General features: G+C 72.7%; 54 protein-coding genes and 1 tRNA gene (1 of these 55 cut by a window edge). 28 read left to right on the forward strand and 27 right to left on the reverse strand.

Going from position 1 to position 55,192, the window contains the following annotated elements:
- Positions 1-132 precede the first annotated feature (132 nt).
- The 5 genes from OHB09_RS06410 to OHB09_RS06430 all read left to right on the forward strand — a co-directional run bounded on the left by OHB09_RS06410 (position 133) and on the right by OHB09_RS06430 (position 6,505).
- Positions 133-897: an IclR family transcriptional regulator gene (locus tag OHB09_RS06410; RefSeq protein ID WP_040896029.1), complete on the forward strand. Its 765-nt coding sequence runs from the start codon at positions 133-135 to the stop codon at positions 895-897.
- Between the two features lie 398 nt (positions 898-1,295).
- A complete protein-coding gene (locus OHB09_RS06415) occupies positions 1,296-2,090 on the forward strand; it encodes an MIP/aquaporin family protein (RefSeq protein ID WP_006141759.1) in 795 nt (264 codons plus the stop codon).
- A 56-nt stretch (positions 2,091-2,146) separates the two neighbouring features.
- Entirely contained in the window at positions 2,147-3,685 is a 1,539-nt protein-coding gene (gene glpK, locus OHB09_RS06420) for a glycerol kinase GlpK (protein WP_006141760.1), read from the forward strand.
- 8 nt (positions 3,686-3,693) lie between these two features.
- Entirely contained in the window at positions 3,694-5,310 is a 1,617-nt protein-coding gene (locus OHB09_RS06425) for a glycerol-3-phosphate dehydrogenase/oxidase (RefSeq protein WP_006141761.1), read from the forward strand.
- A gap of 235 nt (positions 5,311-5,545) precedes the next feature.
- Entirely contained in the window at positions 5,546-6,505 is a 960-nt protein-coding gene (locus OHB09_RS06430) for a PAC2 family protein (protein WP_006141762.1), read from the forward strand.
- Positions 6,506-6,624: 119 nt separating this feature from the next.
- On the opposite strand, the gene mshC is transcribed toward OHB09_RS06430, so the two are convergent.
- The 4 genes from mshC to OHB09_RS06450 form a co-directional block, all read right to left on the reverse strand.
- Positions 6,625-7,854: a cysteine--1-D-myo-inosityl 2-amino-2-deoxy-alpha-D-glucopyranoside ligase gene (gene mshC / locus OHB09_RS06435; RefSeq protein ID WP_006141763.1), complete on the reverse strand. Its 1,230-nt coding sequence runs from the start codon at positions 7,852-7,854 to the stop codon at positions 6,625-6,627.
- A gap of 190 nt (positions 7,855-8,044) precedes the next feature.
- A complete protein-coding gene (locus OHB09_RS06440; protein ID WP_367477204.1) occupies positions 8,045-8,923 on the reverse strand; it encodes an SCO1664 family protein in 879 nt (292 codons plus the stop codon).
- A gap of 4 nt (positions 8,924-8,927) precedes the next feature.
- Positions 8,928-9,518, reverse strand: coding sequence for a DUF3090 domain-containing protein (locus OHB09_RS06445; RefSeq protein WP_006141765.1), 591 nt, complete (start codon positions 9,516-9,518; stop codon positions 8,928-8,930).
- A 66-nt stretch (positions 9,519-9,584) separates the two neighbouring features.
- A complete protein-coding gene (locus OHB09_RS06450; protein ID WP_328921706.1) occupies positions 9,585-10,301 on the reverse strand; it encodes a histidine phosphatase family protein in 717 nt (238 codons plus the stop codon).
- A 122-nt stretch (positions 10,302-10,423) separates the two neighbouring features.
- On the opposite strand from OHB09_RS06450, the gene corA reads away from it, so the two are divergent.
- Entirely contained in the window at positions 10,424-11,419 is a 996-nt protein-coding gene (gene corA / locus OHB09_RS06455; protein ID WP_006141767.1) for a magnesium/cobalt transporter CorA, read from the forward strand.
- Here the strand turns inward: corA and OHB09_RS06460 are convergent.
- Positions 11,397-12,179, reverse strand: a complete 783-nt coding sequence (locus OHB09_RS06460) for a hypothetical protein (protein ID WP_006141768.1) — start codon at positions 12,177-12,179, stop codon at positions 11,397-11,399. The genes corA and OHB09_RS06460 overlap by 23 nt on opposite strands.
- A gap of 261 nt (positions 12,180-12,440) precedes the next feature.
- Entirely contained in the window at positions 12,441-13,496 is a 1,056-nt protein-coding gene (locus OHB09_RS06465) for an LLM class F420-dependent oxidoreductase (RefSeq protein WP_328921707.1), read from the reverse strand.
- Between the two features lie 181 nt (positions 13,497-13,677).
- Between OHB09_RS06465 and OHB09_RS06470 the strand changes: the two genes are divergently transcribed.
- Both OHB09_RS06470 and OHB09_RS06475 read left to right on the forward strand, forming a co-directional pair.
- Positions 13,678-14,661 carry an aldo/keto reductase gene (locus OHB09_RS06470; RefSeq protein WP_040896083.1) on the forward strand — a complete coding sequence of 328 codons (984 nt, stop codon included), beginning with the start codon at positions 13,678-13,680 and terminating at the stop codon, positions 14,659-14,661.
- Entirely contained in the window at positions 14,658-16,985 is a 2,328-nt protein-coding gene (locus OHB09_RS06475; RefSeq protein ID WP_328921708.1) for a helix-hairpin-helix domain-containing protein, read from the forward strand. Before OHB09_RS06470 ends, OHB09_RS06475 begins: the two co-directional genes overlap by 4 nt.
- A gap of 149 nt (positions 16,986-17,134) precedes the next feature.
- Here OHB09_RS06475 and OHB09_RS06480 read toward each other — a convergent pair whose 3' ends face one another.
- Positions 17,135-17,764 (reverse strand): hypothetical protein, encoded by a 630-nt coding sequence (locus OHB09_RS06480; protein WP_040896032.1) that lies wholly within the window; start codon positions 17,762-17,764, stop codon positions 17,135-17,137.
- 47 nt (positions 17,765-17,811) lie between these two features.
- Here OHB09_RS06480 and OHB09_RS06485 point away from each other — a divergent pair, with 47 nt between their 5' ends.
- Positions 17,812-18,000 (forward strand): DUF5703 family protein, encoded by a 189-nt coding sequence (locus OHB09_RS06485; RefSeq protein ID WP_040896034.1) that lies wholly within the window; start codon positions 17,812-17,814, stop codon positions 17,998-18,000.
- Positions 18,001-18,257: 257 nt separating this feature from the next.
- Here the strand turns inward: OHB09_RS06485 and OHB09_RS06490 are convergent, their stop codons facing one another.
- From OHB09_RS06490 to OHB09_RS06500, 3 genes are all read right to left on the reverse strand, one after another.
- The gene (locus OHB09_RS06490; protein ID WP_328921709.1) at positions 18,258-19,079 is read right to left on the reverse strand and encodes a chaplin; all 822 of its coding nucleotides are present in this window, start codon (positions 19,077-19,079) and stop codon (positions 18,258-18,260) included.
- Positions 19,080-19,301: 222 nt separating this feature from the next.
- Positions 19,302-19,535: a chaplin ChpH gene (gene chpH / locus OHB09_RS06495; RefSeq protein ID WP_006141776.1), complete on the reverse strand. Its 234-nt coding sequence runs from the start codon at positions 19,533-19,535 to the stop codon at positions 19,302-19,304.
- Between the two features lie 216 nt (positions 19,536-19,751).
- Positions 19,752-21,077 (reverse strand): M20/M25/M40 family metallo-hydrolase, encoded by a 1,326-nt coding sequence (locus tag OHB09_RS06500; protein ID WP_328921710.1) that lies wholly within the window; start codon positions 21,075-21,077, stop codon positions 19,752-19,754.
- A gap of 222 nt (positions 21,078-21,299) precedes the next feature.
- Between OHB09_RS06500 and OHB09_RS06505 the strand changes: the two genes are divergently transcribed.
- Both OHB09_RS06505 and OHB09_RS06510 read left to right on the forward strand, forming a co-directional pair.
- Positions 21,300-21,384: transfer RNA gene (locus OHB09_RS06505), tRNA-Leu, on the forward strand.
- A gap of 83 nt (positions 21,385-21,467) precedes the next feature.
- Positions 21,468-21,851, forward strand: a complete 384-nt coding sequence (locus OHB09_RS06510) for a YchJ family protein (protein ID WP_191852364.1) — start codon at positions 21,468-21,470, stop codon at positions 21,849-21,851.
- A 53-nt stretch (positions 21,852-21,904) separates the two neighbouring features.
- Here the strand turns inward: OHB09_RS06510 and OHB09_RS06515 are convergent, their stop codons facing one another.
- Complete coding sequence (locus tag OHB09_RS06515; protein ID WP_006141779.1) at positions 21,905-22,606, reverse strand: FadR/GntR family transcriptional regulator; 702 nt, start codon at positions 22,604-22,606, stop codon at positions 21,905-21,907.
- Positions 22,607-22,736: 130 nt separating this feature from the next.
- Between OHB09_RS06515 and OHB09_RS06520 the strand changes: the two genes are divergently transcribed.
- Together OHB09_RS06520 and OHB09_RS06525 are read left to right on the forward strand one after the other, a co-directional pair.
- Entirely contained in the window at positions 22,737-23,255 is a 519-nt protein-coding gene (locus OHB09_RS06520) for a gluconokinase (RefSeq protein ID WP_319350921.1), read from the forward strand.
- Positions 23,256-23,519: 264 nt separating this feature from the next.
- Positions 23,520-24,917 (forward strand): GntT/GntP/DsdX family permease, encoded by a 1,398-nt coding sequence (locus OHB09_RS06525; RefSeq protein ID WP_006141781.1) that lies wholly within the window; start codon positions 23,520-23,522, stop codon positions 24,915-24,917.
- A 320-nt stretch (positions 24,918-25,237) separates the two neighbouring features.
- On the opposite strand, the gene OHB09_RS06530 is transcribed toward OHB09_RS06525, so the two are convergent.
- The 5 genes from OHB09_RS06530 to OHB09_RS06550 all read right to left on the reverse strand — a co-directional run bounded on the left by OHB09_RS06530 (position 25,238) and on the right by OHB09_RS06550 (position 31,337).
- On the reverse strand, positions 25,238-25,876 hold the full coding sequence (locus OHB09_RS06530; RefSeq protein WP_006141783.1) for a cytochrome b/b6 domain-containing protein: 639 nt from the start codon (positions 25,874-25,876) through the stop codon (positions 25,238-25,240).
- Positions 25,860-26,639, reverse strand: coding sequence for a molybdopterin-dependent oxidoreductase (locus tag OHB09_RS06535; protein ID WP_050811249.1), 780 nt, complete (start codon positions 26,637-26,639; stop codon positions 25,860-25,862). The genes OHB09_RS06530 and OHB09_RS06535 overlap by 17 nt, the downstream gene beginning before the upstream one ends.
- Before the next feature lie 172 nt (positions 26,640-26,811).
- On the reverse strand, positions 26,812-28,392 hold the full coding sequence (locus tag OHB09_RS06540; protein WP_319117128.1) for an APC family permease: 1,581 nt from the start codon (positions 28,390-28,392) through the stop codon (positions 26,812-26,814).
- Positions 28,393-28,512: 120 nt separating this feature from the next.
- The gene (locus OHB09_RS06545; RefSeq protein ID WP_319117130.1) at positions 28,513-29,466 is read right to left on the reverse strand and encodes a hypothetical protein; all 954 of its coding nucleotides are present in this window, start codon (positions 29,464-29,466) and stop codon (positions 28,513-28,515) included.
- Positions 29,467-29,681: 215 nt separating this feature from the next.
- Positions 29,682-31,337, reverse strand: coding sequence for an FAD-binding dehydrogenase (locus OHB09_RS06550; protein ID WP_006141787.1), 1,656 nt, complete (start codon positions 31,335-31,337; stop codon positions 29,682-29,684).
- Positions 31,338-31,594: 257 nt separating this feature from the next.
- Here OHB09_RS06550 and OHB09_RS06555 point away from each other — a divergent pair, with 257 nt between their 5' ends.
- From OHB09_RS06555 to OHB09_RS06580, 6 genes are all read left to right on the forward strand, one after another.
- On the forward strand, positions 31,595-32,515 hold the full coding sequence (locus OHB09_RS06555; protein ID WP_006141789.1) for a DMT family transporter: 921 nt from the start codon (positions 31,595-31,597) through the stop codon (positions 32,513-32,515).
- A gap of 94 nt (positions 32,516-32,609) precedes the next feature.
- Positions 32,610-33,230, forward strand: coding sequence for an NUDIX domain-containing protein (locus OHB09_RS06560; RefSeq protein WP_206315360.1), 621 nt, complete (start codon positions 32,610-32,612; stop codon positions 33,228-33,230).
- A 24-nt stretch (positions 33,231-33,254) separates the two neighbouring features.
- Positions 33,255-33,647: a YidH family protein gene (locus OHB09_RS06565; protein WP_006141791.1), complete on the forward strand. Its 393-nt coding sequence runs from the start codon at positions 33,255-33,257 to the stop codon at positions 33,645-33,647.
- Positions 33,644-33,973, forward strand: a complete 330-nt coding sequence (locus OHB09_RS06570) for a DUF202 domain-containing protein (RefSeq protein WP_006141792.1) — start codon at positions 33,644-33,646, stop codon at positions 33,971-33,973. The genes OHB09_RS06565 and OHB09_RS06570 overlap by 4 nt, the downstream gene beginning before the upstream one ends.
- Before the next feature lie 275 nt (positions 33,974-34,248).
- Positions 34,249-35,292, forward strand: coding sequence for a phosphotransferase family protein (locus tag OHB09_RS06575; RefSeq protein ID WP_093592436.1), 1,044 nt, complete (start codon positions 34,249-34,251; stop codon positions 35,290-35,292).
- Positions 35,293-35,298: 6 nt separating this feature from the next.
- Complete coding sequence (locus tag OHB09_RS06580; protein ID WP_319117137.1) at positions 35,299-36,516, forward strand: acyl-CoA dehydrogenase family protein; 1,218 nt, start codon at positions 35,299-35,301, stop codon at positions 36,514-36,516.
- 45 nt (positions 36,517-36,561) lie between these two features.
- Here the strand turns inward: OHB09_RS06580 and OHB09_RS06585 are convergent, their stop codons facing one another.
- Genes OHB09_RS06585 through OHB09_RS06595 form a run of 3 tightly spaced genes read right to left on the reverse strand, consistent with a single transcriptional unit; the run spans position 36,562 to position 39,640 of the window.
- Positions 36,562-37,155 (reverse strand): TetR/AcrR family transcriptional regulator, encoded by a 594-nt coding sequence (locus OHB09_RS06585; RefSeq protein WP_040896035.1) that lies wholly within the window; start codon positions 37,153-37,155, stop codon positions 36,562-36,564.
- 35 nt (positions 37,156-37,190) lie between these two features.
- The gene (locus tag OHB09_RS06590; protein ID WP_328921711.1) at positions 37,191-38,882 is read right to left on the reverse strand and encodes a class I adenylate-forming enzyme family protein; all 1,692 of its coding nucleotides are present in this window, start codon (positions 38,880-38,882) and stop codon (positions 37,191-37,193) included.
- Positions 38,879-39,640 carry an SDR family oxidoreductase gene (locus tag OHB09_RS06595; protein WP_319350925.1) on the reverse strand — a complete coding sequence of 254 codons (762 nt, stop codon included), beginning with the start codon at positions 39,638-39,640 and terminating at the stop codon, positions 38,879-38,881. Before OHB09_RS06595 ends, OHB09_RS06590 begins: the two co-directional genes overlap by 4 nt.
- Positions 39,641-39,881: 241 nt before the next feature.
- Here OHB09_RS06595 and OHB09_RS06600 point away from each other — a divergent pair, with 241 nt between their 5' ends.
- Positions 39,882-40,997, forward strand: a complete 1,116-nt coding sequence (locus OHB09_RS06600; RefSeq protein ID WP_328921712.1) for a hypothetical protein — start codon at positions 39,882-39,884, stop codon at positions 40,995-40,997.
- 39 nt (positions 40,998-41,036) lie between these two features.
- Here OHB09_RS06600 and OHB09_RS06605 read toward each other — a convergent pair whose 3' ends face one another.
- The gene (locus OHB09_RS06605; RefSeq protein WP_093592424.1) at positions 41,037-41,264 is read right to left on the reverse strand and encodes a hypothetical protein; all 228 of its coding nucleotides are present in this window, start codon (positions 41,262-41,264) and stop codon (positions 41,037-41,039) included.
- Positions 41,261-41,482, reverse strand: coding sequence for a hypothetical protein (locus tag OHB09_RS06610; protein WP_006141799.1), 222 nt, complete (start codon positions 41,480-41,482; stop codon positions 41,261-41,263). The genes OHB09_RS06605 and OHB09_RS06610 overlap by 4 nt, the downstream gene beginning before the upstream one ends.
- 209 nt (positions 41,483-41,691) lie before the next feature.
- On the opposite strand from OHB09_RS06610, the gene OHB09_RS06615 reads away from it, so the two are divergent.
- From OHB09_RS06615 to OHB09_RS06630, 4 genes are read left to right on the forward strand one after another with little or no spacing between them, the layout of a single operon-like run.
- Positions 41,692-42,534, forward strand: coding sequence for a helix-turn-helix domain-containing protein (locus OHB09_RS06615; protein ID WP_167793446.1), 843 nt, complete (start codon positions 41,692-41,694; stop codon positions 42,532-42,534).
- Positions 42,516-42,725, forward strand: coding sequence for a DUF397 domain-containing protein (locus tag OHB09_RS06620; protein ID WP_328919118.1), 210 nt, complete (start codon positions 42,516-42,518; stop codon positions 42,723-42,725). Before OHB09_RS06615 ends, OHB09_RS06620 begins: the two co-directional genes overlap by 19 nt.
- Positions 42,726-42,781: 56 nt before the next feature.
- Complete coding sequence (locus OHB09_RS06625; RefSeq protein ID WP_328921713.1) at positions 42,782-43,567, forward strand: MerR family transcriptional regulator; 786 nt, start codon at positions 42,782-42,784, stop codon at positions 43,565-43,567.
- The gene (locus OHB09_RS06630) at positions 43,564-44,790 is read left to right on the forward strand and encodes a glycosyltransferase (protein ID WP_093592412.1); all 1,227 of its coding nucleotides are present in this window, start codon (positions 43,564-43,566) and stop codon (positions 44,788-44,790) included. Before OHB09_RS06625 ends, OHB09_RS06630 begins: the two co-directional genes overlap by 4 nt.
- 109 nt (positions 44,791-44,899) lie before the next feature.
- Here the strand turns inward: OHB09_RS06630 and OHB09_RS06635 are convergent, their stop codons facing one another.
- On the reverse strand, positions 44,900-47,710 hold the full coding sequence (locus OHB09_RS06635) for a penicillin acylase family protein (RefSeq protein ID WP_234525037.1): 2,811 nt from the start codon (positions 47,708-47,710) through the stop codon (positions 44,900-44,902).
- A 256-nt stretch (positions 47,711-47,966) separates the two neighbouring features.
- Here OHB09_RS06635 and OHB09_RS06640 point away from each other — a divergent pair, with 256 nt between their 5' ends.
- Both OHB09_RS06640 and OHB09_RS06645 read left to right on the forward strand, forming a co-directional pair.
- A complete protein-coding gene (locus OHB09_RS06640; RefSeq protein WP_093592406.1) occupies positions 47,967-48,572 on the forward strand; it encodes a hypothetical protein in 606 nt (201 codons plus the stop codon).
- A gap of 197 nt (positions 48,573-48,769) precedes the next feature.
- A complete protein-coding gene (locus OHB09_RS06645) occupies positions 48,770-49,231 on the forward strand; it encodes a MaoC family dehydratase (protein WP_191892274.1) in 462 nt (153 codons plus the stop codon).
- 25 nt (positions 49,232-49,256) lie between these two features.
- On the opposite strand, the gene OHB09_RS06650 is transcribed toward OHB09_RS06645, so the two are convergent.
- Entirely contained in the window at positions 49,257-49,883 is a 627-nt protein-coding gene (locus tag OHB09_RS06650; RefSeq protein WP_191892275.1) for a TetR/AcrR family transcriptional regulator, read from the reverse strand.
- A gap of 222 nt (positions 49,884-50,105) precedes the next feature.
- Here OHB09_RS06650 and OHB09_RS06655 point away from each other — a divergent pair, with 222 nt between their 5' ends.
- Complete coding sequence (locus OHB09_RS06655; RefSeq protein WP_093592403.1) at positions 50,106-50,972, forward strand: alpha/beta fold hydrolase; 867 nt, start codon at positions 50,106-50,108, stop codon at positions 50,970-50,972.
- A 54-nt stretch (positions 50,973-51,026) separates the two neighbouring features.
- Here the strand turns inward: OHB09_RS06655 and OHB09_RS06660 are convergent, their stop codons facing one another.
- Both OHB09_RS06660 and OHB09_RS06665 read right to left on the reverse strand, forming a co-directional pair.
- Positions 51,027-51,314, reverse strand: a complete 288-nt coding sequence (locus tag OHB09_RS06660) for a YiaA/YiaB family inner membrane protein (protein ID WP_040896043.1) — start codon at positions 51,312-51,314, stop codon at positions 51,027-51,029.
- Between the two features lie 69 nt (positions 51,315-51,383).
- Positions 51,384-52,535, reverse strand: a complete 1,152-nt coding sequence (locus tag OHB09_RS06665; protein WP_093592796.1) for an acyl-CoA dehydrogenase family protein — start codon at positions 52,533-52,535, stop codon at positions 51,384-51,386.
- A gap of 63 nt (positions 52,536-52,598) precedes the next feature.
- Here OHB09_RS06665 and OHB09_RS06670 point away from each other — a divergent pair, with 63 nt between their 5' ends.
- Positions 52,599-53,252, forward strand: a complete 654-nt coding sequence (locus OHB09_RS06670; RefSeq protein WP_191852355.1) for a TetR/AcrR family transcriptional regulator — start codon at positions 52,599-52,601, stop codon at positions 53,250-53,252.
- A gap of 170 nt (positions 53,253-53,422) precedes the next feature.
- On the opposite strand, the gene OHB09_RS06675 is transcribed toward OHB09_RS06670, so the two are convergent.
- Entirely contained in the window at positions 53,423-54,505 is a 1,083-nt protein-coding gene (locus OHB09_RS06675; RefSeq protein ID WP_319117147.1) for a Zn-dependent alcohol dehydrogenase, read from the reverse strand.
- A 64-nt stretch (positions 54,506-54,569) separates the two neighbouring features.
- Positions 54,570-55,192 carry the 3' portion of an aldehyde dehydrogenase family protein gene (locus OHB09_RS06680; protein ID WP_328921714.1) on the reverse strand. 766 nt of this gene lie beyond the right edge of the window, so 623 of the gene's 1,389 nt are visible here — the last part of the coding sequence; its start codon lies off the right edge, out of view — the gene reads right to left on this strand; it ends in the stop codon at positions 54,570-54,572.

Raw genomic sequence — 55,192 nt, forward strand, 5'->3', positions numbered from 1 at the left:
CGGCCGGAAATCGCCGTGCCCTCCCGTTGGCGGGAGGTCGGCGGGGACCGGTAGTGTTCGACAATGCCGAACGCGGTACTGGAGCCTCGGCCGGCGGACCGGCGGTCGACAGGGACGGAGGGCAGGACGGCGATGGCACGGAACATCCAGTCGCTCGAGCGGGCGGCCGCGATGCTGCGGCTGCTGGCGGGCGGCGAGCGACGGCTGGGCCTGTCGGACATCGCCTCCTCGCTGGGCCTGGCCAAGGGCACGGCCCACGGCATACTGCGCACGCTCCAGCAGGAGGGCTTCGTCGAGCAGGACGACGCCTCGGGCCGCTATCAGCTCGGCGCCGAACTGCTGCGCCTGGGCACCACCTACCTCGATGTGCACGAACTGCGGGCGCGGGCGCTGGTGTGGACGGACGACCTGGCCCGCTCCAGCGGCGAGAGCGTCTACCTGGGCGTGCTGCACCAGCAGGGCGTGCTGATCGTGCACCACGTCTTCCGGCCCGACGACAGCCGGCAGGTGCTGGAGATCGGGGCGATGCAGCCCCTGCACTCCACGGCCCTGGGCAAGGTGCTCTCCGCCTACGACCCGGTGGCCCACAGCGAGGCCCTGGAGGCCGACCGCAAGGCCTTCACCGACCGCACGATCAGCGATCCGGGCCGGTTCGAGGAGGTACTCGACCTCACACGGGCCCGGGGGTACGCCGCGGACGTCGAGGAGACCTGGGAGGGCGTCGCCTCGATCGCCGCGCCCATCCACGACCGGCGGCGGATGCCGGTCGGCGCGGTCGGGATCACGGGGGCCGTGGAGCGGCTCTGCCACGAGGGCGAGATCCGGGCCGAGCTGATCGCCGCGGTGCGCGACTGCGCCCGCGCGGTCTCGCGGGACCTCGGCGCCAGCCGCTTCTGACGGCCCCCCTCCGCCCTCACGGCGCCCACCTCCTCCCCCCCCCCCCCCCCCCGCATCGCAACCCCTCGCGTCCCGGACCGGGGCCGTCAAAAGCGGCTCTTCGTCATGCCCGCGACAGCCCGGACGGTTCCCCGCGCCCGTGAACGGGCATGCCCTCTCGCGATCGATAAGCGGGCCCTCTCAATAACGATCGGGTTAGCGATAACCGAACTCTTGACTAGCCCGCACCCCGCGACGAGACTCGCGTCCATCGGTCGGCATTGTCGAACACTTACCGGCAATACGCGTTACAGTGTGACAATGCCATGGGCCGGCAAACGCCCTCACCCCTGAGGGCGCGGACCACCGGAGGGACCCGGGGTTCGCCTTCCCCTGGACGAAGGACAAAGGAGTCGCGGGTGTCCAGCTCCGACATCTTCATCGGCGAGACCATCGGTACCGCCATACTCATCCTGCTCGGCGCGGGCGTCTGCGCCGCCGTCACACTCAAGGCCTCCAAGGCCCGCAACGCCGGCTGGCTCGCCATCTCCTTCGGGTGGGGCTTCGCCGTGCTGACGGCCGTCTACATCTCCGGACCGCTCTCCGGTGCCCACCTGAACCCGGCCGTCACCCTCGCCATCGCGATCAAGGACAACGACTTCGGCGACCTCCCCGTCTACTGGGGCGGGCAGCTTCTCGGCGCCATGATCGGCGCCGCCCTCACCTGGATCGCGTACTACGGCCAGTTCCACGCGCACCTCACCGACCGCGAGATCGTCGGCGGCCCCGGGGCACAGGACACCCGGGCGAAGGCGGTCGAGGCGCAGGAGAACCAGGCCGGTCCGGTGCTCGGCGTCTTCTCCACCGGCCCCGAGGTCCGCAACCCGCTGATGAACGTCGCCACCGAGGTCATCGGCACCTTCGTGCTCTGCCTCGCCGTCCTCACCCAGGGACTGAACGCCGACGGCAAGGGGCTCGGCACCCTGGGCGCGCTGATCACCGCCCTGGTGGTCGTCTCCATCGGCCTGTCTCTCGGCGGCCCCACGGGGTACGCCATCAACCCGGCCCGTGACCTCGGTCCCCGCATCGTGCACGCCCTGCTCCCCCTCCCCAACAAGGGCGGCTCGGACTGGGGCTACGCCTGGGTCCCGGTGGTGGGTCCGCTGATCGGCGGTGCGATCGCTGCGGGCGTCTACAACGTCGCCTTTGCTTAGAGGAAACCCGGAAAAGCGCATCTCACGGAATCGCACGAAACTCCCAGGAGCACACAGTGACCGACGCACACACTGCCGGGCCGTTCATCGCCGCCATCGACCAGGGCACGACCTCCTCGCGCTGCATCGTCTTCGACCGGGACGGCCGCATCGTCTCCGTCGACCAGAAGGAGCACGAGCAGATCTTCCCCAAGCCGGGCTGGGTCGAGCACGACGCCACGGAGATCTGGACCAACGTCCAGGAGGTCGTCGCCGGCGCCGTCCAGAAGGCGGGCATCACGCGGGACGACATCAAGGCCATCGGCATCACCAACCAGCGCGAGACCACCGTGCTGTGGGACAAGAACACCGGTGAGCCGGTCCACAACGCGATCGTCTGGCAGGACACCCGCACCGACGCCCTGTGCCGGGAACTCGGCCGCAACGTCGGCCAGGACCGCTTCCGCCGCGAGACCGGTCTGCCCCTCGCCTCCTACTTCGCCGGACCCAAGGCCCGCTGGCTGCTCGACCACGTCGACGGGCTCAAGGAGCGCGCCGAACGCGGGGACATCCTCTTCGGTACGATGGACTCCTGGGTCATCTGGAACCTGACCGGCGGTGCGGACGGCGGCCGGCACGTCACGGACGTCACGAACGCCTCCCGCACCCTGCTGATGAACCTCCACACCATGGCGTGGGACGAGAAGATCGCCGAGTCCATCGGCGTTCCGACGGCGATGTTGCCCGAGATCCGCTCCTCGGCCGAGGTCTACGGCGAGATCAAGGGCGGCACCCTCGGTGACCTGCTGGGCGGCATTCCCGTCGCCTCCGCGCTGGGCGACCAGCAGGCGGCCCTGTTCGGACAGACCTGCTTCGCCGAGGGCGAGACGAAGTCCACCTACGGAACCGGCACCTTCATGGTGATGAACACCGGCGACAAGCTGATCAACTCCTACAGCGGACTTCTGACCACCGTCGGTTACAAGATCGGTGATCAGAAGACGGTGTACGCCCTGGAGGGCTCGATCGCCGTCACCGGCTCCCTGGTGCAGTGGATGCGCGACCAGATGGGCCTGATCTCCACCGCCGCCGAGATCGAGACCCTCGCGCTGACCGTCGAGGACAACGGCGGCGCCTACTTCGTGCCGGCCTTCTCGGGCCTGTTCGCCCCGTACTGGCGCTCCGACGCCCGCGGTGTGATCGCCGGCCTGACGCGGTACGTCACCAAGGCGCACCTCGCGCGCGCCGTCCTGGAGGCCACCGCCTGGCAGACGCGGGAGATCGCCGACGCCATGACCAAGGACTCGGGCGTGGAGCTCACCGCGCTCAAGGTCGACGGCGGCATGACCTCCAACAACCTGCTGATGCAGACCCTCGCCGACGTGCTGGACGCGCCCGTGGTGCGCCCGATGGTCGCCGAGACCACCTGCCTCGGTGCCGCCTACGCCGCCGGCCTGGCCGTCGGCTTCTGGAACAGCATCGACGACCTGCGCGCCAACTGGCGCCGGGCCGCCGAGTGGACCCCCCACATGGACGCGGACACCCGCGACCGTGAGTACAAGAACTGGCTCAAGGCCGTCGAGCGGACCATGGGCTGGCTCGAGGACGAGGAGTAAGTAGAGCCATGACCAGTCAGTCCACCCTGCAGTCCGTGCCCGCCCTCGGTACGCACCCGGCCACCGGCACGGGTCCGAGCCGGGCGGAGACCCGGGAGCAGCTCTCCAAGGCGACGTACGACCTCCTCGTGATCGGCGGCGGCATCCTGGGCATCTCCACCGCCTGGCACGCCGCGCAGTCCGGGCTCAGGGTGGCACTGGTCGACGCCGGCGACTTCGCCGGCGCCACCTCCTCCGCCTCCTCCAAGCTGCTCCACGGCGGTCTGCGCTATCTGCAGACCGGCGCCGTGAAGCTGGTCGCGGAGAACCACTTCGAGCGCCGCGCCGTCTCCCGCCAGGTGGCCCCCCACCTGGCGAACCCGCTCACGTTCTACCTGCCCGTGTACAAGGGCGGGCCGCACGGCGCGGCGAAGCTCGGCGCGGGCGTCTTCGCCTACTCCGCGCTCTCCGCCTTCGGCGACGGCGTGGGCCACCTGCTCAGCCCGGCCAAGGCCGCGCAGGACGTGCCCGAGCTGCGCACGGAGAACCTCAAGGCCGTCGCCGTCTACGGGGACGACCAGATGAACGACGCGCGCATGGCGCTGATGACGGTCCGTGCCGCCGTCGACTCCGGCGCCGTCGTGCTCAACCACGCCGAGGTGACCGGTCTGCGCTTCACCCGGGGCCGGGTCACCGGCGCCGAGCTGAAGGACCGGCTCTCCGGCGAGGAGTTCGGGGTCGACGCGCGCCTGGTGCTCAACGCCACCGGGCCCTGGGTCGACCACCTGCGCCGGATGGAGGACGCGGGGGCCGCGCCGTCCATCCGCCTGTCCAAGGGCGCGCACCTGGTGCTCAAGCGCACCTCCCCGTGGAAGGCGGCGCTCGCCACCCCCATCGACAAGTACCGCATCACCTTCGCCCTCCCCTGGGAGGACATGCTGCTGCTCGGCACCACCGACGAGGTGTACGAGGGCGACCCGGGCGAGGTCGCCGTCGACGAGAAGGACATCGCCCAGATCCTGGACGAGGCCGCGTTCTCCGTCCGCGACCAGCAGCTCGACCGTGACCTCATCACCTACTCCTTCGCCGGACTGCGGGTGCTGCCGGGCGGGCCCGGCGACACCGCCAAGGCCAAGCGGGAGACGGTGGTCACCGAGGGCAGGGGCGGCATGCTGTCCGTGGCGGGCGGCAAGTGGACCACGTTCCGGCACATCGGACGCACGGTGATGAAGAAGCTGGAGGCGCTGCCCGGCCATCCGCTGGGCGAGGACTTCGAGCCGATCGCCTCGCTGCCGAGGAAGCTCCCGCTGCCCGGCATAGCCAACCCGCGCGCGGTCGCCCACCGGCTGCTCGTGGACCGGCCGGAGCCCGCCTCCCGGATGGCTCCCGAGACCGCCCGGCACCTGGCCACCCACTACGGCTCGCTGGCCTTCGACATCGCGCGGCTGGCCAACGAGGACCCGGCGCTGTCCGAGCGGATCCACCCGGACGCGCCCGAGATCTGGGCGCAGGTCGTGTGGGCCCGGGACCACGAGTGGGCCGAGACCGAGGACGACGTGCTGCGCCGCCGGACCACCCTGACGATCCGGGGCCTGGCCACGGACGACGTCCGGGCCCGGGTACGGGAGCTGCTCGACCGGAAGTGAGCGGCGTCGGCCCTCGGGCGGACGGTGAGGGGGCGGCTCCCGGACGGGGCCGCCCCCTCCGGCGCGGCGGCCCGGGCCGGGGGTACAGCCGGGGGTACAGGTCGACGATCAAGGTGTTCGAGCCGGTCGAACGGGGCAGTCATCCGTTCACTCAGCGGTGCACGGGGCTGCGGTGACGGCCTGTCGGGGCCGTAAGGTTGGGGCGTACAACAGGCACGTCGGAAGGAGGCGCTGGGTGATCGAGCTCGAGGGGGTTCCCGAGCTGATCGACCCGGTCATGGTGGCCGCGTTCGAGGGCTGGAACGATGCCGGCGACGCCGCCTCCACCGCGGTCGCGCATCTGGACCGGGAATGGAAGGGCGAGGTGTTCGCGGCGCTGGACGCCGAGGACTACTACGACTTCCAGGTCAACCGCCCCACGGTGTTCATGGAGGCCGGGGTCCGCAAGGTCACCTGGCCCACGACCCGGCTCTCGGTGGTCCGTGTCGGCGGGGACAGACCGCGCGACCTGGTACTGGTCCGGGGGATCGAGCCGTCGATGCGGTGGCGCTCGTTCTGCAACGAGCTGCTCGCCTTCGCGCACGAGCTGGGCGTGGAGATGGTCGTCATCCTGGGCGCGCTGCTCGGGGACACCCCGCACACGCGTCCGGTTCCGGTCAGCGGGGTGACGTCCGACGCGGAACTCGCCCAGCGGATGGACCTGGAGGAGACCAAGTACGAGGGTCCGACGGGCATCGTCGGCATCCTCCAGGAGGCGTGCACGCACGCGGGGGTGCCGGCCGTGTCGCTGTGGGCGGCGGTGCCGCACTACGTCTCGCAGCCGCCCAACCCGAAGGCGGCGCTGGCCCTGCTCAACCGGCTGGAGGACCTGATCGACCTCCGCATCCCGCAGGGCGAGCTGCCCGAGGACGCGCGGGCGTGGCAGACGGGTGTGGACCAGCTCGCGGCCGAGGACAGCGAGGTCGCGGAGTACGTGCAGACGCTGGAGGAGGCGCGGGACACGGCGGAGCTGCCGGAGGCCTCCGGGGAGGCGATCGCGCGGGAGTTCGAGCGGTACCTGCGCCGCCGGGACGGGGGCGCGCCGGGCGGTCCGTCCGCCGGTCCCTTCGGCAGCGGCCCGCCCGGCGGCGGCCGGGGCCGCGCGCCCAGGCCGCCGCGGCAGGACGAGGCGGACGAGGAGCCGCCGGAGGAGTGAGGAGGCGGGGCCGGGTTCTCCCGTCCCCGCCGTCCCTTCCCCCCGGGTTCTGCCTGGTCTTCAGGGTCTCCCGGGTCTCCCGGGTTCAGCTGCTCACAGCTCCTCCCGGGTCCTGGTGCCTACAGCGCCACGCCCAGCAGCGCGTCGACCGTGCGCGAGACGACCCCCGGCGCGGACCCGTCCGTGCCGCCGGCCTCCTCCTGGCGGGCCACCCAACGGTCGACCGCCGCCAGCGCCTCCGGCGCGTTCAGGTCGTCCGCGAGCGCCGCCCGCACCGCCTCGACCATGTCCTCCGCGGCCGGTCCGTCCGGCCGCGAGACCGCCGCGCGCCACCGCTCCAGCCGCGCGACCGCGTCCCGCAGCACCTGGTCCGTCCACTCCCAGTCGGAGCGGTAGTGGTGGGCGTGCAGCGCGAGCCGGATCGCGGCGGGGTCCACGCCGTCCCGGCGCAGCCGCGAGACGAAGACCAGGTTGCCCTTGGACTTGGACATCTTCTCGCCGTCGAGCGCCACCATGCCGGCGTGCACGTACGCCTTGGCCATGGGGAACTCACCGGTGAGCACCTGGGCGTGCGAGGCGCCCATCTCGTGGTGGGGGAAGGCGAGGTCGGAGCCGCCGCCCTGCACGTCGAAGCCCATCCCGAGGTGGTCGAGGGCGATGGCCACGCACTCGATGTGCCAGCCGGGCCTGCCGCGCCCGAGCGAGCCGCCGTCCCAGCTCGGCTCGCCCTCCCGGGCCGCCATCCAGAGCATGGGGTCGAGGGGGTTCTTCTTGCCGGGGCGGTCGGGGTCGCCGCCCCGCTCGGCGGAGAGCAGCCGCATCGCCGCGGCGTCCAGGTGGGACACCTCGCCGAAGTGCGGGTCGGACTCGACGGAGAAGTAGACGTCCCCCTCGAGGTCGTAGGCGGCGCCCAGTTCCCGCAGCCGCTCCACGAGCGGGACGATCCCGGGTATCGCCTCGACCGCGCCGATGTAGTGCCGCGGCGGCAGCATCCGCAGCGCGGTCATGTCCTCGCGGAAGAGCTTGGTCTCCTGCTCGGCGAGCGCGGTCCAGTCGAGGCCGTCGCGCTCTGCGCGCTCCAGCAGGGGATCGTCGACGTCCGTCACGTTCTGGACGTAGTGAACCTGGCGCTTGGTGTCGAGCCACACACGCTGTACGAGGTCGAACGCGTTGTAGGTCGCCGCGTGCCCCATGTGGGTGGCGTCGTACGGCGTGATGCCGCAGACGTAGAGACGGGCGACGGGACCGGGCTGGAGGGTGACCGGAGCGCCGGTGGCGGTGTCGTGGATCCTCAGGTCGCGGCCCTGACCAGGCAGGGCGGGGACCTCGGAAGCGGGCCAGGCATGCATGTCATGAGCCTAACCGGATGGATGTTCCCTGCACGAACCGGATCGGGCACACGGACGGTGAGATGGCCAGGAAGCCGTTCTTGCGCGGGACGCCCCGATGTGCCTGGTCCCCGGCACGGCGGTGGTCCCGCCGGCGCGGTCTTTCCTCGCCCGCGCCGACGGGACCACCGCCGTGCTCACGCCCGGGTCGTCACACCGGTGGCCACGGGATCGCCGGCCACTCCCCGCTCGGCTCCGGGTGCCGTCCCGAGGCCAGGAGGTCCTCGACCCGGGCGCGGGTGGCCCCGACCTCCGCCGGGGTGAGCAGCTCGCCCAGGCGCAGCGCCAGCGGCCCGCCCTCCGCCAGGGCCTCCCGCAGGCCCCGCAGCACGTCCAGGGCCTCCCCGGGCAGGCTCTCGCCGGCCCAGCCCCACAGGAGGGTGCGCAGCTTGTTCTCGGCGTTGAAGGTGACCCCGTGGTCGATGCCGTAGAGGCGCTCCCCCTCGGTGGGCAGCAGGTGGCCGCCCTTGCGGTCGGCGTTGTTGATCACGGCGTCGAGGACGGCGAGCCGCCGCAGGCGCATGTCGTCGGCGTGCACGAGGAGGGCGGTGCGGCCCTCCTCGACCTCCGCGAGGCCGATCGCCTTCCAGCCGGGCTCCGGCTCCTCCGCGTCCACGAGGGCGAGCAGCTCGGACTCCGGCAGGACCTCGATCCAGAGCTGGCACATGCCCCGGCCGTACGGCCCCTCGCGCAGCACGGTGGGCGGCACGAGGGCCCAGCCGGTCGCCTCGGAGACCTCGTAGGCGGCGACCTCGCGCTCGGCCAGGGTGCCGTCGGGGAAGTCCCACAGCGGGCGCTCCCCCGCGACGGGCTTGTAGACGCAGGCGGCCTCCCGTCCTTCGAGGGCGACCGTGCAGTAGAGCGCGGCGTTGGAGGCCTCGCGGATGCGGCCGCGCACGGTCAGTTCGCCCTCGGTGAGCAGCCGTACGGCCTCGGCGGCCGGCAGGGGGTCCGCCGCCGGGGCGGCGCCGCCGGCCGCGGGGGTGCCCGCGGCCGTCGTGCCGAGGCCGGCCTCGTCGCTGGTGGTCACCTCGTCACGCTCCGCGGCGGTATCCGTTCTGGCGCGGACATACATGTCCTTCCGGGTCGAGCGGGAGGCTGCACAGCGGGCACGGCGGCCGACCGGCGTTGACGACCTCCAGGGCCCGCTTGGCGAACGCCCGTGCCTGCGCCCCGGTGAGCCGGACGCGGAGCATCGGCGGGCCGTTCTCCTCGTCCTGGAGCAGCCGCTCCTCGGCCTCCGCCAGGTCCTCCTCGGACTCGGCGTCCAGTTCGACCAGCGCCTGGGCCTCGACGATCATCCGTTCCTCGTCGCCGTCCCAGGCGAGGGCCATGGTGCCGACCCGGAACTCCTCCTCCACCGGCGTCTCGAGCGGCTCGGTGTCGGTGACCTCGGAGGGGGTCACGGCGGGCACCGCGGCGTTCCCGCCGCTGCGCCGCACGACCTCGTCGAGGAGTTCGTCCATGCGTTCGGCGAGCGCGGCGACCTGGGTCTTCTCCAGTGCCACACTGGTCACCCGGGTCCCGGCGATGGCCTGCAGGAAGAAGGTACGGCGCCCGGGCAGTCCGACCGTGCCGGCCACGAAACGGTCCGGTGGGTCGTAGAGGAACACCTGACGGGACACGTCCTGTCTCCATTGCTTGACAACTACTGCGCTGTTTCGACCGCTTCACCCTACTGCGGCCGACGATCACGGTGCGCCAGCACCGCCCCCGACCGTGGCGTGACCGTCGTCCCCGCCCGCTCCGGGACCGCTGCCCTCCGAGGGCGCCCGCTCCGGCGGCGCCAGGGAGGAGAGGTCCCCGGTGTCGCCGAGCCGCACGAGAAAGGGCCTCAACCGGGTGTAACGGATCGCGGTGATGGAACAAGGTTCAACAGAGATCCGCTGGAAGAGGTCGAGATGAAGTCCGAGCGCGTCGGCGACGAGCGACTTGATGATGTCGCCGTGCGAGCACATCAGGTAGACGGCGTCGGCGCCGTGGTCGCGCTCCACGCGGGCGTTCCACTCGCGCACGGCCTCCGCGGCGCGGGTCGCCATGGCCCGCATGGACTCGCCGCCGGGGAACGCGGCCGCGGAGGGGTGCGCCTGCACGACCTCCATCAGCGGTTCGTCCGCCAGTTCGGCGAGTTTGCGGCCGGACCAGTCGCCGTAGTGGCATTCGCCGATCCGGTCGTCGCTGTGCGCCTCGAGGCCGCGGGCCTCGAGCAGGGGCCGCATGGTCTCCTGGCAGCGTTGGAGGGGGCTGGTGATGATCTCGGCGATCGGAATGCCCTCCAGCCGGCCGGGCAGGGCGGCCGCCTGGGCGGTGCCGCGCTCGTCGAGGGCGACGCCGGGGGTCCACCCGGCGAGCAGTCCCGAGGTGTTGGCGGTGGAGCGTCCGTGCCGTACGAGGATCAACGTGGGCATGGCGTCCAGCCTAGGTCCTGTCGCGCCGGCCCCGTTCGCCCCGTCGGGCCCGGCCGCCCCGTCCGCCCTCGCCCGCTTCCGCCGCGGTTCCGTGTCCGTTCCGAGAGGGGAGTACGACTTCCGTGATCGTCGACTGTGCCATCTACCGTGACGGGCGCCGTTCCGAGGGGCCCGAGGACCTCTCGGACGCGCTCGCGAACGCACGGGCCGCGGGCGGTTTCGTGTGGATCGGGCTGCACGAGCCGTCGGAACGGGAGTTCGGGAAGGTCACCGAGGAGTTCGGACTGCATCCGCTGGCCGTGGAGGACGCGCTCAAGGCGCATCAGCGGCCGAAGCTGGAGGTGTACGACGATTCGCTCTTCATGGTGCTCAAACCGGTCGTCTACGAGCCGGAGAGCGACGCCGTCTCCACCGGCGAGGTGATGATCTTCCTCGGCGACGGGTTCGTGGTGACGGTCCGGCACGGTGAGGGCGCGCCCCTCGGTGTCGTCCGCAAGCGCCTGGAGCAGCAGCCGGAGATGCTCGGCAAGGGGCCGACGGCGGTCCTGTACGCCCTGGCGGACGCCTCCGTCGACCACTACCTGGACGTGGCCACGGAGTTGGGGACCGACCTGGAGGAACTGGAGGCGGAGGTCTTCTCGCCCGAGGGCGGGGGCTCGCGCAACACGGCCTCGCGGATCTACACCTTCAAGCGGCAGATCCTGGAGTTCCGCCGGGCGACCAACCCGCTGGCGCTGCCGCTGACCCGGCTGGCGAACACCGGTTCGTTCGGCAGCGTGCTGCCGTACGTGGACGACTCCGCGCGCCCCTTCTTCCGTGACGTCAGCGACCACCTCACCCGCGTGAACGAGTCGGTGGAGGGCCTGGACCGGCTGGTCTCCGACATCCTCTCGGCGCATCTGGCGCAGATGAGCGTCCGGCAGAACGACGACATGCGGAAGATCTCCGCCTGGGCGGCGATGGCCGCGGTCCCCACGATGATCGCGGGGATCTACGGCATGAACTTCGACCACATGCCGGAGCTGCACTGGCTCTGGTCCTACCCGGTGGTCATCGCCGTGATGGTGGTCCTGGAGGTACTGCTGTACCGGCAGTTCAAGCGACGGGGATGGTTGTAGGCCCGCCGAGGGCGTTACGGCGTTCGGGCGTCCGCAGGGCGACCATCCGCCGCCGTCCGATCAGCAGCTCGTACGCGTACGCCGTGTGGATGCCGGCGGCCAGCACCGCCCCCTTGGCCCGGGACCAGCCGAGGATGCGGCCCATGTGGCGCATGACGGCGAGGCTGACGTCCCGGTGGACCCGGATCTCCGCGCGGGCGCACTCGTGGAGCGTGCGCAGGATCGCGCGCTCGTGACCGGCGCGGGAGAGGCGCAGCAGTTCCTCGTGGCAGTAGGCGAGGTGGTTGTCCTCGTCCTCGGAGATCATCCGTACCGCCCGGCCGAGGTCGGGGTGGTCGGCGAAGTGCCGGAGCAGCAGTCGCATCTGCTCGGAGGCGCGCTGTTCGGTGACGCGGCTGTGGGCGAGGTAGGTGATGATGTCCCGCACCGTGAGCGGTCGCTCGGTCTTCAGTCTTTCGTGGGACAGGCCGATGCCGCGCCGTTCCAGGAGCATGGTGTAGTCCGTCTCGGCGGGGACCTCGACGGCGGCGAGCCCGCGTTTCCCGAGCAGGGCGTGGAAGATGCGCCCGTGCTTGTCCTCGTCGGCGCCGTGCCGGGCGATCTTCGGGGCCAGTTCCCGCTCCCCCGGTGGGACGAGCGCGGCGATGCGGGCGTTCTCCCAGCCGCCCTGGGCCTCGCCGCCCGCCGCGATCGAGCAGAGCAGCCGGAACGACTCGTCGTTGTCGACGATCTCCCGGAAGAGACTCTTGGTCGAAAGCACGTCTGCCCTACCTCTCTGCGGAATCTGCCGGAACCGAGTCAAAGCGGGCGCATACGGTCCCGGCAACCCGACGTGTCGGTCGACTCCGTCGAACGGAGGAGGGGGCGGGGGCCATCGCGCGTAACCGGCGGGAGGCGGGCGCGTTGTTCTCCCTGACGGCCGTGGCGGGGAAGATCCCCCGAGCCCCCACCACGGCCGCGAGACGTTCGGCGGGGCGCCGGGGGGACTTCCCCCCCCTCGCCTCCGCTTCCCCTAGCGCTCCTACGCGAGTCCCGCGCGCTCCAGCGCCTCCGTGCCGGCGCGGAGGGCGGCCAGGCGTTCCTCGAGGGTGAAGCCGGCCGGGGCCAGGGTGAGGGTGGTGACGCCGACGGCCGCGTACTCCTTCATGCGGTCGGCGATGCGGTCGACGGAGCCGAGCAGGGTGGTGCGGTCGATGAGCTCGTGCGGCACGGCGGCCGCGGCCCCCTGCTTGTCACCGGACAGGTACTTGTCCTGGATCTCGGCGGCCTGCTCCTCGTAGCCCATACGGCCGGCCAGCCGGTTGTAGAAGTTCTGCTTGCGGCTGCCCATCCCGCCGACGTACAGCGCGGTGTAGGAGCGGAAGGTGTCGGCGAGCGCGGTGACGTCCTTGTCCTCGCCGAGCGCCAGCGGCACGGTCGGGCACACGTCGAAGCCGTCCAGGGTCTTGCCCGCCTTCTCCCGGCCGGCCCGCAGGTGCCGGATCGCGGTGTCCTCCAGGTGCTCGGCGGAGGGGAAGATCAGCAGGGCGCCGTCGGCGATCTCGCCGGTCTGCTCCAGGTTCCTGGGGCCGATGGCGGCGATGTAGAGCGGGATGTGGGTGCGCTCCGGGTGCACGGTGAGCTTGATCGGCTTGCCGGGGCCGTCCGGGAGCGGCAGCGTCCAGTGCTCCCCCTTGAACGTGAGGCGCTCGCGGGTCATGGCCCTGCGGACGATCTCGACGTACTCGCGGGTCCGGGCCAGCGGCTTGTCGAACCTGACCCCGTACCAGCCCTCGGAGACCTGCGGTCCCGAGACGCCGAGGCCGAGCCGGAAGCGGCCGCCGGAGAGGGAGTCGAGGGTCGCGGCGGTCATCGCCGTCATCGCCGGCTGGCGGGCCGGGATCTGGAAGATCGCCGAGCCGACGTCGATGCGTTCGGTCTGGGCGGCGACCCAGGTGAGCACGGTGGCCGCGTCGGAGCCGTACGCCTCGGCGGCCCAGCAGACCGCGTAGCCGAGCCGGTCGGCCTCCTGGGCGACGGCGAGGTTGTCCGCGTCCATTCCGGCGCCCCAGTAACCGAGGTTGATGCCGAGCCGCATACGGTTCCCCTTACTGATCAGTAACGTCCCTTGCGGGAACAGTAGCGCGCGACCGTCCCCCGCGGCAGCCGCTCGCCTCACGGACCGCCCGTGCGCCACGGCGGCGGGGGCCCTGTTTCCGGAGTTTCCGGTTGTCCACAGGCCCCCCACGTGCGGGCCCCGGCCAGTAATGTCGGCGTTCATGGAGCAGAGGCATCTCGGCCGCACCGGCCTGCGCGTGTCCCGCATCGGGCTGGGCACCCTGACATGGGGCCGCGGCACCGACGAGCACGACGCGGCGGACCTGTTGAAGGTGTTCTGGGAGGCGGGCGGCACCCTCGTGGACACCGCCGACGTCTATGGCGACGGCGAGGCCGAATACCTGCTCGGCCGGCTCACGGAGGGGCTGGTTCCCCGGCGTGACCTGGTCATCTCCACGAAGGCCGGCAGCGTCCCCGACCCCGAGCGGCGGTCCGACGGCTCCCGCGGCCATCTCCTGGCCGCCCTGGACGCCTCGCTCGGCCGGCTGGGCACGGACTACGTCGACGTGTGGCACGTGCACGCCTTCGATCCCCACACCCCCTTGGAGGAGACGCTCGGGGCACTGGACCTGGCGGTCAGCAGCGGGCGGGCGCGGTACGCGGGCGTGTCCGATTTCTGCGGCTGGCAACTGGCCAAGGCCGCGACCTGGCAGCTCGCCGCACCGGGCCCGCGGACCCGGATCGGCAGTACGCAGATGGAGTACTCGCTCCTCCAGCGCGGGGTGGAGCGGGAGGTGCTGCCGGCCGCGCTGGACCTCGGGGTCGGGCTGCTGCCCTCCTCGCCGCTGGGCCGGGGCGTCCTGACCGGCAAGTACCGGGACGGCAACCCGCCCGGCTCGCGGGGCGCCTCCGAGCGCATGGCCCCGTTCGTCGCGCCGTACCTGGACGAGGCGGCGAGACGCATCGTCGACGCGGTGCAGACGGCGGCGGACGGCCTGTCGGCCACGCCGCTCCAGGTGGCCCTCGCCTGGGTCAGGGACCGTCCCGGAGTGGTCGCGCCGATCGTCGGCGCGCGCACGGCGCAGCAGCTCACGGCGGCGTTGTCAGTGGAGACGCTTAGTCTTCCGGACGAGATCTGCCGGGCGCTGGACGACGTGTCGGCCCCGGTGCACCGTTATCCCGATCACGACTGGAGCACGCTGTGAGCACGGACCCCGAGACCACGGAGACGGCCGCGGAGACGGCGGAGCCGGCGGACTCGGCCGCGCCGACGGCGTCGGCGGAACCGGCGACCTCGGCGGAGGCGGAGGACACGGAGGGCCCCGGGAAGGCGGAGAACGCCGGGAACCCGTCCCCGGAACTGTCCGAGGCCGAGGCCGAGCTGGAGGCGCAGCGGCAGGAGAGGGAGCGGATCGAGCGGCGCAAGGCCGCCAAGCAGGGTCCGGTGGAGAGCGGGGCCAAGCTCAGTGGCACCGCCGCGGACCTGCTGGCCGCGGTGCGGGCGGTGGAGAGCGGGGCCAAGCCGGTGGCCGGCGCGTTCAGCGAGCCGCCGCCCGCTCCACGCAGGGCCGCGCCCGAACCCGTACGGCAGCCGCAGCGGCCGGCGGCTCCCGTAGCCACGCCGACGGCGGCTCCGGTGCCGCCCGAGGAGGCCGTCACGGCGGTCCGGTCGGTGCTCGCCGAGGGCGGCGCCCCGGCCGCGCTGGCGCAGGGCGCCGCCGCCGCGCTCGGTGCGGGCGCCGAAGGAGTGCTGCGTGAGGACCCCTGGCAGCTCCTGCGCGTGCCGGGGGTACGGCCCGAGCAGGCCGACGGGTTCGCCCGCGCGCTGCTGGGCGGGGAGGCGGACCCCGGCGACGAGCGGCGGGGCCGCGCGGTCACCGGGTGGCTGCTCGAACAGGCGGCGCTCGCCGGACACACGGCCCTGGAACTGCCCGCACTGCTCACCGCGCTCGGACGGTACGCGGTGCCGGACCCCGACGCGGCGGTGCGGGAGAGCCTCGCGGAGGGCGAGGCGCTGGTCTTCCAGGACGCCCTCGACACCCCCGGCGGTACCGGGACGGGGGCCGCGGAGAGCCGGGCCGTGCGGGCGGACGACGGCGGCGGCGGGGAGGACGGGGCCGAGGAGGAGGTTCAGGAGCGTCCGGTGCGCGTCCTGGTCGGCCTGGAGCGGTACGCGCTGGCCGAGGAGAGCCTCGCGGACGGGCTCGGACGGCTCGTGAACTCGGTGCCGAAGCAGGACGGGACGGCCGAGGGCTGGGAGCGGGCGGCCGAGGCCGCGGGCCGGTCGGCGGCGGAGCTGATCCGGGCCGTGGCCGGGCACGGCCTGGTGCTGCACACCGGCGGGGAGGCCGCCCGGCAGGAGACGGCGGCCCTGCTGCGGGCGGCGTCCGGGCTGGGCCTGCGGGCCTGGGGCGCGACGCACGGCGCGGGCGGCCGGGAGCGTCTCGCCGCGCAGGTGGCCGGGGACGGCCCGGCGGGCACGGCCGGTTCGGGTTCGGCCGGCTCCGGCTCCGGCTCCGGCTCCGGCTCCGGTGAGGGGAGTGCGTCTGGCGTGGACGTTGCGGGCGAGGTGCCGCCCGGTGCGGTCACCGTCGCCGACCTGCTGTCCGGAGGACCGGGCGGGCCGGGCCGGGACACCGAGGGGGCGTTCGCGCTGGACCTGCTCCTCGTGCTGGACGCGCCGCAGCTCGACGTCGAGACGGCGGCACTGCTCGTGGAGTCGATGCCGGACGGAGCGCGTCTCGTCCTCTCCGGTGATCCGGGGGTCCTGTGGTCGGCGGGGCCCGGCCGGGTCTTCGCGGACCTGCTGGCCGCGAAGATCTGTCCGCAGGTCGCCTCGCGCACCCCGGATCCCGGTCCGCTCGGCGAGCTGGTCTCGGGCATCGGCATCGGGGAGCTCAACCAGGTGGCGGCGCCGGGCAAGGAAGTGGTGATCGTGCCGGTGCGGGACGCCGGAGAGGCGGTGCACCGGACCGTGCAGCTGGTCGCGGACTCGGTGCCGCGTGCGATCGGGGTGCCGCCCGAGGAGACGGTGGTCGTGACGCCGGGGCACGGCGGCGCGGTCGGCACCCGGGTGCTGAACACCGCGCTGAAGGAGCGGCTCAACCCGGGGCCGGGGCGGTTCGGCGGCTTCGACCCCGGGGACCGTGTGGTGTACACGCCGGGGCCTGGGCGCGCGGTGCCGGGCCGGGTCCTCGGGGCCGACGCGGAGGGGCTGAGGCTGGAGTGCGCGGGGCTGCCGGTGGTGGTGCCCCGGGAGCGGGTGGAGCAGGTGGTCCGGCACGGCTGGGCGCTGACCGTGCACCAGGCGGTCGGGGAGCGGTGGCCGGCGGTGGTCGCGGTCCTGCCCGGGGACGCGGTGCCGGCCCTGTCGCGCCCGTGGGTGTACACGGCCTTCGGCCGGGCGGAGCGGCATCTGTCCGTGGTGCACGGGGTGGAGCAGGCCCTGCCGCGGGCGGTGGCCGAGGTGGGGGCGAAGCCGCGGACGACGCGGCTCGGGGTCTTGCTGGGATCGGGTACCGAGCGGTGACCCCTGACGGGTACGTCGCGCGCCGGCCTCGGCCCGCCTCGGCACCGGGCACCCGGGAGGACGCGGGAACGCCGAGACGCGGGGCCGCATGAGCGCGGGCCCGGACCGGTACGGCCCCGCGTCCCCGGCGGGGGCGCGGGGCCGCCGGGTCAGGGCAGGGGGGCCGGGGCGGGGTCGTCGTCCGGGTCGTCGTCGAAGACGGCGCTGATGTCGAAGCGGCAGACGACCTGGGCGGTGTCGGCCTGGTCGAAGGGGGAATCGAGCCACTCACCGGGCTCGGGCGGGTCGTCGGTGGCGGTGACCCACAGGGTGGAGTCGCCCTCCTCCAGACCGAACTCCTTGTGACGGGAGGCGATCTCGTCCGGTTCGTACTCGCCGAAGAGGACACCGAGCGCGCCGTGGACCGTGCCCGACACCTCGTCCGCGGGTTCCTCGGCGGCCTCGATGCGCTGCGCCTGCGCGAGCAGCCGCCGCGGTTCGGCCACGACGTAGTCGCGGCGGATCAGCACACTCAGGGCGTGGGGCTCCTCCGGGCCCGTGTACGGCGGCATGTCCTCGGTGCCGGGGATCTCGAAGGGCGTGACCTCGTCGTAGCGGTCGTAGAGCAGTTCGTCGTACTGCTCGGCCGCGGCGGCGAGCTCGTTGAACGCTTCGTAGACGGCCGGGTCGTCCTCACCCGACCTGCGTTCGACCGCGGCCAGATGGCGGTCGAGCGCGGTCTTGACCGCCTCGGCGGCGGCGCGTACCTCGGCAGCGGTGGGCTGCACTGCATCAGACATAGTGCAGACGCTATCCGTACCGGGCCCGTGCCCGCACAATAGATGCGATGCCGGAATACGAATTTGTCGACGTGTACGTGCCGCGCGGGGTCTCCCGCAAGGAGGCGACGCGTCTGCTGACGGACCATGCCGAGTACGGACACTGGGAGTTGCACCGTCTGAGCCTCATGCGGGACGGCAGCCGCAGGGTGCGGTTGCGCCGGCGGATCATCCGCCAGGTGCGGGCCACGTGGTGAGCGGGGACGGACAGCCCAGGGACGGACGGCGCCAGGACGGAGAACGGGCGAGACAGGGACCGGACAGGGAACGGACGGAACGACCGGAGCGGGCCCCGCGAGTGCGGGGCCCGCTCCGCTGTCCTTGCCGCTCCGGCGGCCGGGCCGCTCCGGTGCCCGTGCCGCTCTGGTGCCCGTAAGGCTCCGGTGCCCGTCGGGCTCTGGTGCCCGTCGGACTCCGGTGCCCGTCGGGCTCCGGTGTCAGTACCGGGCCGGGGTCAGCGCGCTCCCGCGCGGGAGCGGCGGTAGAGCAGGGTGCCGCCCAGCAGCGCGGCGGCGCCCGCCGGGACCAGCAGGCCGAGCGACTCGCTGCCGGTGTGCGCGAGCTGTGCCTCGGCCACGGGCTGCGTCAGGGTGGACCGGGAGCCCGGGTGGTGGGCCTGCACGGCGCTGCCGCCGCCCGGCTTGGCCGGCGTGTGGGGCGTGACGCCCTCGCCGCCGCCGGGGGGCGTGGTGTGGCCGGGCGGGGTGTGGCGCACCGGCGGGGCCGGGGTGTCCTCGCCGGGGGTGTTGACGCAGTCGTTGCCGGTGACCGGGTTGCCCAGGCCGACGGCGGTGATGTTGTTGCCGCAGACGTTCACGGGGACGTCGACGGGCACCTCGACGTGGTTGCCGGAGCCGACGCCGGGCGAGCCGCCGGTGTGTCCGTGGGCGCCCGAGCCGCCGCCGTGGCCGCCGTGGCCGCCGCCGGAGCGGTCGTCCTCGCCGTAGCCGCCGTGTCCGCCGTGTCCGCCGTGGCCCTGCCCGTGACCGCCGCCGCGGTGGCCGCCGTGGCGGTCGCCCGAGTGGCTGCCGCCGCCCTGGTTGACGCAGGCGTTGCCGGCCGCCGGGTTGAGCAGTCCGACCACGTTCACGGTGTTGCCGCAGACGTTCACCGGCACGTGCACCGGCGCCTGCACCGAGTTGCCCGACAGCACGCCGGGAGAGTCCGAGGCGGTGCCGTTGGCCGCCGAGTCGGCGTGCGCGTAGCCACCGGTGACGGCGAGTACGCCGGTCGCCGCGGCCACGGTCATGAGGCCCTTGCGGGTGACCTGTCGCATTGCTGATTCCTGCTTTCGACCTTGTCCTGGTTGTCCCGGACCGAGCCGGCCGCCCCGGAGGTGCCGGACGCCGTGGCGGGTCGGGACGGAGAACGGTGGGGACGCGGCGACGGAGAGAGGCAGACGTGCCGCGGGAGGCGTGGGGAACCGGTCGGCCCCGGGGTGCGCGGCGCGCGCCCCGGGGCCGGCGGACTCAGACCCTCGTGAGACGGGGCCGCGACGTCACTTGTTGACGCAGGCGTTCCCGAAGGCCGGGTTGAGCAGCCCGATCACGGAGATCGTGTTCCCGCAGACGTTCACCGGAACGTGCACGGGCACCTGGATGACGTTGCCGGAGACGACACCCGGGGAGTGCACGGCGGCACCCTGGGCACCGGAGTCGGCGACGGCCAGACCGGCACCGGCGAGAACCAGGCCGCTCGTGGCGGCGGCAGCGGCGACAACCTTCTTGATCATGAATTCCTCCTCGTTCACAAACCCTTTGGCATAGGCGATCCCGACCTCGGATCGCAGTACCTGTAACGAGGAGGAACTAATGAGGCTACGAGCTTATGGTCGCATTCACCCGTCCCGGTGATCTTCGTACGCACTGGCGAATCGGCTCGCCGCCCCACGCGCTCCCCCGCGCCCCACGGCCCGCTCCAGGACGTGCGGCCGCGCGGAGCGGGGAGTTCAGGAGGCGTCGAGGAAGCGGTCGAGCACGCGTACGCCGAACTGGAGCGCGTCCACCGGCACCCGCTCGTCGACGCCGTGGAACATGCCCGCGAAGTCCAGCTCCGGCGGCAGCTTCAGCGGGGCGAATCCGAAGCAGCGGATGCCGAGGTCGTCGAAGGACTTGGCGTCGGTGCCGCCGGAGAGCATGTACGGCACGGCGCGGGCGATCGGGTCCTCGGCGACCAGCGCCGTCTGCATCGCCTCGACCAGCGCGCCGTCGAAGGTGGTCTCCACGGCCTTGTCGGCGTGCACGTCCTCGCGCCGCACGCGGGGGCCGAGGAGGCGGTCGACATCGGCCAGGAACTCCTCCTCGTGGCCCGGCAGGAAGCGTCCGTCGACGTACGCGGTGGCCTGGCCCGGGATGACGTTGACCTTGTAACCCGCGCCGAGCTGGGTGGGGTTGGCGGTGTTGCGCAGGGTCGCGCCGATCAGCTTGGCGATGCCGCCGAGCCGGTTGATCGTCGTCTCCATGTCCTCGGGGTCGAGCTCCAGGCCGAGGGCGTCGCCGAGTTCGTCGAGGAAGTGGCGGGTGGTCTTGGTGACGCGGACCGGGAACTCGTGCCGGCCGAGCCGGGCCACCGCCTCGGACAGCTCGGTGATGGCGTTGTCCTTGTGGATCATCGAGCCGTGGCCGGCGGTGCCGTCCACGGTCAGCTTCATCCAGTGCATGCCCTTCTCGGCCGTCTCCACCAGATACAGCCGCAGCTGCTCGTTGACCGAGAAGGAGAAGCCGCCGACCTCGCCGATCGCCTCGGTGACGCCCTCGAAGAGGTCCGGGTGGTTGTCGACGAGATGCCGGGCGCCCCAGGTGCCGCCGGCCTCCTCGTCGGCGAGGAAGGCCAGCACGATGTCGCGCGGCGGCCGGCGCCCGCTGCGCAGCCGGTCGCGGACGACCGCGAGGGTCATGGCGTCCATGTCCTTCATGTCGACCGCGCCCCGGCCCCAGACGCACCCGTCGGCGATCTCGCCGGAGAACGGGTCGTGGGTCCAGTCCGCCGCGTTGGCGGGGACGACGTCGGTGTGGCCGTGGATCAGCAGCGCGGGGCGGGAGGGGTCCTCGCCCTGGATGCGGGCCACGGTGGAGGCCCGGCCCTTGTGGGACTCGATGATCCGCGGTTCGAGGCCGACCTCGGCGAGCTTCTCGGCGACGTACTCGGCTGCCTTCCGCTCGCCGGGCCCGGAGTGGTCGCCGTAGTTGCTGGTGTCGATCCGGATCAGGTCGCGGCAGAGGTCGACGACCTCGTCCTCGCCCCTGACGGTCCCGGCCGTGCCCGTGTCGCTCACGCTGCTTCCTCCCACTGTCCCCGCCGCTGGGTTCGCCGCCGCCGGGTGCCTGGTGCTGGTCCCTGCCATCCTGCCCCCGACCCCGTCCGGTCCCCAAGGCCGCGCCCGGCCCGTCACACGCCGTTCACCGGGAGCGACGGCTGGGAGGTGATCGGGGGCCCCGGAAAGTTTGGTAATGTTTCCTTCGTCGCCGCGGGGAGAAACCCGCACGACACACACCTTGTCCGGGTGGCGGAATGGCAGACGCGCTAGCTTGAGGTGCTAGTGCCCTTTATCGGGCGTGGGGGTTCAAGTCCCCCCTCGGACACGTTGCTCAAGTGGACCCCCGGTCGGCCTCCGGCCGCCGGGGGTCCTCTTGTCGTGCCCTTCGTGACCCAGGGGGTTCCTTCGATGGCAGACCGGTCCGGACGTCCGTGTCCCTGCGGCAGCGGTGAGACGTACGCGGGGTGCTGCGGGCGGTACGTGTCCGGGGCGGCCGCGGCGCCGACCGCCGAGGCGCTGATGCGGTCCCGCTACAGCGCGTTCGTGGCGGGCGAGGAGGCGTATCTGCTGCGCACCTGGCATCCGCGGACCCGGCCGCCGCGCGTCGAACTCGACCCGCGGACCCGGTGGACGGGGCTGGAGGTGCTGGGGACGACCGGCGGCTCCGCCTTCCACGCCACCGCGACGGTGGCCTTCCGCGCCTCCTACCGGGGCGGCTCGCTGCACGAGCGGAGCCGCTTCGAGCGGGTCGACGGGGCATGGGCGTACGTCGACGGGGACTTCCTCGACTGACTTCGCCGACGGGACTTCGCCGACGGGGGCTTCCTCGGCCGGGCTCCGCACCCCTACGGTGCCAGGATGTCCAGTTCGTGGAGTGCACCGACGGTGATCTCGCGGGTGAGGTCCTCGGCCGCCCCGGCGTCGCGCGCGCGGACGGCCTCGGCGAGGCGGACGTGCAGGGTGACGGCGGCCGGGTCGGGGTCCTCGAACATCACGTCGTGGTGGGTGCGCCCCGAGAGGACCTCCGCGACGACGTCGCCGAGGCGGGCGAACATCTCGTTGCCCGACGCGGTGAGGATGATCCGGTGGAAGGCCACGTCGTGGAGGAGGTAGCCCTCCAGCTGGTGGCCGCGCGAGGTGGCGATCATGCCGAGGGCGCAGTCGGTGAGCGCGGCGCACTGCTCGGAGGTGGCGTGCCGGGCGGCGAGACCCGCGGCGACCGGTTCGATCGCGGAGCGCAACACCGTGAGCGAGCGCAGCTGCTGGGGGCGGTCGGCGCCGGCCAGCCGCCAGCGGATGACCTGGGGGTCGTAGACGTTCCACTCGTCCTTGGGGCGGACGGTGACGCCGACCCGGCGGCGGGACTCCACGAGGTGCATCGACTCCAGCACACGGACGGCCTCGCGCATCACCGAGCGGGACACCTCGAAGCGCTGGGCCAGTTCGTCGGTGCGCAGCACACTGCCCGGCGGGTACTCGCCCGCGGTGATGGACGGTCCGAGAGTGTCCAGGACGTGTCCGTGCAGTCCTCGGCCCCCAATGGTCATGGGCACAGCGTACGGGGGTGTTCACAGCACGCAAAAGTCAGACTTATTCATCACAGGGTCTTGAAAAAGTCCTACCTTATGGGTTTCAGTGTCGTCGACATCAGGTGTCGACGAAGACAGCGAGGCAGCGATGCACACCCCCCACGTCGTCGTGGTGATGGGCGTCTCGGGCACGGGAAAGACCACGATCGGTCCCCTGCTCGCGGCCCGGCTCGGCGTTCCGTACGCCGAGGGCGACGACTTCCATCCCCAGGCCAACATCGCCAAGATGTCGGCGGGTGTCCCCCTGGAGGACGCGGACCGGTGGCCCTGGCTGGACGCCATCGGCGCCTGGGCCCGGGACCGGGAGGGACTCGGCGGGGTGGTGAGCTGCTCGGCGCTGAAGCGGTCGTACCGCGACCGTCTGCGGGACGCGGCGCCCGGTGTCGTGTTCGTGCACCTGTCGGGCGACCGGACGCTCATCGAGGACCGGATGTCCCACCGCCAGGGGCACTTCATGCCGACCACGCTGCTGGACTCCCAGTTCGCCACCCTGCAGCCGCTGGGCGCGGACGAGGCGGGGGTCACGGTGAGCGTCACCGGCTCCCCGGAGGAGATCACGGAGCGGGCCTCGGCCGCGCTGGCCGGCATCGAGGCGCCCTCGCGCTGAGCCCCGCACCGGCGGGCCCGCCCTCGTCGCGGGGGTCCTTCCCCACGCGCCCGTTCCCACCGGCTCCGTTCCCTCGGGCTCCCGTGCCACGGACCTCCGCGTCGCGGGCTCCCGCACCACGGGTCCTGACGTCCCCGGGGGCCGGGTCCGCCCGTGCCCGGGGGCGCCGCCCCCGGCTCCCGCCTCCCTTCCCCTCCCCCGGATCCACTTCCCCTTCGGGTCCACTCCCCCCTGTTTCCCCACTCCCCAACGCAAGGGATCACCGTGACCAGTCTCAGAGTCGAGATGCTGGCAGCGGACACCGTCGAACCGATCACCTCGGCGGGCCACGCTCAACTCGGCATAGCCGTCCTGGCGGGCATCGCCGTCATTGTTCTGCTGATCACCAAGTTCAAACTGCACGCCTTCCTCTCCCTGACGATCGGTTCGCTCGCGCTCGGCGCCTTCGCCGGCGCCCCGCTCGACAAGGTCATCACCAGCTTCACCGCCGGTCTCGGGTCCACGGTCGCGGGCGTCGGCGTGCTGATCGCGCTGGGCGCGATCCTCGGCAAGCTGCTCGCCGACTCCGGCGGCGCCGACCAGATCGTCGACACGATCCTCGCCAAGGCGAGTGGGCGTGCCATGCCGTGGGCGATGGTGCTCATCGCCTCCGTGGTCGGGCTGCCGCTCTTCTTCGAGGTCGGCATCGTGCTGCTGATCCCGGTGGTGCTGATGGTCGCCCGGCGCGGCGACTACAAGCTGATGCGGATCGGCATCCCGGCGCTGGCCGGTCTGTCCGTCATGCACGGTCTGGTGCCGCCGCACCCCGGGCCGCTGATCGCGATCGACGCGGTCAAGGCCAACCTGGGCGTCACGCTGGCGCTCGGCGTTCTCGTCGCCATCCCCACGGTGATCATCGCGGGTCCGGTGTTCTCGAAGTTCGCGGCCCGCTGGGCGGACGTGCCGGTGCCGGACCGGATGCTGCCGCCGCGAGCCTCGGAGGAACTGAAGGGGCGTCCCGGGTTCGGGGCGACCATGTTCACGGTGCTGCTGCCGGTCGTGCTGATGCTGGCCAAGGCCCTGGTGGACATCGTCGTCGACGACTCCGGGCAGACGGTGCAGCGGGTCTTCGACGTCGTCGGCTCGCCGCTGGTCGCGCTGCTCGCGGCGGTGCTCGTCGGCATCTTCACGCTGGGCCGGCCGGCCGGGTTCACGCGGGGGCGGATATCCGAGACCGTCGAGAAGGGGCTCATGCCGATCGCGGGCATCCTGCTGATCGTCGGCGCCGGCGGCGGCTTCAAGCAGACGCTGATCGACTGCGGTGTCGGGCAGATGATCCTCGAGATATCCAAGGACTGGTCCATCCCGGCGCTGCTCCTCGCGTGGCTGATCGCGGTGGCGATCCGGCTGGCCACGGGGTCGGCGACGGTGGCGACGGTGTCCGCGGCGGGGCTGGTCGCGCCGCTGGCGGCGGACATGTCGACGACGCACGCGGCGCTGCTGGTGCTGGCGATCGGTGCCGGGTCGCTGTTCTTCAGCCATGTCAACGACGCGGGGTTCTGGCTGGTGAAGGAGTACTTCGGGCTGAGTGTCGGGCAGACGCTCAAGACCTGGTCTGTGATGGAGACGATCATCTCCGTGGTCGCGGGCGGGCTGGTGCTGTTGCTGTCGCTTGTGATCTAGCGCCTGTTCCCGAAGTCCCGCGAGCGGGGCCCCCGTCCATCGGCGGGGGCCCCGTGGTCTCGCTAGGGGCTGTCCCGTAATGCCTGGTGGATCAGCGTGCGGCGTCAGATGCGGTGCATCGCAAGGCGGAGGGCGTCCGCATACTGGATGTATGCGGACGTTCCGACAACGCGGCGTGGGGGTACCCCCGTCCGGAGGCTGGGGGAGTGCCGTAGCTGTCGTCGCACGCCCGCCAGGAATTGCGGGACAGCCCTTAGGGTCTGTCCGACGATTCCCGTCGTCCGGCCGAAGGGCGGCAGGCGCGCGTTGTCGGACAGACCCTAGGGACGCCAGAGTTCGTGTTCCCGTTCGGCCCAGGCGCGGTCGACCGTGCCGGTGCGGAGGCCGGTTCTGGATTCCGGGTCGCGGAGGGCCATGCCGATGTGGCCGGCGAGGACGACGCCGAGGGTCAGCGCGAGCCAGTCGTGGACGAAGGTCGCCGAGGTGCGCCACATCAGGGGGGTGAGGTGGGTGAACCACATCACCAGGCCCGTGCCGAGCATCACCAGGGTCGCGCCGGCCAGCCAGGACGCGTAGATCTTCTGCCCGGCGTTGAACTTGCCCGCCGGGCCCCTGCGGCGGCGCAGGGCTTCGCGGAGCCAGGTCCCGTCGTGCGGGCCGAAGCGGTTGAGGCGGCCGAGGTCGGCGCGCAGGGCGCGGGAGGCGAGTCCGGCCAGGAGCGGGAGGGGCAGTAGCAGTCCCGCCCACTCGTGGAGGCGGACCACGAGGTCGCGCCGGCCGACGAGTTCGGCGAATTCGGGGAGGTAGAGGCAGGCGGCCGTGGCGACGCAGACGCCCATCAGCGCGGCCGTCGTCCGGTGCACCCAGCGTTCGGCGCGGGTGAAGCGGCGCACCCGGTCCGAGGGCGGCGAGGACGGCGAGGGCTGCTGCCGTGCGGCGGTGTCAGGTCGTGGGGACATCGTCACGTCCGTTCGAGCGGCCGACCCAGCCGTCCACGTCGTAGCCCCGTTCCTCCCAGAAACCGGGGCGGACCCGGTCGGTGACCTCGATGCCGGAGAGCCACTTCGCGGACTTGTAGAAGTACATGGGGGCGACGTAGAGACGGACGGGGCCGCCGTGGTTGTGGCCGATCGGCTTGTCCTGCATGCGGTGGGCGACGAGGACGTCGGCGCGGCGGGCCTGCTCCAGCGTGAGGCTCTCGGTGTAGGCGCCGTCGAAGCACGTGAAGCGGACGGCCTTGGCGGAGGGGTGGACGCCGGCGGCGTCGAGCAGGTCGGAGAGCCGGACGCCCTCGAAGGGTGTGTCCGGCACCCGCCAGCCGGTGACGCACTGCACGTCCCGCACGAGCCGGGTCTGCGGCAGGCGGCGCAGTTCGGGCAGGGTGTACGTGCTCGGACGGTCGACCATGCCGCTCACGGTGAGCCGGTAGTTCCCGGCGTCCTTGTGCGGGACGGAGGAGGTCACCGAGTAGTAGCGGAAGCCGCCGCCGTTGGGGAGGAGCCCGGTCAGGCCCGTGGGGTCCTTGCCGGAGATCCCGCCGAGGAAGGCTTCGAGGCCGCGTTGCAGCGGGGGCGCGGCGGCCACGCCGAGGGCGCCCAGGCCGAGGGTGGCGAGCAGCACGCGCCGCCCGACGGGGGTGCCGCCGCCCTCCTCGGCTTCCGGGGGTGTCGGGGACCCCGGGGTTTCCCGCGGGCCGGAGGGTTCGGGACGTAGAGGACTCACCCCCCGATTCGAGCACCGGTGCCCCCTCCGGGGCCAGTGGACGGGGGGTCCCGTAAGGAATTGGTCATCGCATCGGGGGCGGGGCGGCTCGCCGGAACCTCGGCCGGCGTGCGCCCCGTCGGCTCTGCGCGCGTGCGCCCCGTCGGCTCTACGCGCGTGCGCCCCGTCGGCTCTACGCGTCCGTCGTGTCCCCCGCGGCCTTCTCGAGTCGGAACGCCTCGTTGCCGAGGCCTATGCGGGCGTGCGCCTCGGGGCTCCGGGCGCGGATGAGCAGGCCCTGGACGACGCCGGCCAGCGCGGCGACGGCGATGATCGCGGGCAGCGCCCAGCTCAGCGCGGAGCCGGGTCCGGAGCCGACGAGGACGTCGAAGTCCTTGACCGTGTAGCCGACGATGACCAGCAGGGCGAGGCCGGAGAGCGCGGACGTCGCGAGGCGCCAGGCCTGGGCGCGGGCGGCCCCGCGGCGGGCGAAGAAGACGATCACCGAGAGGGAGGCGGCGACCATCAGCACGGTGACGCCGAGGGCGCCGACACTGCCGCCCCAGGTGAACAGGTGCAGCACGGGCGCGGTGGGGTCGCCGTGCGGTTTGTCGTCGGCCACCGCGAAGCCCACCACGACCAGCAGCGACACCGCGGTCTGGAGCAGTGAGCCGGTACCGGGCGCGCCGCTGGCGCCGGTGCGGCCGAACGCGGCGGGCAGCAGCCGCTCGCGTCCCATCGCGAAGGCGTAGCGGGCGACGACGTTGTGGAAGCTGAGCATCGCGGCGAACATGCCGGTGACGAACAGGACGTGCAGCACGTCGGTGAAGGTGGAGCCGAGGACGTCCTCGGTGAGGAAGAACAGCAGTCCCGCGCTCTGCTTCCGCGCCGTGGGAACGACGGCGGAGGGCCCGGCGGCGACGGTGAGGGCCCAGCAGCTGAGCGCGAAGAAGACGGCGACGAAGCCGACGGCGAGGAACATCACGCGTGGCACGAGGATGTGCGGGCGGCTGGTCTCCTCCGCGTAGACGGGGGCCTGCTCGAAGCCGAGGAAGGCGGCGATGCAGAAACACAGGGCGGTGCCGACGCCCGCGCCCGAGAGGGTGTCGGGGTTGAAGGCGTGCAGGGACAGGCCCTCCCTGGCGGGGTCGCCGACGGCGGCCACGTCGAAGATGACGACGAGGGCGACCTCGATGACCAGCAGGACGCCGAGGACACGCGCGTTGAGGTCGATCTTGAGCCAGCCCAGCGCGCCGACCAGGAGGACGGCGGCCAGCGAGGGGATCCACCAGACGAGGTCGGTGTCGAGGTAGGTGGCGAACAGTCCGGAGACCTCGAAGCCGAAGATGCCGTAGATGCCGACCTGCAGCGCGCTGTAGGCGACGAGGGCGACGAGGGCCGCGGCGGCGCCCGCGGTGCCGCCGAGCCCGCGGGAGATGTAGGCGTAGAAGGCGCCCGCGTTGTGGACGTGGCGGCTCATCTCGGCGTAGCCGAGGGAGAACAGGGCGAGGACGAGGCCGAGGACGACGAAGAGCAGCGGCTGGCCCTCGATGCCCATGACGCCGAACGTGGTGGGCATGACGCCGGCGACCACCATGAGGGGCGCGGTGGCGGCGAGGACCGAGAGCAGCAGTCCCACGGTGCCCAGGCGGTCGGCGCGCAGGGCCCTCTCCTGGCCCTTGAAGGTGCTGATGCGCTCGCCGCGGCGCGGCGGGCGGGTTCCGGCGGCCGCGCCGCTTCCGCTCTGGCTCGTGCTAGAACTGCCCGTCGTCATCGCGGGATCGTCTCCTCGGTCGGGTTCGGTTCCGTCTGGCGTGCCGTGCGGGTGGTGCGTGCCGTGCGGGTGAGGGGTGGCAGGGGCGTGAGGCGGGGCCGTGCGGCTCGGCGGGGCCTCTCACCCCGCGCCGAGCGCGCTCTCGCGGGCGGCGTGGAAGGCCCGGTACGGATCGCGGTCGGGGTAGGACCACGGGGCCGGTGTGGCGTGCTCGCCGATGCGGTGGAAGAGCGCGGCGGCCTCGGCCCCGCGGCCCTCGCAGAACTTGGCGTGGGCGAGGAAGTTGAGGTCGACGAGGCGGCGGGGGTGGTCGTCGTGCTCCCACTCCAGCCACCAGTCGAACGCGGCCTTCATCACCTGCCGGGCCCGGCGTCCGACCCAGTGCCCGGAGGCGACCGGGTCGGCGGGTTCCTGGCCGGCGGCGGCCAGCACGCGGTACCGCTCGGCGTGCGCGACGACCGGGAGGATCGCCAGCGGGGAGTCGGCGGGGGCCTGTTCGGCGGCCCAGTTGGCGAAGTCGTAGACCTCGTGCAGCGGGTCCTGACCGGCCTCGGCGCGGCGTTCGGCGAGCCGGGCGACCATCAGGTGGTGGGCGTGGTGGTGGTCGCGGTGGCGCAGCCGGACCTCGTCGAAGAGCCGGACGACGTCCTCCTCGGTGCCCAGGGTGCGTTCCAGCAGGAGCAGGCCGAACCAGGGGGTGGGGTCCTCGGGTTCGGCGGCGGCGAGGGCGCGGCAGGCCTCGCGCGCCCGCTCGGGGCGCTCCTTGCCGGCGAGGGCGCGGTGCACGCGGGCGAGGGCGAGCAGGAGCGCGGCGGCGGGCGAGTCGGGTTCGGCGACCTGCCAGTCCCGGGCCCAGGGCACGGCGGCGGGGGACTGGGCGAGGACGGTGACGCGGTGGGCGCGGCGGTCCCAGTCGTCGCCGGTGGTGGCGAGCAGTGCGCGGGCGGCGGTCCACCGGCCCTGGGCGAGGGCGGCGCGGGCGGAGACGAGCTCGGTGTCGTCGAGTGCGGGGTCGAACGTGTGGTGGGCGCGTCTGCGGGCGCGCCCCAAGGGGGGCGGCGGGGGTGGGGACACCGCGGAGGTTCCTCACGGGTGCGGGTGGGCGGGTGCGGGCTGTCAGTGTCTGATCACTGACAGCCAAGCGGGCGGCACGGCTCGGCGTCAAGAGCGGCTCCCGCGTTACACGCGTCAACGAGGTTGTGCGGCGCGGAAGTTGACGGGTGGGGGCGTGCGGGCTGAGCAGGGCTCCCACCGCGGGGTGCCGCTCAACCCGCCGTGCGTGCCGCCCCTCAGCCCACCGTGCGTGCCGCCGCGCGGCCCGCCGTGCGGCCGGAGAAGAGGCAGCCGCCCAGGAACGTGCCCTCCAGGGCGCGGTAGCCGTGGACGCCGCCGCCGCCGAAGCCGGCGGCCTCGCCTGCCGCGTACAGGCCCGGGATCGGTGCGCCGCCCTCGGCCAGGACGCGCGAGGACAGGTCGGTCTCCAGGCCACCGAGGGTCTTGCGGGTGAGGATGTGCAGCTTGACGGCGATCAGCGGACCCGCGGCGGGGTCGAGGATGCGGTGCGGAGGGGCGGTGCGGACGAGCCGGTCGCCGAGGAACCTGCGGGCCCCGCGGACCGCGGTGACCTGGAGGTCCTTGGTGTAGGGGTTGGCGACCTCGCGGTCCCGGGCGACGATCTCGCGGCGCAGTTCCGCCTCGTCGATCAGCGGCTTCTCGGTGAGCGCGTTCATGCGGCGCACCAGCGCGCCCAGGTCCTTCTCGACGACGAAGTCGGCGCCGTGCTCCATGAAGGCCCGCACCGGCCCCGGCACGTCCTGCCGGACGCGTCCGAGCACCTCGCGGACCGACTTCCCCGTCAGGTCGGGGTTCTGCTCGGAGCCGGAGAGGGCGAACTCCTTGCCGATGATCTTCCGGTCGAGGACGAACCAGGTGTGGTCGTACCCGGTGCGCATGATGTGTTCGAGCGTGCCGAGGGTGTCGAAGCCGGGGAAGAGCGGCACCGGGAGCCGTTTGCCGCGGGCGTCGAGCCAGAGCGAGGAGGGGCCGGGCAGGATGCGGATGCCGTGCTTGTCCCAGATGGGGTTCCAGTTCTGGATGCCCTCGGTGTAGTGCCACATCCGATCGCGGTTGATCATGCGGGCGCCGGCCGCCTCGGCGACGCCGAGCAGGTGGCCGTCGACGTGGGCCGGGACGCCGGAGATCATGTGCGCGGGCGGGGTGCCGAGGCGCTCGGGCCAGTTGGCGCGGACCAGGTCGTGGTTGCCGCCGATGCCGCCCGAGGTGACGATCACCGCCTGGGCCCGGAACTCGAAGGCGCCGGCGACGGTGCGGCTGCTGGCCTTCCCGCGCGCCACGCCCGAGGGTTCGAGGACCTCCCCGGTGACGGTGTCGAGGGCGCCGCCGGTGCGGGACAGCCCGGTGACGCGGTGGCGGAAGGCGAGGCGCACCAGGCCGCGGGCCACGCCCTCCCGCACCCGTCGCTCGAAGGGCTCGACCACCCCGGGGCCGGTCCCCCACGTGATGTGGAAGCGCGGTACGGAGTTGCCGTGCCCGATGGCACCGTAGCCACCGCGTTCGGCCCAGCTCACGAGGGGGAAGAACCGTATGCCCTGCCGGTGCAGCCAGGCCCGCTTCTCCCCGGCGGCGAAGTCGACGTACGCCTCGGCCCAGCGGCGGGGCCAGTGGTCCTCGGGGCGGTCGAAGCCGGCGGTGCCCATCCAGTCCTGGAGGGCGAGGGCGTGGCTGTCCCGGATGCGCATGCGACGCTGCTCGGGCGAGTCGACGAGGAACAGGCCGCCGAAGGACCAGTGCGCCTGCCCGCCCAGTGACTGCTCGGGCTCCTGGTCGAGGAGGAGCACCGTGCGCCCGGCGTCGACGAGTTCCGCCGTCGCCGCGAGACCGGCGAGGCCCGCCCCGATCACGATGACATCAGCGTCGTAGGCCATCCGCGCGTCCTCTCGCCCCATCCGCGTACCGCACCGCCGGCCCCGGTTACCGACTGGTCAGATCCTTGGGCACACGGGTGACCGCGTCAACCGTCGGCCCGCATGTGCCGCACGCCGGGCCTCGCCGCGCGGTGCCGGAGAGGGCTGCCGACGAGCGCGTCACACCCCGCGACACTCGGGGGCGGGGTACGGCGGGGGCCGCTACAGTCGGCGGGATACGCCTTCCGTGACCCCGCTGAGTTGTCGAGGTGCACAGCGTGTCGGTACTGGTCCTGGTTCTCTCGGTGAGCGCCGCCGTCTGTCTGGGCGTCGGGTTCGTGCTCCAGCAGAACGCCGCCCGGCAGGCGCCGCTGAGCGACTTCCTCTCCCCCCGGCTGCTGCTGGACCTGATGCGGGTGCCGCGCTGGCTGGGCGGCATCGGATGCATGATCGTCGGCATGGTGCTGGGCGCGGTCGCCCTGTCCCGGGGCGAGGTGTCCCTGGTCGAGCCGCTGCTCGCGACGAACCTGCTGTTCGCGCTGGTGCTGTCCCGGCACTGGCCGCGCACCGCGGAGACCCGGCGGCCGCTGGGCCGGCAGGGCTGGTCGGGGCTCGCCCTGCTGGCGGGAGGCGTCACCGCGTTCATCGTCGCGGGCCGGCCGAGCGGCGGGCAGGCCGTCGCCGATCCCGTGCGGCACTGGGCGATCATCGGCTCCATGACGGGGCTGGTGCTGCTGCTGACGACGGCGGCCAAGCGCTCGCGGATGAGTGCGGCGCCGGTGCTGCTGGCCCTCGCGGCGGGGCTGCTGTACGGCATGCAGGACGCGCTGACCCGGGTGAGCGGGCAGCGCTTCACGCACGGCGGTCTCACGGAGCTGGTCACCGGCTGGCAGCCGTACGCGGTCGTGGTGTGCGGGGTGACGGGGCTGCTGCTGGTGCAGAGCGCCTTCGAGACGGCCTCGCTGCGGGTGTCGCTCCCGGCGCTGACGGCGGCGGAGCCGCTGGCCGGGATCACCTGCGGGGTCGGCTTCCTCGGCGACCGCCTGCGCACGGATGTGGCCGCGCTGACCTGGGAGGCGGCGGGCCTGGCTGCGATCGTCGCCGGCATCGTGCTGCTGGGGGCGCATCCGGCGATGCCGTGCGGGAGCCCGGAGGCGGACCGCCCGTCGGAGCAGGACCGGGACCTGCAGGCGTACTGAGCCGCGCGTGCCCCCCTGGGCGCGCCCCCGGCGCCCCGCCTCCTCCGCGTCCCGCCCTCTTCGTCGCCCGGTGTGCCGGTGTTTGGATGGGCCCATGACTGCCTCGGACCAGACCCCCACGAGGGGCGAGACCTCCACACCGGGCGAGAGCCGCACGCCCGGCGAGAGCCGCACGCCCGGCGAGAGCCCCCGCAGCGATCCGGCCGACGAGATCCTCGACATCGTCGACGAGCACGACCGCGTCCTCGGGCAGGCGCCCCGGGGCGAGGCCTACGCCCGGGGACTGCGGCACCGGTGCGTGTTCGTCCTGGCGCGCGACGCGGAGGACCGCGTCTTCGTGCACCGCCGCACACCGACGAAGCTGGTCTTCCCCTCCCTCCACGACATGTTCGTCGGCGGTGTCGTCGGCGCCGGCGAGTCCTACGACGAGGCGGCGCTGCGGGAGGCGGAGGAGGAGCTGGGGGTGAGCGGACTGCCGCGCCCCGAGCCGCTGTTCCGGTTCCTGTACGAGGCACCGGAGACCGGGCTGAGCTGGTGGTCGGCGGTGTACGAGGTGCGGTGCGTACTGCCGGTGCGCCCGCAGGTGGAGGAGGTCGCGTGGCACGGCTTCCTCACCGAGGAGGAACTGGCGGGGCGGCTCGGCGAGTGGGAGTGGGTGCCCGACGGGCTGGCGGCCTGGGAGCGGCTGCGCCGGTGGCGGGGCGGTCCCGCGTGAGCGCCGGCGGATAGGGTCCCGTACGTGAGTGATCTGGTGCGGAACGTCCGGTCGTGGTTCGTGCCGGAGGAGGTGCGCGGGGAGGGCAGCACGCCCGACTACCGGTTCTCGCTGGCCAACGAGCGGACCTTCCTCGCCTGGCTGCGGACCGCGCTGGCCCTGATCGGCGGCGGTTTCGCCGTGGACCAGTTCCTGCCGGACCTGGGCCGGCCCTGGCGGCTCGGGCTGGCCCTCGCCCTGCTCGGTGCCGGGGTGCTGTGCGCGCTGCGGGCCGTCAACCACTGGGTGCGGTGCGAGCGGGCGATGCGGCGCGGCGAGGACCTCCCGGTGTCGCGGTTCCCCGCGCTGCTCGGGCTGGTGATCGGTGCCGTCGCCGTGGTCATGGTCGTCGTCGTGATGCTCGGCCGGGAAGGATGACCGGCCCGGCCGGGCGCCCGGGGCGCGATCCCGGGCTGCAGCCCGAGCGCACCCGGCTCGCCTGGCGGCGCACCACCCTGTCGTGCACCGTCGCGGCCGTGCTGGCCGTCAGGACCGCGCTGCACCACGGTTCCGTGAGCGGCTACGTGGTGGGGCCGGCGTGCTGTGCGCTGTGGGCGGCCTTCCTCGCCCTGGCGCAGGTGCGCATCCGCGCCCTGGCCTCGGCGCCGGCCGCCGGTCCGCGGCGGCTGCCCGCCCGGCACGCCGCGCTGGCCGCGCTGGGTACGGTGGCCCTCGCCGTGTGCGCGGCCGTCCTCGTGGTGTGAGCCGCGGTGGACTCGCCTCCCCGGTGGCGCGAGCGGCCGGCGGAGCCCTCCGCGCGGTGGCCGGTGCCTCCGGGGGCGGGGACACGTACGGGGCCGGGACACGTACGGGGCCGGGACACGGCACGGGTTCGGGCCGGTTGCTCCGGGACTTCGCGGGGGCGCGCGTGCGACCGTGGTTCCGGTCACGTCGGCCCTCGCCCGGGTGTCGCACACTGGACGGCATACCGACCGGTCGGCATCATGAGCGGGTCACCTTTTCCGGCGTAGGAGCGACGATGAGTCCAGACCATCCGCCAGGTCTCGATCCCGACCGGCTGCGCGAGCTGCTCGACCGCGAGCGGCCCGGACTCGTGCACGGCCCCCTGAGCGGCCGGCTGATCGAGGGCGGACGGTCCAATCTGACGTACGCGGTCACCGACGGCGCCACCCGCTGGGTCGTCCGGCGCCCGCCGCTGGGCCACGTCCTCGCCACCGCGCACGACATGCGGCGCGAGCACCGGGTGATCAGCGCGCTGCACCCGACGGCCGTCCCCGTCCCGCGTCCCGTGCTGCTGTGCGAGGACCCGGAGAACCAGGCGGCACCCGGAGCGCCGTTCTACGTCATGGAGTTCGTCGAAGGCACCCCGTACCGGACGGCCGAGCAGCTCGCCCCGCTCGGCCCCGAGCGCACCCGGGCGGCGTTGCTCGGCCTGGTCGACACGCTGGTCGAACTGCACGCCGTGGACCCGGTGACGGTCGGGCTCGGGGACTTCGGCCGGCCGGAGGGGTTCCTCGACCGGCAGCTCCGCCGCTGGGGCAAGCAGCTCGACGCCTCCCGCAACCGCGAGCTGGCCGGCATCGACGAGCTGCACGCCGCGCTCGGCCGCCGGCTGCCGCACTCCCCCGCGCCCTCCGTCGTGCACGGCGACTACCGGCTGGACAATGTCCTGCTCGGTGAGGACGACCGGATCACCGCCATCCTGGACTGGGAGATGTCCACCCTCGGCGACCCGCTCACCGACCTGGGCCTGCTGGTCATGTACAGCGTGCCGCTCGGTCTGCCCGACTCCCCCGTCTCCACCACGGCCACGGCCCCGGGGCACCCGGCCCCGGCCGAGCTGATCGAGCGGTACGCCGCGCGCTCGGGGCGCGACGTCTCCGCCGTCTCCTGGTACACGGCCTTCGCCTGGTTCAAGCTCGCCGTGATCCTCGAGGGCATCCACTACCGGTACACGCTCGGCCAGACGGTCGGCGCCGGCTTCGACCGGATCGGCGACCTCGTCCCGGTCTTCATCGAACACGGCCTGACCACCCTGAAGCACGGCTCCGAGGAGGGCTGAACCGACATGGACTTCGCGTTCGACGCACGCACCGAGGAGCTGCGCGGCAGGCTCCTGGCCTTCATGGACGAGCACGTGTACCCCGCCGAGGCGGTCGCCGAGGAGCAGCGGGCGCGGCTCGCCTCGCCCTGGGACACCCCGGCGGTGGTCGGGGAACTGAAGGCGGAGGCCCGCCGGCAGGGCCTGTGGAACCTCTTCCTGCCCGACGCCGAGTACGGCGCCGGACTCACCAACCTCCAGTACGCGCCGCTCGCCGAGATCACCGGCCGTTCCCCGCACCTCGCGCCCACCGCGCTGAACTGCGCGGCGCCGGACACCGGCAACATGGAGGTGCTGGCCCAGTTCGGCGACGAGCGGCAGCGGAAGCAGTGGCTGGAGCCGCTGCTGGCCGGTGAGATCCGCTCGGCCTTCGCGATGACCGAGCCGGAGGTGGCCTCCTCGGACGCCACGAACGTCGAGACCCGGATCGAGCGGGAGGGTGGGGGAGAGTACGTCATCACGGGGCGCAAGTGGTACATCTCCGGGGCGATGAACCCCGACTGCAGGATCTTCATCGTGATGGGCAAGACCGACCCGGACGGCGCCGACGTGCGCCGGCAGCAGTCCATGGTGCTCGTGCCGCGGGACACCCCCGGGGTGACCGTGAAGCGCGCGATGCGGGTCTTCGGCTACGAGGACCACTCCCACGGCGGTCACGCCGAGGTCCTCTTCGACCATGTCCGGGTGCCCGTGTCGAACCTGGTCGGCGAAGAGGGCGGCGGCTTCGCCATCGCCCAGGCGCGGCTGGGGCCGGGGCGGATCCACCACTGCATGCGGCTCATCGGCATGGCCGAGCGGGCCATCGAGCTGATGTGCCGCCGGGCGGTGTCCCGCACCGCGTTCGGCAAGGCGCTGGCGCAGCAGGGCGTGGTGCAGAACTGGATCGCGGACGCCCGGGTGGCCGTGGAGCAGTTGCGGCTGCTGGTGCTGAAGACCGCGTGGCTGATGGACACGGTGGGCAACCGGGGCGCGCACACGGAGATCCAGGCCATCAAGATCGCGACGCCGCGGACCGTGGTGGACATCCTCGACCGGGCGATCCAGCTCCACGGGGCGGGCGGCGTCAGCCAGGACTTCCCGCTGGCGGAGCTGTACGCCTCGGCCCGCACCCTGATGCTCGCGGACGGTCCCGACGAGGTGCACCAGCGTTCGCTGGCCCGGCGGGAGCTGAAGAAGTACCTGTGACCGGCGGGGCGGCGGGCCCACGCCCGCCGCCCGGGGGCCTCGTCCTCAGGGGCGCAGCGCGCGCAGCAGCAGGTCGGCCAGGTGGTCGGCGACCTGCTGCGGGGTCAGCGGGCCTCCGGGGCGGTACCACGTGGACAGGTGGTGGACGGAGCCGAAGTGGTAGTCCACGACCAGGTCCGCCGGGGTCGCCGTGGAGAAGACGCCCTCGCGCTGCCCCTCCTCGATCAGTGCCCGGAAGCGCTCGTGGTAGCGGCGGCGCTCCGCCCGCACCTGCTTGTTCTTCTCGGGGCTGAGGTGGTGCATCGAGCGGAAGAAGATCATCGCGTCGTCGAGGTTCTCGATCGTCGTGACGACGACGTCCGCCGCCGCGCCCCGCAGCCGCTTCTCGACCGGCTCGTCGGCGCCGGCGAAGGCGTCCAGGCGTTCCTGCTGGACGCGCAGCACCCGGGCGTACACCTCGTGCAGCAGGTCGTCCTTGGAGCCGAAGTAGTGGTAGAGGGCGCCCTTGGTGACGCCGGCCGCCTCGACGATCTCCTGCACGGACGTGCGGTCGTAGCCCTGCTCGGCGAAGAGCCGGGTGGCGGCGGCGAGCAGCCGCTGCGGCACGGGCGTGCCGTCTCCGTCCGTGGTTCTCGGCACTGCCGCCACCTGCCTTTCCTCGTCGCTGCCTACGATCACGTCTGCGAGGGCTCAACGGTTCCCGCACCGGTTCGGGAACGCAGTTCCCGGCGCAGAATCTTCCCACTCGCCGTCTTGGGCAGGTCGGGCAGGATTTCGACCTGCCTCGGGTACTTGTAGGCGGCCAGTCTCTCCCGGCAGTACGCGGCGAGTTCCCCGGGGTCGGTCTCCACGCCGGGGCGGAGGCTGATGTACGCCCGGACGGTCTCCCCCCGGTAGCCGTCGGGCACCCCGACGACGGCGGCCTCGCGGACCGCTGGGTGGGTGTAGAGGACGTCCTCCACCTCGCGGGGCCACACCTTGAAGCCGGAGGCGTTGATCATGTCCTTCTTGCGGTCGACCACGTAGAGCCAGCCCCGCTCGTCCATGAACCCGATGTCGCCGGTGCGCAGTTCGCCGTCGGGGAAGGTCTCGGCGGTGGCCTCGGGGCGGTGCCAGTAGCCGGGCACGACCTGCGGCCCCCGGACGGCGATCTCGCCCTGCTCCCCGAAGGGCACCTCCTCGCCTGCGTCGTCCACGATGCGGACGACGGTGTCCGGGCCGGGCACACCCACGGCGAGCGTCCCGGAGACCGGGTCGACGGGGGCCTCGCGGTGCGGGGGCACGGAGGCGCACGGGGCGGTGCACTCGGTGAGCCCGTAGCCGTTGTGGAGGTACGGCCCGTAGCCGGCCCGGAACTTCTCCACGAGGGCGGGCGGCAGCGGGGCGCCGCCGGAGGAGATCGTGTGGAAGGAGGAGAAGTGGTCCGGGGTGGCGGCGGGGTGGGCGGCGAGCGCCATGAAGGCGGTCGAGGGGCCGACGGTGTAGGCGGGCCGGTGCTCGGCGAAGGCGTCCAGGACGACGCCGGCCTCGAAGCGGTAGGTGAGCACGAGCGTGCCGGCGCTGTCGAGGCAGGCGACGAGCTGGCAGACCATGCCGGTGATGTGGAACAGCGGTGCCAGCGTGAAGTAGACGGGAGCCTCGGGCAGTTCGAGGCCGGTGCGCTGCCGCTCGGCGTTGAACATGATGTTGCCGTGGGTGTTGGTGGCGCCCTTGGGGGTGCCGCTGGTGCCGGAGGTGTAGCTGATGAGGGAGATGTCCGAGGGGCCGGGAGTGCGGTCCTCGGGGGCGGCGTTCCCCTGCCGGGCGACGGCGGTGAGGTCCTCGGCGTCCGGGGCCTGGGCGAGCCGCTCGAAGGTGAGCACGCGGGGGTCGTTCCGCGTCTGGAAGTCGAGTTCACAGGCGGTGAGCACGATCCGCACGGAGGAGCCGGCCGCCGTCTCGCGCAGGTACTCCTCCCAGGCGCGGTCGGAGCAGATCAGCGCGGTGGCCCCGGCGTCGTGGAGGACGTGGGTGACCTCGCCCGACTTGTACATCGGGTTGACGGGCACGACGATCGCGCCCGCCTTCCACGCGCCGAGCAGGGCGAGCACGAAGTGCGGGGAGTTCTGCAGCAGGACCGCCACGCGGTCGCCGCGTCGAAGGCCCCGGGCGGCGAGGCGGCCGGCGACGGAGTCGCTCAGCCCGTCCAGCTCGCGGTAGGTGAGCCGCCCGTCGAAGTAGGCGAGGGCGGGGCGCTCCGGGTGGGCGGCGACCGTCTCCCGCAGGGCGTGGAGCAGGGTCTCCGGCGGGGTGAGCGGGGCGCGCTGCGCCTCGGTGAGCAGGGCGAGCCAGGGCTTGTCGGCGTAGCGGGAGGGGGCGGCGGTCACGCGTCGGCCTCCCACTTCTGCTGGAGGTGGTTCATGTTCGTCATCCATCGGTCGGGATCGGCGGCCCGCGCCTGGTAGTAGGCGGCCACCTCGGGGTGCGGCAGGATCAGGAAGCGGTCCTCGGCGATCCCCTCGAACAGCGCGTCCGCCACGGCCTCCGGGGCGACGGCGGTGGGCGCGAGCACGAGTTCGCCGGCGCTGCCGGCCGCGGTGAGCATGTCGGTGCGCACGCCCTGCGGGCAGATCGCGTGCACCTTGAGACCGCGGTGGCGGTAGGTGAGCGAGAGCCACTCGGCGAAGGCGTACGCGCCGTGCTTGGTGACGCTGTAGGGGGCGGCGCCGATCATGCTGAGCAGCCCGGCGGCCGAGACGGTCGAGACGAACCGCCCGCTGCCGCGTTCCAGCCAGGCGGGGATCAGGGCGTGGGCGGCACGGACGTGGGCCATGACGTTGACGTCCCAGGCGTTCGCCCACACCTCCTCGGGCGCCGCCTCGGTACCGCCGGAGCCGAGGCCGGCGTTGGCGCAGTACACGTCGACGGTGCCGTCGAGGGCGTCCCGCGCCTCCTCGACGATCCGGGGGGCGTCGCCGGGGACGGCGATGCCCCCGATCTCCTCGGCGACGGCACGCGCCCGGTCGGCGTCCAGGTCGTTGACCACGACCCGCGCCCCCTCGGCCGCGAACCGCCGGGCCAACGCGGCCCCGATCCCGCCCCCGGCTCCGGTGACGACCACTCCGGCATCCTGCACGGCTTCCACGTTGGGCCTCCTTCAAGGGGAAACGGCTCCATTGGGCAGACTAACCGGTCGGTATGTCAGAGCAAAGGGGTACGGGCGCCCATCCGCCCGGAGTCGATTCCTCGCATACGAGAAGGCATCCGGATGAGGTGATCACTACAACCCTGCGTCCTCCGTACGAGTCTGGCCGTGTGGCCCGAGGGCCCCCGCGACGCGCACTGCGTCCGGGAAAGACCTCTCCCACCCCGAAGGACGGACACCGATGCCTGTACCCCGTTTACTGGGCGCCGCGGCCGTGCCCCTGGCCCTTGCCTCCACCCTGCTCACAGCCGGGGGAGCGAGTGCGGCCGGCTCGACGGACGGCTGGGAGATCTCACTCTCCGGTGAGAGCCCGGCCGGATCCCTCATGTCCGTCTCCTCCGTGGACGCCGACCACGCCTGGGCCGTCGGCAGAAAGGACGGGCACGGCGTCCTCATGCGCTGGGACGGTCACACGTGGAACGAGGACACCGCTCCGGGGCTGCCCGACGTGTGGCAGTGGTCCTCGGTCAGCGCGGTGTCCGTCGAGGACGTCTGGGCCTACGGGACCGTGGGCCGCGACCAGGAGCTGGTGCACTACGACGGCACACGCTGGACCGGCGTGCGGACCGCGGGTCCCGCCGACGACGCCTGGCCCGAGGTGCCCATAGCGGCCGTTCCCGGGAGGCTCTTCAAGGGCGGCAACGCGCTCTACACCTACTCCGACGGCGAGTGGACGACGTTCACGCTGCCCGACCGGGTCGACATCCGGGACATCCAGGCCCTCTCCGCGAACGACGCCTACGCCACCGGCATGCGATACCCCGTCGAGGGCGGGCACCCGATGACGTACCACTGGGACGGCACCACCTGGTCGCTGATGGAGGAGGCTTCCGTACCCGCCGGGACGGAGGTCGACAAGATCGCCGTCGAGTCCCCGGACAGCGTCTACGTGGCCGGGTGGGCCCAGCCCGACGCCGATCCGCCCGTGCCGAGCGTCACCCACTGGAACGGTGACACGTGGGAGGACGCGACCGGGGAACTGACCGACCTGTACCTCGAGGCGATCGTGCCCGACGGCCGGGGCGGCTTGTGGGCGACCGGCACCGACAAGGCGGCCCCCGCCTTCGCCAACCCGGTCTTCTGGCATTTCGACGGCACCGCGTGGACCCGGGAGGAAGGACCGACGGCCTCCGACGGCGAGACCCGTTGGCCTTCCTACAACTTCTACGACCTGGCGCCGGCCGGCCCGTCCGGCGGCTTCTGGGCCGTGGGCGACTACGAGACCCCCATGGACGAGCACGGGGACACCTCGCACCACGGACTGATCGAGCGGTCCGCCGCTCCCGAGGCCGACTGAGGCACGGGTCCGCCGGGCGGCCGCCCGTGAGCGGCACGCCTACATGTCACGGCTGCTGCGGGCGTTGGCCTCGGCGACCAGGATTCTGAGCAGTTCGTCCTGGCCCAGCGGCCGCAGCTCCGCCGGGTCAGCGTCCCAGGTGCGGCCGCCGGAGAACGGGCGCACCCGGCAGCGCGGACCCACGTGCTCCTCGACCCGCCCGGATCGGTCCCGGGCGGTGTCGTGGACGGCCGCCCCGACACCGGGCACCGCGTCGCCCTCCGTCACGAGGCGCTGCCCTTCCGGATCACGTCGGCCAGCAGCAGCGCGACCGGGGCGGAGCAGACCCCGAGGTGGACCAGGGCGTACCCGGCGTCCCTCCCCCGGTCGTCCGCCCAGGGGGTGCGCACGTCCATGGCGGGGAGCTGGATGCCGGCCCCGCCCAGCGCCGCGGCCAGGGCGTCGCGGGCCTCGAGAGCTTCCTGGATCTTCGACGAAGAGGGCATGAACGTCCTTGTCAGTGGATTCCGGTGATTTCACGATACGCACCCGACGACCGCGGTGACTGAATTACTCTGCGTAGCGCGGGCGTTACGAGGATGCGCCCGAGGGTGGCCGGTCACACCGTGGGCGGGCGGGTGCTTCCCCGCCGGACGGAGCCGGTGCCACACCTTCCACACCGATCCCGTGAGCCGCTCGCGAAGGAGCCAGCCGTATGCCGCAACGACGCGCCGTCACCGGCCGCAGCCAGGAACCGCGCCAACGCTTCGCCGAGGAACTGCGCACGCTCCGGACCTCCGGCGGGACGAGCCTGCGGCAGCTCGGCGAACGGCTCGGCTGGGACTGGTCGCTGTTCGGGAAGATGGAGAAGGGGGAGACCCTGGGCAGCCCCGAGGTGGTCCAGGCCCTGGACCAGCACTACGGGACGCCCGGACTGCTGCTCGCCCTCTGGGAGCTGGCCGCGGGCGACCACACCCAGTTCCGCGAGCGGTACCGGAGGTACATGGCGCTGGAGGCGGAGGCGGTCAGCCTGTGGCACTTCGCGGTGAGCGTGCTGCCGGGACTGTTGCAGACGCCGGGGTACGCGAGGGAGGTATTGGCGGCGGGGGGCCTGCGCGGCAAGGAACTCGAACAACAGGTTGAGGCGCGGATGGGGCGGCGGGAGCTGCTGGAGTCGGAGGACGCGCCCCCGTTCCGGACGATCCTGTCGGAGGCGGTGCTGCGCACACCGTTGAGGGACGGGACGGAGTGGCGCAACCAACTGGAGCACCTGCTCACGATCACGGAGCGCCCCTCCGTGACGGCCCACGTGCTGCTGCAGAGCGCGGGACTGCACGGCCTCATGAGCGCCGACATGTGGTACCTGCTCCTCCCCGAGGGCAGGACCGTCGTCTATACGGAGAACGGCTACCAGGGCGAACTCATCGAGGAAGCCAACCCTGTTGTGCGCCTGCAGAAGACGTACGATGCGGTGCGCGACCTAGCACTCCCCCCTGCGGAGTCACGCAAGTTCATCCTTCGGATCTTGGAGGAAGCACCGTGCGATCCATCGATCTGAGCGCCGCCTCCTGGCGCAAGAGCAGCTACAGCAATCAGGATGGCGGCGCCTGCGTCGAGATGGCCGACGGCTTCGGCGCCCTCGTCCCCGTGCGGGACAGCAAGACCCCGCACGGCCCCGTCCTGCTCTTCCCCGCGAACCGCTGGGCCGACTTCGTCGGCGCGGTGGGCGGCGGCGGGATGCGTCGCTGAGTTGACCCTCCCCTTGCGTCAGGTCCGAAGCTGGGCGCGGACGAAAGGGGAGGTGGATGAGTTACTCCGTGGGACAGGTCTCGGCGTTCGCCGGGGTCACGGTGCGGACGTTGCACCACTACGACAAGGCGGGGCTGCTCTCGCCCAGTGAGCGCAGTGCCGCCGGGTACCGGCTCTACGGCGAGGCGGACCTGGCCCGGCTGCAGCAGATCCTCTTCTACCGCGAGCTCGGCTTCTCCCTCGGCGAGATCGGGGCGATCCTCGACGACCCGGGGACCAACGCGCTGGAGCATCTGCGGGCGCGGCAGGCCAAGTTGAGCGAGGAGATCGCCCACCTCCGGCGGCTGGCGGAGGTGGCGGAGCGCGCCATCGAGGTGCAGCAGACGGGGGTGTCCCTGACCCCCGAGGAACGCTTCGAGGTGTTCGGCGAGATCGCCTTCGATCTCAGTTACGCCACCGACGCGGAGCTGAAGTGGGCGGATTCGGAGGGGCAGCGCGAGTCGATGGCCCGTGCCGCCGCCCATACGAAGGAGGACTGGCGGCAGCTCATGGGCGAGGCCGGGGCCTGGCGGGCGGAGCTGCTCGCGGCCTTCGACGAGGGGGAGCCGAGCGAGGGCGAGCGGGCGATGGACCTGGCCGAGGAGCACCGTCTGCACATCTCGCGCTGGTTCACCGCCTGCCCGCCCGACATGCACCGGCGCATCGCGGACGACTTCCTCGCCGATCCGCGCGCCTTCGCCCTGGTCGTCCCGCCCTCGCAGCAGCGCCCCGGCCTGTCGGCCTACATGTGCCGAGCGGTGCACGCCAACGCGGCCCGCCTCGGCGGGGAGGGCCGGCGATGAGGGTGCTGATCGCCGCGGCCGGATCACGCGGGGACGTGGCGCCCTTCGCGGGCCTGGGAGTCGCACTGCGCGGGGCGGGCCACGAGGTCGTCCTCGCCACCACAGAGGCGTTCGCGCCCCTCGTGCGAGAGGCGGGGCTGGAGTTCCGCCCGCTGCCCGCGCACTCGCGGGAGCGCGGCGGGGACGGCGGTGTCGAGGGCCGACGTGAACTGATGCGGACGGCCGCCGCGTTCGTGACCGAGCTGGGCCGGGGGTTCGCCGAGGCCGTGGACGGGGGCACGGAACTGCTGCTGCTCTCGGCCACGACCGCGCCGCTCGGCTGGCACCTCGCCGAGGCGCGCGGCATCCCGAGCCTCGGCCTGTACCTCCAGCCCACCGCGCCGACCGGCGACTTCCCGCCCGTCGTCACCGGTTCCCGTTCACTGGGGCGGACCGGCAACCGCCTGGCCGGGTGCTTCGCCCTCCGCATGGCCGACCGGGTCTACACACGGGCGGTCGGGGATCTGCGCCGACGCCTGGAACTGCCGCCGCTGGCCCCGTCCGCGATGCGCCGGCGGCGGGAGCGGGAGCGCTGGCCGGTCCTGCACGGGTTCAGCCCGGCCCTGGTGCCACGCCCCTCGGACTGGCGCCCGGGTCTGGAGGTCGTGGGCACCTGGTGGCCCCCTCTCCGTGCGGCCGAGCGGCTTCCGGCTGAGGTGGAGGACTTCCTCGGCGCGGGGCCCCGGCCCGTCCTCCTCGGCTTCGGGAGCATGGCGGCGGGCGAGGGGGAACGGCTGAGCGGGATCGCCGTGCGGGCGCTGCGCCGGGCCGGGTTGCGCGGAATCCTTCAGTCCGGCAGCGCCGGGCTCGCGGCGGACGGCGGTGCGGACGTGCTCACCGTCGGGGACCTGCCGCACGCCCCGCTGTTCCCGCGGCTGGCGGCGGTGGTGCACCACGCGGGGGCCGGCACCTCGGCGGCCGCCCTGCGCGCGGGGGTGCCCGCGGTCACCGTGCCGGTCACCGCGGACCAGCCGTTCTGGGCGGGCCGGCTCGCCGCTCTCGGCACGGCCACCGCCCCGATCCCCTTCCGGGCGCTGACCGTCGAAGGGCTCGCCTCGGCCCTGGCGGAGGTGGTGGGGCGGGAGTCGTACGGGCGGGCCGCGGCGGGGGTGGCACGGCACATGGCGCAGGAGGACGGGGCGGCCCGGGTGCTGGAGGCCGTCCGGCGGATCGCCGGAGGGTGAAGCCGGATGGCCTCCGAGGGCCGGGCGGTCGCCGCGCACGGGGGTGGCGGCGACCGCCCGGCCGTCGGCGGGGCCCCGCACCGGAAGCGGCCGGTGCGGGGCCCGTCCCTCAGCGGTGGGAGGTGAACTCCACCACCTGCTGGTAGGTCGGGCGGTTCTGCCAGCTGATGTTGCCGTGCTTGATGCCGCCCAGCGCGCGCTGGACGATCGAGTCGGCACACCACTGGTCGCCGGCCGAACAGAGATCGTCACCCGGGTAGACCTGGGACGCCGACCTGCCCGCCGCCTCCTTGAGGGTGTTCAGCAGGGTCGTGCGGCAGGCACCGAGGGAACCCCCGCCGCAGTACGTCTGCGCGAGCGGGCCCTCGACCGGTTCGCCCAGCACCGTCCGCAGGTCCTTGTCCACGTAGGACCACCAGCCGTACTGGAAGGAACTGCCCGCGTGCGAGCCGGTCGGGCCGTGGGCGGCCGAGGGCGACTCGTCGACGGGGAGGTTGGCGGTCATGGCGGTGTAGAGGTCCTCGCCGAGGCCGGGTGCGAACTCGGCCTTCACCAGCTCGGGCCACCACGCGTCGAGGATGCGGAGGGCGTCCGCGTCCGCGTACTTCTTCGCGCCCGCCGAGGTCACCTTGCGCTGGGCCCCCGCCGAGACCCAGGCCGACAGCTTGTCCACCGCCGCCGCGGTCGTGGAGTCCGTGATCGCCGCGCTCTTGACGACCCTCAGCAGCTTCGGCAGCACGTCCTCGGCGCGCAGGTCGGCGAGGCCCGCGTCGGCCATCGCCTTCACGAGCGCGGACCGGGTCACGCCGCCGTCGGCGACGAGCTTCCTCACCCGGTCGTCCAGCAGGTCGCCCCGGTGCACGGAGCCCTCGCCCCAGGGCGCGGCGGCGTAGTCCTTCGCCTGCTTGTTGTTCCAGGAGATGTAGTAGTCCTGGTCGACGGAGTTCGGGTGGGCCGAGGCGGGGGTGTACGACGCCGTGTTGTGCGCGGGGTCCCAGCCGCTCCACTCGTAGGGCTGCCGCGCCCACACCGGGAACTCGCCGTCGACCCCGGTGGCCCGGACGGGGTTGTCGCCGCTGTTGTAGTACGCGGTGTGCGCGGAGTCGGCGTAGAACCAGTTGAACGTGTAGTTGATGTGCTGGACCGCCTTCTGGAAGTCCTCGGGGCCCTTGACGTAGTCGGGGTCGTTGAGCATCTGGAAGCCGATGATCGAGTCGGCCTCGTGGAGGTAGGAGGAGCGCAGCGTGGTGTACGCGACCCGCTTGCCGTCCACGGTGGCCCGGTACTCGACGGGGCCGTACCTGGTGCGCCAGACCCGCATCGTGTAGGAGCCGGCGGCCGTGGAGTCGGCCACGGTCGGCTTCCAGGCGTTGGTCCGCTCGACCTTGTCCATCGCCGTGCAGGTGCCGTGGTACAGGTAGTGGTAGTCGTCCTGGCACAGTTCGACCGCGTAGGTGTCGATGATGTCCTGGCCGGAGGTCGTGGCGCTCCACGCGTAGTCCTGGCCGCGGCCGAGTTCGACGTACATGCTCAGGCCGGCGAACGAGGCGCCGCGGGCGCTGATGCCGGGGCCCTGCAACTCCTGGAGCATGAGGAGCTGCGGCGCGAAGTAGCCGGTCTGCGGCCCGAAGACGGCGACCGGACGGCCGCTCGCGGTGTGCTTCCCGCTGACGACGAGGGCGTTGGACATGCCGCGCTTCGCGGAGCTGAGGGCCCTCGCGCCCGCCGTGCCCGAGGTGCTCTTCGCGGCCGCCTTGGCGGCGCTGCCGGTGCGGTCGTACACCAGGGGTTCCCGGGCGACGGTTCCGGCGTCGGGCAGGGCCGCGCCCCGGGGGTCCGCGGGCTTGCCGGCGTAGGGGAAGGACTCGCCGTCATGGACGGTGAGCACGGCCTCGGGATCGTTGCGCTCCCGGAAGGACTCCCACACCTTCGTGCCCTCGGCCACGCCGTACCGGGACTGCGCGGCGAGCAGGGACAGGGCGTTGTTGACCTCGCCGCCACCGCCCGAACCGAACAGCGCGCCGATGACGGAGGCGAGGGCGACCATGTCGGTGACCTTGAAGTGGTCGATGGTGCCGGCGTTGGTGATCGAGTCCTTGTGGCCGGTGAGGACGTACTCGCCGGGGAAGTAACGGCCGCTGTCGGAGGCGTCGATGTAGGCGTTGATGCCCGCGAGGTAGGCGTTGACGTCGTCGAGGGCCTGCTTGCCCCGGTCCCCCGCGGAGGCGATGGCGCCGTCGATCTGCGCCTGGAGGTCCGCCTCGGTGTACGGGGCGTTGCGCCAGAACTCCTGTTCCAGGCCCTGGTTGGAGGGGGCGCCGCCGGCGAAGCCGGTCAACTGGCCCCTGCCGACGTGCCGGAAGACGTCCATGAGCCACAGCCGGTCCTGGGCGGCGGCGTAGCCGGCCCCGAACTCGGTGCCGTACCGCGTGGTGCCGGTGATGTGCGGCACACCCGTCTTCTTGTCCCGGACGATGGTCACATCCGTGCGACCGCCCGGTTTGGTGGTGGAGGCGACCTGCCCCGAAGGGACCCCGAACGAGGCGTCGTTGAAGAAGGTGTTGATCTTCGCGTCGGTGAGCGCCGGGTAGCCGGTGGCGAGGTCGGCGTAGGGGCCGAGCTGGTCCTCCGCGTGCTCGGGCTGGGTGCCGAATACCTGGTTGAGCAGCACTTGGGCGAGCGTGGCGTTGCCGTTCTCGCCCGGCGGGAGGATGTCGGAGCACTGGCCGCCGCAACTGTCGCCGGCGGTCGCTGTCGCCGTCCGGGTACTCGCCGGGGCGCCCTGCGCGGCCACGGCCGTGGAAAGCGGGGACAAAAGTCCGGCAATGAGCACGCATACGGACGCGGTCTTCAGGAACCCGGGGATTCCGCGGGGAGTTCTCAGTCTGTCCAGGAAGGTGCGGGGGGTGTGCCGTGGCATGGCAGGACCTCCGGAGCTGAGGTGGGGCCGGATGTTACCGCCGGTACTCCCGCGATTGAACATGAACATGCGTCACTTTTGAACCCGTTGGGGGCGGACTCGTGGAGGTCGCCGGAAAAGAAGTCGGAAAGAAGTAGGGAAGAGGAGGGGATCGGACGGAGCCGAATCGTGTGTCGATACGTCTATTCGACGACGTCCGTACGACGACGCCGAAGTGACCGAAGTACAGGTGCAGGTGTGACGGAGGTGCAGCACGATGGCGGGTTTCCGGAGTCTGGCGAGACAGGTGCGCGATCCGAGGTGCGATCTGGCACTGCGGCGCTATTCGCTGCGCAAGTGCCTTGAGCGGTTCGCCCCGTACGGGCACCGGGCGACCTGGGACCACCTGTGCTCCCGGGCCGGCTTCGGCCCCGAGGACCGCTCCCCCGACCCGGCGCGGCTCGTGGCCGCACTGGAGGAACTGGAGGAGGCCCGCTCCGTGTGGCTCGCCTACGAGGTGGAGTTCGCCGAGCGCCGCCGCAAGGAGAAGCACGACGGGCTGCGCAGGCCGGGCAGCGTGGACGATTGGCACCGGCTGACCTGGGGCGGCTTCGGAGTGGCGTGGTGCGAGGATCCCCGGGTCCACCCCCGTGGCCCGATGGCGGAGGTGCTGCGCCGGCTGATCGCCGCGCTGGAGCGGGAGCCCGGGGCGTGCTGCCCGGTGTGCGGTGGGGAACGGCTGGTGTGGCGGTGGGACCTGGCACACGAGCCGTCCTCGGGACCGGTGTGCGGGGACTGCGGCATCGTGGTGCCGCGGCCGGTGCTCACCGAGGAGGCGGTGCGGGAGGCCCGGCACGGGCGGCAGCTGCTGGTGTCGGCGTAGGTCCGGCCCTTCGGGAGGGGTGCGCCTTGCTCGTGGGCGCACCCCGACAGCACCGCACTCCCGGCAGCACGGCACTCCCGGCAGCACGGCTCCGCGCCTTCGTGGCGCACGCCCGTGCGACCTCATTGACTTTGCCCTCCCGGCCGACCATGCTAAGCAGTCGCTTAGCATGGGTGACGTGACATGGAGGTCGGAGCATGACCGAACCGAGGGTCTTCGCTTCCGTCGAGGCGCTGAAGGCGGCCGTCGGTGAGCAGTTGGGGTACAGCGACTGGGTCGAGGTCGACCAGAAGCGGATCGACCTGTTCGCCGAGGCGACCGGCGATCACCAGTGGATCCACGTGGACCCGGAGAAGGCGGCCGCGGGCCCCTTCGGCACGACCATCGCGCACGGCTATCTGACGCTGTCGCTGCTGCCGCTCTTCGGACCGCAGCTCCTCACCGTCGAGGGCGTCCGCATGGGCGTCAACTACGGGACGAACAAGGTGCGTTTCCCCTCCCCCGTGCCCGTCGCCTCCCGGTTGCGGGCGACCGCGAGGATCACCGGCGCCGAGGACGTGCCCGGCGGCGTGCAGGTCACGGTCGCGTTCACCGTGGAGCGCGAGGGCGGCGACAAGCCGGTGTGCGTCGCGGAGTCCGTCTCGCGCTACTACCTCTGACCCCCGGTGCGCCCGCCGGGCGGGCCTACCGGGCCGCGCCCACCATGCGCAGCACCAGGTCGGCGTAGAGCGTGCCGATCTCCTCGGGCGTGCGGGGCCCCTGGACGTTGAACCAGCGGGCGACGTCGACGCACAGCGAGAGGACCGCGAGGGTGGTGCCCCGCACGTCGAGCACGTCGAACTCGCCGGTCGCCACCCCGTCCTCGATGATCCCGCGCACCACGGCGTCGACCTGGCGGCGCAGCGCGACGATCTCCGCGCGCGCCTCGGGGCCGAGCGCGTCCAGTTCGTACTGCACGACCCGCGCGGTCGTGCGCCGGCCCGCGTGCCACCGCACGAAGGAGCTGACGGCTTCGGCGAGCCGCTCGGTGGCGCTGCCTCCGGCCCCGTCCGCCGCGCGCAGGATCTCCAGCACCTTCTCGTGGCCGATCCGGCTGATGCGCTGGAGCAGTTCTTCCTTGGTCTTGTAGTGGATGTAGAGCGCCGCCGGGCTCATGCCCGCGCGGCTCGCGATGTCACGGGTGGTCGTCGCGTGGTAGCCACGCTCGGCGAACGCGTCCACGGCCGCCACCAGCAGTCGCCGGGCCGCGTCCGGGGTGACCTCCACCCACGGCTCGCTCTCGCCGCCGACCGTCTCCTGCGCCGTACTCATCGCTCGTGCCCCTCTCCACCGACAGGTGCACCACCATACCGCCGAACCTGAGCGGCCGCTTAGCGCAGCCGGTCAGGGCCACCCCCCGGCGAAGAGGGCCTCCGGCGCCCCGGCACGAGCACCATCACCCCCGACCCTAACCATCAATAGCGACTTGACGGGTTAGATGCCATATGGTCCGATGGAGGAACTAACCACAAAAACGCCTTCAGGAGGTTAGAGATGTACGCGGTGCACCACCGGAGCGCGACCGTCGACGGCCACGAGCTCTTCTACCGGGAGGCCGGCCCCGCCGACGCCCCCACGATCGTCCTGCTGCACGGCTATCCGACCAGCTCGTTCATGTTCCGGGAGCTGATCCCGCTGCTGGCCGGCGACTACCACGTCCTCGCGCCGGACCACCTGGGCTTCGGCCTCTCCGACGCTCCCCCCGTCACGGAGTTCACGTACACCTTCGACGCACTCGCCGACCTGACCTCGGCGCTCCTGGACCGGCTCGGGGTCGACCGCTACGCGCTCTACGTCCAGGACTACGGCGCCCCCATCGGCTGGCGCCTCGCGCTGCGGCACCCCGAACGGATCACCGCCGTCGTCAGCCAGAACGGCAACGCCTACGAGGAGGGCTTCGTCGAGTCCTTCTGGGCCGACGTGTGGGCCTACGGCGAGAATCCCGGCCCGGAGACCGAGCCCGCGGTGCGCGCCGCCCTGACCCGTGAGGCCATTCGTTGGCAGTACCTGCACGGCGTGCCCGACCCGAGCCTGGTCAGCCCGGACACCTGGGAGCACGACCACGCCCTCGTCTCCCGCGAGGGCAACGACGAGATCCAGCTCGCCCTGTTCCGGGACTACCGCACCAACCGCCCGCTCTACCCGCCGCTGCAGGAGTTCCTGCGCACCCACGAGGTGCCGGTGCTCGCCGTGTGGGGCCGCAACGACGAGATCTTCGGCCCGGCGGGCGCGCAGGCCTTCGCCCGTGACGCGAAGGACGCGGAGGTCCACCTCGTCGACGGCGGCCACTTCCTGCTGGAGAGCCACCTCGACGTCGTCGCCGGCCATCTGCGCGCGTTCCTCGGCCGGGTGCTCCGGTAGGCGCGGGGACCGCGGGAACGCGGGTGCCGGCCGGGCGGGCCCGGCCCGGCCGCCTCAGAGCTTCTCGAACGGATCGTGCTCGGCGAGCAGTTTCTCCAGTCTCGCCTGGTCGACCCGGCTGACGATCTGCCCGGCCTCCTGCCGGTCGCGGATCACCTTGGCGAGGGTGAAGGCGGAGGTCACCAGGTACAGCACGGCGATGGCGAGGAAGGCGCGGACCCAGGCGTCGGCCTGGAGGTGGTAGATCCCCACGGCGGTGGCGATCATCGCGACGACGAAGGAGGCCGCGGCCTGGCCGTAGAAGGCGGCGGTGTTCTGCTGCTTGACCGGTGTGTCACTCATGGGAACAGGATCGGCGGACGTGGCCCGGGCCACATCCGTCGCCGTACTCAGGGCCCGGGGCCCAGGTACTCAGAAGGCCGAGACGCCGGTCAGCGCACGGCCGATGAGCAGTTTCTGGATCTGGCTGGTGCCCTCGTAGAGGGTCATCACGCGGGCGTCGCGCAGCAGTTTGCCCACCGGGTACTCGTCGATGTAGCCGTAACCGCCGAAGACCTGGAGGGCGTTGTTGGCGGAGCGGACGGCGGCCTCGGAGGCGAACAGCTTGGCCTTGGAGGCCTCGGTGGCGAAGGGCAGGCCGCGGTCGACGAGGTCGGCGACGCGCCAGGTGAGCAGCCGGGCGGCGTCCACGTCGACGGCGATGTCGCTGATCAGCTCCTGTACGAGCTGGTGGCGGGCGATCGGCTTGCCGAACTGTTCGCGCTCCCCGGCGTAGCGCACGGCCGCGTCCAGGGCCGCCTGGGCGATGCCGACGCAGCCGGCGGCGACCGACATCCGGCCCTTGGCGAGCGCGGACATGGCGACGGAGAAGCCCTTGCCCTCGGGGCCGAGCATCGCGGAGGCGGGAACCCGCACGTCCTGAAGGACCAGTTCGGCGGTGGCCTGGCCGCGCAGGCCGAGCTTGCCATGGATCGTGCGGCGGGTGAGTCCGGGGCTGTCGGCGGGGACGAGGAAGGCGGTGACGCCCTTGTGGCCGGGGGCGTCGGTGGACCGGGCGAACAGCAGGATCACATCGGCCCAGGTGCCGTTGGTGATGAAGGTCTTGGTGCCGTTCAGGACGTGGTCCCCGCCCTCGCGCACGGCACGGGTGGTGAGGTTGCCCGCGTCGGAACCGGTACCCGGCTCGGTGAGGCCGAAGGAGCCCACGTACTCGCCGGCGACGAGTCCGGGCAGCCAGCGCCGCTTCTGCTCCTCGCTCCCCCAGGCGGCGATCGTCTTGGCGACGAGGCCCAGGGAGACGGAGACGATGCCGCGCACCGAGGAGTCGCCCCGGCCCAGTTCCTCGGTGACCAGGCAGTACGCGAGGTGGTCGCCGCCGGAGCCGCCGTACTCCTCGTCGAGGGTCAGACCGAGGAAACCGACCTCGCCGAGCTTCTTGACGATGCCCCGGTCGACCTCTTCCGCGCGGTCCCAGGCCACGACGTGGGGCGCTATCTCGCCCGCGACGAAGTCCCGGGCGAGCCGGCGGACGGCGGTCTGTTCCTCGCTGAGCTCCAGGTTCACCTCGGTCACCCCACGGTTTAATTAGCACTGCTAGTTTATGTGTGCAGCCCTACTATGTGCGCCATGGCCCGACCGCGCAAGCCCCTGCTGAGCACCGACCGCATCGTCGAGACGGCCCGCGCGCTCGTGGACGCGGAGGGCCTCGCGGCCGTCTCCACCCGCCGGCTCGCGGCCGAACTGGGGGTGAGCGGACCGTCCCTCTACAACCACTTCCGCACCAAGGACGAGATCCTGGAGGCGGTCGCCGACTCGGTGAGCGCGCAGGTCGACCTGTCGATGTTCGAGGAGGGGTGGGACGGACGGGACTGGCGGACCGCGCTGCACGACTGGGCGGTGTCCTACCGGGCCGCGCTGCGGGCGCACCCGAACCTCGTACCGGTGCTGGCGCACGGGCCGGGGCGGCGGCCGGCGGCACTGCGGCTGGCGGACGCGGTCTACGGGGCGATGGTGGACGCGGGGTGGCCCCCGGCGCAGGCGACCTCGGTCGGGGCGCTGATGCGGTACTTCGTCATGGGGTCCGCGCTGGGGTCGTTCGCCGGGGGGTTCGTGAACGACGAGGCCGCCTACGATCCCGAGGACTATCCGCACCTGGGGCAGGCGCACCGGCTGGCCGGGCGGCAGGAGCGGATCGACGAGCGGGCGTTCGAGGTCGGCCTGCGGGCGCTGCTGGACGGGCTGGAGGTGCGGTTCGAGGAGGTGCGGCGGGTGGAGGGGTAGGGGGCTGTTTTCCACCCCCGCCGCCCCTACCCTGCCCGTCCTTTCAAGGGGCTCCGCTCAAGGCGCTCCGCCCCTGGGACCCCGTAGGCGCGTTGTCGGCCGACGGCCGGTGGGACTTCTCGCGCGGTTCCCCGCGCCCCCGCACGACCGGGGGCACCCCCGCCGCCCCCTCAGAACGTCACCAGCGCCCGTGCTCCCCTCCCCGCGCGCATGTTCTCGAAGGCACCCGCGATGCCGTCCAGGGTGATGTGTTCGGTGACCAGGAGCCCCAGGTCGAGGCGGCCCGCGCGGACGTGGTCCGCGAGGACCGGCAGGTCGCGCGCCGGATCGCAGTTGCCGTAGACGCAGCCCGAGAGGGTGCGGCCCCAGTGGAAGAGCTCGAGGGCGTTGAAGGTGACCTGTTCCTCCTTGCCGCCGATGCCGACGACCACCGTCCGGCCGCCCCGCCGGGTGGACTCCCACGCCGTACGGATGGTCACCGCGCGCCCGACGCACTCCACGGCGACGTCGACGCCCTGCCGGTCGGTCAGGCCCCTGATCTCGCGGGCGGTGGTGTCGGAGGCGAGCACGTAGTCCGTGGCGCCGGCCCGGCGTGCCAGTTCCTCCTTCTCCGGGGAGACGTCGACCGCGACGATCCGTCCGGCCCCCGCGATCCGCGCCGCCTGGAGTGCCGCGAGGCCCACCCCTCCCACGCCGAACACCGCGACCGTCTCCCCAGGCCGCACCCGCGCCGCGTGGTGCACCGCCCCGTACCCGGTGAGCACCGCGCACCCGAGCAGTGCCGCCTCGGCCAGCGGCACCCCGTCCGGCGCGGGGAGCACGCAGCCCTCCGGCACCACCGTCTCCTCCGCGAACGCCGCCACGTTGAGGCCCGGGTGGAGGTCCGTGCCGTCCGTCGTGCGGGCGTACACCTGGCCCGCGCCGTTCAGCGCGTTGGCGCACAGCCACACCTCGCCCCGCGCGCAGGCAGGGCAACTTCCGCAGGAGGGGGCCCAGTTCAGGACGACCCCGGCGCCCGGGGCGACATGGGTGACGCCCTCCCCGACGGCGAGGACCGTGCCGGCCCCCTCGTGTCCCAGCACCGCGGGCAGCGGCACCCTCATCGTCCCGTCGGACAGGGACAGGTCGGAGTGGCAGACGCCCACGGCGGCGAGGCGGATACGCACCTGGCCGGGTCCGGGCTCGGGCAGGTCGATCTCGGCGATCTCCGGCGGAGCGCCGAGGGCGGGCAGGACGGCGGCACGTACGGCCATGGTCGTTCGGCTCCTCGAGGCGTCGGGGTCGTGAGGCGGCGGGCCGGGGGGGGAGGGCCGCCGATCAGAACTGGAAGGACTTCGTCTGGAGGTACTCCGCCAGTCCGTGCGGGCCCAGCTCCCGGCCCACCCCGGAGCGCTTGTACCCGCCGAAGGGCGCCAGCGGGTTGAAGCGGCCTCCGTTGATGTCGACCTGGCCCGTCTCCAGCCGCCGCGCGAAGGCCACCGCCTCCGTCTCCTCGGCCGCCCAGACGGCCCCGGCCAGCCCGTACTCGGTGCCGTTGGCGATCCTGAGCGCGTCCTCGGTGTCCTCGTAGGCCAGCAGGCACAGGACGGGGCCGAAGATCTCCTCCTGGGCGATCGTCATGTCCGGGCGCACGTCGGCGAAGACGGTGGGGCGGACGTAGTAGCCGCGCTCTCGCGGGGCCTCGGGGCCGCCGGTCACCAGGCGGGCGCCCTCGGCGAGGCCCTTCTCGATGTAACCGCGCACCCGGTCCCGCTGCCGGGCGCTGACCACCGGACCGATGCGCTCGCCGTACTTGGCGGCCGCCTCGGCGGCGAGTTCCACGGCCTGTTCGTAGTCCTCGCGGTGGACCAGCATCCGGGTCCAGGCGCTGCACGTCTGACCGGAGTTGGACATCACGTTGGCGACGCCGACGTTGACCGCGCGGGAGAGGTCGGCACCCG

This window comes from Streptomyces griseoaurantiacus (assembly GCF_036189845.1).
Lineage (GTDB): Bacteria > Actinomycetota > Actinomycetes > Streptomycetales > Streptomycetaceae > Streptomyces > Streptomyces griseoaurantiacus.

What these genes read in the sequence shown, in the direction of transcription:
- OHB09_RS06410 (WP_040896029.1), top strand. Translation starts at nt 133, where the DNA reads ATGGCACGGAACATCCAGTCGCTCGAGCGGGCGGCCGCGATGCTGCGG.
- OHB09_RS06425 (WP_006141761.1), top strand. Translation starts at nt 3,694, where the DNA reads ATGACCAGTCAGTCCACCCTGCAGTCCGTGCCCGCCCTCGGTACGCAC.
- mshC (WP_006141763.1), bottom strand. Translation starts at nt 7,854, where the DNA reads ATGCATGCCTGGCCCGCTTCCGAGGTCCCCGCCCTGCCTGGTCAGGGC.
- OHB09_RS06450 (WP_328921706.1), bottom strand. Translation starts at nt 10,301, where the DNA reads ATGCCCACGTTGATCCTCGTACGGCACGGACGCTCCACCGCCAACACC.
- OHB09_RS06465 (WP_328921707.1), bottom strand. Translation starts at nt 13,496, where the DNA reads ATGCGGCTCGGCATCAACCTCGGTTACTGGGGCGCCGGAATGGACGCG.
- OHB09_RS06470 (WP_040896083.1), top strand. Translation starts at nt 13,678, where the DNA reads ATGGAGCAGAGGCATCTCGGCCGCACCGGCCTGCGCGTGTCCCGCATC.
- OHB09_RS06480 (WP_040896032.1), bottom strand. Translation starts at nt 17,764, where the DNA reads ATGTCTGATGCAGTGCAGCCCACCGCTGCCGAGGTACGCGCCGCCGCC.
- OHB09_RS06485 (WP_040896034.1), top strand. Translation starts at nt 17,812, where the DNA reads ATGCCGGAATACGAATTTGTCGACGTGTACGTGCCGCGCGGGGTCTCC.
- OHB09_RS06490 (WP_328921709.1), bottom strand. Translation starts at nt 19,079, where the DNA reads ATGCGACAGGTCACCCGCAAGGGCCTCATGACCGTGGCCGCGGCGACC.
- chpH (WP_006141776.1), bottom strand. Translation starts at nt 19,535, where the DNA reads ATGATCAAGAAGGTTGTCGCCGCTGCCGCCGCCACGAGCGGCCTGGTT.
- OHB09_RS06510 (WP_191852364.1), top strand. Translation starts at nt 21,468, where the DNA reads ATGGCAGACCGGTCCGGACGTCCGTGTCCCTGCGGCAGCGGTGAGACG.
- OHB09_RS06515 (WP_006141779.1), bottom strand. Translation starts at nt 22,606, where the DNA reads ATGACCATTGGGGGCCGAGGACTGCACGGACACGTCCTGGACACTCTC.
- OHB09_RS06520 (WP_319350921.1), top strand. Translation starts at nt 22,737, where the DNA reads ATGCACACCCCCCACGTCGTCGTGGTGATGGGCGTCTCGGGCACGGGA.
- OHB09_RS06530 (WP_006141783.1), bottom strand. Translation starts at nt 25,876, where the DNA reads ATGTCCCCACGACCTGACACCGCCGCACGGCAGCAGCCCTCGCCGTCC.
- OHB09_RS06540 (WP_319117128.1), bottom strand. Translation starts at nt 28,392, where the DNA reads ATGACGACGGGCAGTTCTAGCACGAGCCAGAGCGGAAGCGGCGCGGCC.
- OHB09_RS06550 (WP_006141787.1), bottom strand. Translation starts at nt 31,337, where the DNA reads ATGGCCTACGACGCTGATGTCATCGTGATCGGGGCGGGCCTCGCCGGT.
- OHB09_RS06560 (WP_206315360.1), top strand. Translation starts at nt 32,610, where the DNA reads ATGACTGCCTCGGACCAGACCCCCACGAGGGGCGAGACCTCCACACCG.
- OHB09_RS06570 (WP_006141792.1), top strand. Translation starts at nt 33,644, where the DNA reads ATGACCGGCCCGGCCGGGCGCCCGGGGCGCGATCCCGGGCTGCAGCCC.
- OHB09_RS06575 (WP_093592436.1), top strand. Translation starts at nt 34,249, where the DNA reads ATGAGTCCAGACCATCCGCCAGGTCTCGATCCCGACCGGCTGCGCGAG.
- OHB09_RS06580 (WP_319117137.1), top strand. Translation starts at nt 35,299, where the DNA reads ATGGACTTCGCGTTCGACGCACGCACCGAGGAGCTGCGCGGCAGGCTC.
- OHB09_RS06600 (WP_328921712.1), top strand. Translation starts at nt 39,882, where the DNA reads ATGCCTGTACCCCGTTTACTGGGCGCCGCGGCCGTGCCCCTGGCCCTT.
- OHB09_RS06610 (WP_006141799.1), bottom strand. Translation starts at nt 41,482, where the DNA reads ATGCCCTCTTCGTCGAAGATCCAGGAAGCTCTCGAGGCCCGCGACGCC.
- OHB09_RS06615 (WP_167793446.1), top strand. Translation starts at nt 41,692, where the DNA reads ATGCCGCAACGACGCGCCGTCACCGGCCGCAGCCAGGAACCGCGCCAA.
- OHB09_RS06625 (WP_328921713.1), top strand. Translation starts at nt 42,782, where the DNA reads ATGAGTTACTCCGTGGGACAGGTCTCGGCGTTCGCCGGGGTCACGGTG.
- OHB09_RS06630 (WP_093592412.1), top strand. Translation starts at nt 43,564, where the DNA reads ATGAGGGTGCTGATCGCCGCGGCCGGATCACGCGGGGACGTGGCGCCC.
- OHB09_RS06635 (WP_234525037.1), bottom strand. Translation starts at nt 47,710, where the DNA reads ATGCCACGGCACACCCCCCGCACCTTCCTGGACAGACTGAGAACTCCC.
- OHB09_RS06640 (WP_093592406.1), top strand. Translation starts at nt 47,967, where the DNA reads ATGGCGGGTTTCCGGAGTCTGGCGAGACAGGTGCGCGATCCGAGGTGC.
- OHB09_RS06645 (WP_191892274.1), top strand. Translation starts at nt 48,770, where the DNA reads ATGACCGAACCGAGGGTCTTCGCTTCCGTCGAGGCGCTGAAGGCGGCC.
- OHB09_RS06650 (WP_191892275.1), bottom strand. Translation starts at nt 49,883, where the DNA reads ATGAGTACGGCGCAGGAGACGGTCGGCGGCGAGAGCGAGCCGTGGGTG.
- OHB09_RS06655 (WP_093592403.1), top strand. Translation starts at nt 50,106, where the DNA reads ATGTACGCGGTGCACCACCGGAGCGCGACCGTCGACGGCCACGAGCTC.
- OHB09_RS06660 (WP_040896043.1), bottom strand. Translation starts at nt 51,314, where the DNA reads ATGAGTGACACACCGGTCAAGCAGCAGAACACCGCCGCCTTCTACGGC.
- OHB09_RS06670 (WP_191852355.1), top strand. Translation starts at nt 52,599, where the DNA reads ATGGCCCGACCGCGCAAGCCCCTGCTGAGCACCGACCGCATCGTCGAG.
- OHB09_RS06675 (WP_319117147.1), bottom strand. Translation starts at nt 54,505, where the DNA reads ATGGCCGTACGTGCCGCCGTCCTGCCCGCCCTCGGCGCTCCGCCGGAG.